Origin of the sequence: Streptomyces sp. CC224B (assembly GCF_030010595.1) — a bacterium.
In the GTDB taxonomy this organism is placed as follows: domain Bacteria; phylum Actinomycetota; class Actinomycetes; order Streptomycetales; family Streptomycetaceae; genus Streptomyces; species Streptomyces longispororuber.
On record NZ_JASCXL010000019.1, the window covers coordinates 57,672 to 100,854 of the forward strand.

General features: G+C 74.5%; 40 protein-coding genes and 1 riboswitch (1 of these 41 running past the window's edge). Of the genes, 14 read left to right on the forward strand and 26 right to left on the reverse strand.

What is annotated here, in order from left to right:
- Together QK440_RS10265 and QK440_RS10270 are read right to left on the reverse strand one after the other, a co-directional pair.
- On the reverse strand, positions 1-487 hold the 5' portion of the coding sequence (locus tag QK440_RS10265; RefSeq protein ID WP_282792712.1) for an isocitrate lyase/phosphoenolpyruvate mutase family protein. It extends 317 nt beyond the left edge of the window; 487 of the gene's 804 nt are visible here — the first part of the coding sequence; its start codon is at positions 485-487; the stop codon falls past the left edge of the window.
- Positions 488-582: 95 nt separating this feature from the next.
- Positions 583-1,041 carry a carboxymuconolactone decarboxylase family protein gene (locus QK440_RS10270; RefSeq protein WP_282792741.1) on the reverse strand — a complete coding sequence of 153 codons (459 nt, stop codon included), beginning with the start codon at positions 1,039-1,041 and terminating at the stop codon, positions 583-585.
- Positions 1,042-1,177: 136 nt separating this feature from the next.
- On the opposite strand from QK440_RS10270, the gene QK440_RS10275 reads away from it, so the two are divergent.
- Entirely contained in the window at positions 1,178-2,611 is a 1,434-nt protein-coding gene (locus QK440_RS10275) for a PLP-dependent aminotransferase family protein (RefSeq protein ID WP_282792713.1), read from the forward strand.
- 116 nt (positions 2,612-2,727) lie between these two features.
- Here QK440_RS10275 and QK440_RS10280 read toward each other — a convergent pair whose 3' ends face one another.
- Positions 2,728-3,600 carry a hypothetical protein gene (locus QK440_RS10280; RefSeq protein WP_282792714.1) on the reverse strand — a complete coding sequence of 291 codons (873 nt, stop codon included), beginning with the start codon at positions 3,598-3,600 and terminating at the stop codon, positions 2,728-2,730.
- 674 nt (positions 3,601-4,274) lie between these two features.
- Between QK440_RS10280 and QK440_RS10285 the strand changes: the two genes are divergently transcribed.
- On the forward strand, positions 4,275-4,907 hold the full coding sequence (locus tag QK440_RS10285) for a hypothetical protein (protein WP_282792715.1): 633 nt from the start codon (positions 4,275-4,277) through the stop codon (positions 4,905-4,907).
- A gap of 58 nt (positions 4,908-4,965) precedes the next feature.
- Here the strand turns inward: QK440_RS10285 and QK440_RS10290 are convergent, their stop codons facing one another.
- The 4 genes from QK440_RS10290 to QK440_RS10305 all read right to left on the reverse strand — a co-directional run bounded on the left by QK440_RS10290 (position 4,966) and on the right by QK440_RS10305 (position 8,195).
- Positions 4,966-5,373, reverse strand: coding sequence for an SgcJ/EcaC family oxidoreductase (locus tag QK440_RS10290; RefSeq protein ID WP_282792716.1), 408 nt, complete (start codon positions 5,371-5,373; stop codon positions 4,966-4,968).
- 146 nt (positions 5,374-5,519) lie between these two features.
- Positions 5,520-6,401: a polysaccharide deacetylase family protein gene (locus tag QK440_RS10295; protein WP_282792717.1), complete on the reverse strand. Its 882-nt coding sequence runs from the start codon at positions 6,399-6,401 to the stop codon at positions 5,520-5,522.
- Between the two features lie 115 nt (positions 6,402-6,516).
- Entirely contained in the window at positions 6,517-7,176 is a 660-nt protein-coding gene (locus tag QK440_RS10300; RefSeq protein ID WP_282792718.1) for an NAD(P)H oxidoreductase, read from the reverse strand.
- Positions 7,176-8,195 carry an NADP-dependent oxidoreductase gene (locus QK440_RS10305; protein WP_282792719.1) on the reverse strand — a complete coding sequence of 340 codons (1,020 nt, stop codon included), beginning with the start codon at positions 8,193-8,195 and terminating at the stop codon, positions 7,176-7,178. Before QK440_RS10305 ends, QK440_RS10300 begins: the two co-directional genes overlap by 1 nt.
- Positions 8,196-8,947: 752 nt before the next feature.
- Between QK440_RS10305 and QK440_RS10310 the strand changes: the two genes are divergently transcribed.
- Positions 8,948-12,322 carry a BTAD domain-containing putative transcriptional regulator gene (locus QK440_RS10310; RefSeq protein WP_282792720.1) on the forward strand — a complete coding sequence of 1,125 codons (3,375 nt, stop codon included), beginning with the start codon at positions 8,948-8,950 and terminating at the stop codon, positions 12,320-12,322.
- On the opposite strand, the gene rocD is transcribed toward QK440_RS10310, so the two are convergent.
- Entirely contained in the window at positions 12,319-13,521 is a 1,203-nt protein-coding gene (gene rocD, locus QK440_RS10315) for an ornithine--oxo-acid transaminase (protein WP_282792721.1), read from the reverse strand. The two genes, QK440_RS10310 and rocD, sit on opposite strands and share 4 nt — an antisense overlap.
- 172 nt (positions 13,522-13,693) lie before the next feature.
- Positions 13,694-13,784: riboswitch (ZMP/ZTP riboswitch) on the forward strand.
- Between the two features lie 42 nt (positions 13,785-13,826).
- Here rocD and glyA point away from each other — a divergent pair.
- A complete protein-coding gene (glyA, locus tag QK440_RS10320) occupies positions 13,827-15,128 on the forward strand; it encodes a serine hydroxymethyltransferase (protein ID WP_282792722.1) in 1,302 nt (433 codons plus the stop codon).
- Between the two features lie 106 nt (positions 15,129-15,234).
- Here glyA and QK440_RS10325 read toward each other — a convergent pair whose 3' ends face one another.
- The 3 genes from QK440_RS10325 to QK440_RS10335 all read right to left on the reverse strand — a co-directional run bounded on the left by QK440_RS10325 (position 15,235) and on the right by QK440_RS10335 (position 17,616).
- Entirely contained in the window at positions 15,235-15,825 is a 591-nt protein-coding gene (locus QK440_RS10325) for a hypothetical protein (protein WP_282792723.1), read from the reverse strand.
- Between the two features lie 248 nt (positions 15,826-16,073).
- The gene (locus QK440_RS10330) at positions 16,074-16,904 is read right to left on the reverse strand and encodes a hypothetical protein (protein WP_282792742.1); all 831 of its coding nucleotides are present in this window, start codon (positions 16,902-16,904) and stop codon (positions 16,074-16,076) included.
- 58 nt (positions 16,905-16,962) lie between these two features.
- Complete coding sequence (locus tag QK440_RS10335) at positions 16,963-17,616, reverse strand: sigma-70 family RNA polymerase sigma factor (RefSeq protein ID WP_282792743.1); 654 nt, start codon at positions 17,614-17,616, stop codon at positions 16,963-16,965.
- Between the two features lie 159 nt (positions 17,617-17,775).
- Here QK440_RS10335 and trpS point away from each other — a divergent pair, with 159 nt between their 5' ends.
- Complete coding sequence (trpS, locus tag QK440_RS10340) at positions 17,776-18,822, forward strand: tryptophan--tRNA ligase (protein WP_282792724.1); 1,047 nt, start codon at positions 17,776-17,778, stop codon at positions 18,820-18,822.
- Positions 18,823-18,927: 105 nt separating this feature from the next.
- On the forward strand, positions 18,928-19,500 hold the full coding sequence (locus QK440_RS10345) for a 2'-5' RNA ligase family protein (RefSeq protein ID WP_282792725.1): 573 nt from the start codon (positions 18,928-18,930) through the stop codon (positions 19,498-19,500).
- A gap of 31 nt (positions 19,501-19,531) precedes the next feature.
- Here the strand turns inward: QK440_RS10345 and QK440_RS10350 are convergent, their stop codons facing one another.
- Together QK440_RS10350 and QK440_RS10355 are read right to left on the reverse strand one after the other, a co-directional pair.
- Complete coding sequence (locus tag QK440_RS10350) at positions 19,532-20,287, reverse strand: decaprenylphospho-beta-D-erythro-pentofuranosid-2-ulose 2-reductase (RefSeq protein ID WP_282792726.1); 756 nt, start codon at positions 20,285-20,287, stop codon at positions 19,532-19,534.
- Between the two features lie 73 nt (positions 20,288-20,360).
- On the reverse strand, positions 20,361-21,899 hold the full coding sequence (locus QK440_RS10355; RefSeq protein ID WP_282792727.1) for an FAD-binding oxidoreductase: 1,539 nt from the start codon (positions 21,897-21,899) through the stop codon (positions 20,361-20,363).
- 143 nt (positions 21,900-22,042) lie between these two features.
- On the opposite strand from QK440_RS10355, the gene QK440_RS10360 reads away from it, so the two are divergent.
- The 4 genes from QK440_RS10360 to QK440_RS10375 are packed head-to-tail and all read left to right on the forward strand — an operon-like array spanning position 22,043 to position 24,921.
- A complete protein-coding gene (locus QK440_RS10360) occupies positions 22,043-22,579 on the forward strand; it encodes a phosphatase PAP2 family protein (protein ID WP_282792728.1) in 537 nt (178 codons plus the stop codon).
- Entirely contained in the window at positions 22,572-23,510 is a 939-nt protein-coding gene (locus QK440_RS10365) for a decaprenyl-phosphate phosphoribosyltransferase (protein ID WP_282792729.1), read from the forward strand. The genes QK440_RS10360 and QK440_RS10365 overlap by 8 nt, the downstream gene beginning before the upstream one ends.
- 5 nt (positions 23,511-23,515) lie before the next feature.
- Positions 23,516-23,998 (forward strand): GtrA family protein, encoded by a 483-nt coding sequence (locus QK440_RS10370; RefSeq protein WP_282792744.1) that lies wholly within the window; start codon positions 23,516-23,518, stop codon positions 23,996-23,998.
- Positions 23,986-24,921 (forward strand): YihY/virulence factor BrkB family protein, encoded by a 936-nt coding sequence (locus QK440_RS10375; protein ID WP_282792730.1) that lies wholly within the window; start codon positions 23,986-23,988, stop codon positions 24,919-24,921. The genes QK440_RS10370 and QK440_RS10375 overlap by 13 nt, the downstream gene beginning before the upstream one ends.
- Here the strand turns inward: QK440_RS10375 and QK440_RS10380 are convergent.
- Entirely contained in the window at positions 24,872-26,119 is a 1,248-nt protein-coding gene (locus tag QK440_RS10380; RefSeq protein WP_349239280.1) for a D-alanyl-D-alanine carboxypeptidase, read from the reverse strand. The genes QK440_RS10375 and QK440_RS10380 overlap by 50 nt on opposite strands.
- A gap of 100 nt (positions 26,120-26,219) precedes the next feature.
- Between QK440_RS10380 and QK440_RS10385 the strand changes: the two genes are divergently transcribed.
- Together QK440_RS10385 and QK440_RS10390 are read left to right on the forward strand one after the other, a co-directional pair.
- On the forward strand, positions 26,220-26,462 hold the full coding sequence (locus tag QK440_RS10385; protein WP_190134873.1) for a hypothetical protein: 243 nt from the start codon (positions 26,220-26,222) through the stop codon (positions 26,460-26,462).
- An 11-nt stretch (positions 26,463-26,473) separates the two neighbouring features.
- Entirely contained in the window at positions 26,474-27,751 is a 1,278-nt protein-coding gene (locus tag QK440_RS10390) for a metallophosphoesterase (RefSeq protein WP_282792745.1), read from the forward strand.
- On the opposite strand, the gene QK440_RS10395 is transcribed toward QK440_RS10390, so the two are convergent.
- Together QK440_RS10395 and QK440_RS10400 are read right to left on the reverse strand one after the other, a co-directional pair.
- Positions 27,717-29,357: a HAMP domain-containing sensor histidine kinase gene (locus tag QK440_RS10395; RefSeq protein ID WP_282792732.1), complete on the reverse strand. Its 1,641-nt coding sequence runs from the start codon at positions 29,355-29,357 to the stop codon at positions 27,717-27,719. The two genes, QK440_RS10390 and QK440_RS10395, sit on opposite strands and share 35 nt — an antisense overlap.
- Positions 29,354-30,019, reverse strand: coding sequence for a response regulator transcription factor (locus QK440_RS10400; protein ID WP_282792746.1), 666 nt, complete (start codon positions 30,017-30,019; stop codon positions 29,354-29,356). Before QK440_RS10400 ends, QK440_RS10395 begins: the two co-directional genes overlap by 4 nt.
- A gap of 289 nt (positions 30,020-30,308) precedes the next feature.
- On the opposite strand from QK440_RS10400, the gene QK440_RS10405 reads away from it, so the two are divergent.
- The gene (locus tag QK440_RS10405; protein WP_282792733.1) at positions 30,309-32,936 is read left to right on the forward strand and encodes an MMPL family transporter; all 2,628 of its coding nucleotides are present in this window, start codon (positions 30,309-30,311) and stop codon (positions 32,934-32,936) included.
- Here QK440_RS10405 and QK440_RS10410 read toward each other — a convergent pair.
- The 3 genes from QK440_RS10410 to QK440_RS10420 form a co-directional block, all read right to left on the reverse strand.
- Positions 32,828-33,553 carry a sigma-70 family RNA polymerase sigma factor gene (locus QK440_RS10410; protein WP_282792747.1) on the reverse strand — a complete coding sequence of 242 codons (726 nt, stop codon included), beginning with the start codon at positions 33,551-33,553 and terminating at the stop codon, positions 32,828-32,830. The two genes, QK440_RS10405 and QK440_RS10410, sit on opposite strands and share 109 nt — an antisense overlap.
- Before the next feature lie 550 nt (positions 33,554-34,103).
- Positions 34,104-34,538: a hypothetical protein gene (locus tag QK440_RS10415; protein ID WP_282792748.1), complete on the reverse strand. Its 435-nt coding sequence runs from the start codon at positions 34,536-34,538 to the stop codon at positions 34,104-34,106.
- 308 nt (positions 34,539-34,846) lie between these two features.
- Entirely contained in the window at positions 34,847-35,263 is a 417-nt protein-coding gene (locus QK440_RS10420; RefSeq protein ID WP_282792734.1) for a VOC family protein, read from the reverse strand.
- Positions 35,264-35,289: 26 nt separating this feature from the next.
- Between QK440_RS10420 and QK440_RS10425 the strand changes: the two genes are divergently transcribed.
- Positions 35,290-35,625: a cupin gene (locus QK440_RS10425; protein ID WP_282792749.1), complete on the forward strand. Its 336-nt coding sequence runs from the start codon at positions 35,290-35,292 to the stop codon at positions 35,623-35,625.
- Positions 35,626-35,805: 180 nt separating this feature from the next.
- Here the strand turns inward: QK440_RS10425 and QK440_RS10430 are convergent, their stop codons facing one another.
- The 7 genes from QK440_RS10430 to QK440_RS10460 all read right to left on the reverse strand — a co-directional run bounded on the left by QK440_RS10430 (position 35,806) and on the right by QK440_RS10460 (position 41,874).
- On the reverse strand, positions 35,806-36,840 hold the full coding sequence (locus tag QK440_RS10430; protein WP_282792735.1) for a hypothetical protein: 1,035 nt from the start codon (positions 36,838-36,840) through the stop codon (positions 35,806-35,808).
- A gap of 192 nt (positions 36,841-37,032) precedes the next feature.
- Positions 37,033-37,641: a Uma2 family endonuclease gene (locus tag QK440_RS10435; protein ID WP_282792736.1), complete on the reverse strand. Its 609-nt coding sequence runs from the start codon at positions 37,639-37,641 to the stop codon at positions 37,033-37,035.
- Positions 37,642-37,797: 156 nt separating this feature from the next.
- Positions 37,798-38,568 (reverse strand): succinate dehydrogenase iron-sulfur subunit, encoded by a 771-nt coding sequence (locus QK440_RS10440; RefSeq protein WP_282792737.1) that lies wholly within the window; start codon positions 38,566-38,568, stop codon positions 37,798-37,800.
- A complete protein-coding gene (gene sdhA / locus QK440_RS10445; RefSeq protein WP_282792738.1) occupies positions 38,568-40,322 on the reverse strand; it encodes a succinate dehydrogenase flavoprotein subunit in 1,755 nt (584 codons plus the stop codon). The genes QK440_RS10440 and sdhA overlap by 1 nt, the downstream gene beginning before the upstream one ends.
- 16 nt (positions 40,323-40,338) lie before the next feature.
- Positions 40,339-40,821 (reverse strand): succinate dehydrogenase hydrophobic membrane anchor subunit, encoded by a 483-nt coding sequence (locus tag QK440_RS10450; RefSeq protein WP_190134882.1) that lies wholly within the window; start codon positions 40,819-40,821, stop codon positions 40,339-40,341.
- Between the two features lie 8 nt (positions 40,822-40,829).
- Entirely contained in the window at positions 40,830-41,210 is a 381-nt protein-coding gene (sdhC, locus tag QK440_RS10455; protein ID WP_138961444.1) for a succinate dehydrogenase, cytochrome b556 subunit, read from the reverse strand.
- Positions 41,211-41,358: 148 nt separating this feature from the next.
- Positions 41,359-41,874 carry a 2-oxo-4-hydroxy-4-carboxy-5-ureidoimidazoline decarboxylase gene (locus QK440_RS10460; RefSeq protein ID WP_282792750.1) on the reverse strand — a complete coding sequence of 172 codons (516 nt, stop codon included), beginning with the start codon at positions 41,872-41,874 and terminating at the stop codon, positions 41,359-41,361.
- Between the last annotated feature and the right edge of the window lie 1,309 nt (positions 41,875-43,183).

Genomic DNA, 43,183 nt, shown 5'->3' on the forward strand with positions numbered 1-43,183 from the left:
CCTCCCGCACGGCGGCGAGGTACTCCGCCTGCTCACGGGGGTCCTTCAGACGGCCATCGGTGGAGTCCTCCAGGTTGCACCCCACGACCCCGGCGTCCCACAGCCGTCCCACCAACTGCCGCGCGGGCAGCCCGTACCCGTCCTCCACGTCCGCGCTGACCGGCACGGACACGGCCCGCGCCACCCGCGCGACGGCCTCGAACATCTCGCGCGGCGGCACGGCCCCGTCGGCGTACCCGAGCGACGCGGCGACACCCGCGCTGGGCGTGGCGAGCGCCGGGAACCCGGCCTCCTCGAAGACGCGGGCGGCGGCGGCGTCCCACGGCCCGGGCAGGACCAGCGGCTCCCCGGGCGCCCTGTCGCGGTGCAGGGCGCCGAACGCGGCGGCGGTGGCGGTCACTTGTGCTCTCCCGGCTGGTAGGTGGGCGGCTTGCGGAGGCTGACGTTGCTGCGGGTCGAGGCCGATCGTGGCGTCGCGCTCGATCATGGGTGGGCTGCTCCGTTCCCTTCGGTTTCCTTCGGTCCTCCGGCCTGCGGCGGCCGCGGGGTCCCGGTACGGCGGTCGGTCGGCAGGTCGGTCAGTCAGTCGGCCGGGCGGTGCGCCGTCGACCCCGGGGTGTAGTGCCCGGGCACCATCCGCGTGGTCACGGCGAACCGGTTCCAGCCGTTGATCAGGGTGATCGCGGCGATGAGGTGGGCCAGCTCCCTGTCGTCGAAGTGCCGGGCGGCCCGCTCGTACACCTCGTCGGGGACGAAGCCGTCGGTCAGGACGGTCACGGCCTCCGTCAGCTCGATCGCCGCGATCTCCCGGGCGGTGTAGAAGTGCTTGGACTCCTCCCAGGTGGAGAGCTGCACGATGCGCTCGACGCTCTCGCCCGCCGCGAGGGCGTCCTTGGTGTGCATGTCGAGGCAGAACGCGCAGTGGTTGATCTGCGAGGCGCGGATCTGCACCAGCTCGTAGATCACCGGGTCGACGCCCTTCTTTGCGGCGGCGGCGAGCCGGATCATGGCCTTGTACGCCTCCGGGGCCAGCTCGGCCATGTTGAGGCGGGGCGTGTGCTCGGGGAGGCGCTCGTCGCCGTGCGGGTGGGGAGCGGCGGTCGTCCGCGGTGTCTGCGTCGTGTTCGTCATGCAACGAACGTACGGCCGGATTAGCCCACCGATATGGTCCACTCCCATGGAGAATTCGTGGGCCACTTCGGACGCCGGAGATCCCCCCGCCACGACGGCGCGGAGCTTCGACCTCCACCTGGACGCGCTCGGCAAGGGCCCCCGCTCCGGGGTGCGCCGGGGCCTCACGGACGCGCTGCGCGAGGCGGTCCGCGGTGGCCGGCTCGCCCCCGGGACGCGGCTGCCGTCGTCCCGGGCGCTCGCCGCCGACCTCGGGGTCGCGCGCAACACCGTCGCCGACGCGTACGCGGACCTCGTCGCGGAGGGCTGGCTCACCGCCCGCCAGGGCTCGGGCACCCGGGTCGCCGCCCGGGACGTGCCGCGCCCGGAGCGGCCCGCGCGCCCGCCCCGCACGCGCGGCGGCCCCGTGCACGACCTGATGCCCGGCACCCCCGACGTCACCTCGTTCCCGCGCGCCGAGTGGCTGAAGGCGGCCCGGCGCGCGCTGGCAGCGGCCCCCGGCGACGCCCTCGGCTACGGCGACCCGCGCGGCCGGATCGAACTGCGCCGGGCCCTGGCCGGGTACCTCGCCCGCGCCCGGGGCGTCCACGCGGTCCCCGACCGCATCGTCGTCGTACCGGGCTTCGTGCACGGTCTCAGCCTCCTCGCCGAGTTCCTGAGCGAGCGCGGCCTGCGGGACATCGCCGTCGAGTCGTACGGCCTCGACCTGCACTGGAACCGGCTCGCGCGGACGGGGCTGCGCACGCGCCCGCTCGCCCTCGACGAGCGGGGCACGCGCACCGACGGCCTCGCCGGGCACCGGGCGGTGCTGCTGACCCCCGCGCACCAGTTCCCCATCGGCGTCCCGCTGCGCCCCGACCGGCGGGCGGCGGCCGTCGAGTGGGCGCGGCGGGCGGACGGGCTGATCCTGGAGGACGACTACGACGGCGAGTTCCGCTACGACCGCCAGCCGGTGGGCGCCCTCCAGGGCCTGGACCCGGACCGCGTCGTCTACCTGGGCACGGCCAGCAAGTCCCTGGCTCCCGCCCTGCGGATCGCGTGGATGGTGCTGCCCGCGGCCATCGCCTCCCAGGTGGCGGAGCTGAAGGAAGCGGCCGGGGCGTCCGGCGGCGCGCTGGACCAGCTCACGCTCGCCGAGTTCCTGACGTCCGGGGCGTACGACCGCCATGTGCGCGCGGCGCGGCTGCGCTACCGCCGCCGCCGCGACCAGCTCGTCGCCGCGCTCGCCGAGCGCGCCCCCGACGTCCGCGTCACCGGCATCGCGGCCGGGCTGCACGCGGTGCTCGAACTGCCGCCGGGCACCGAGCAGGTGGTGGTGCAGTCCGCGAGCTGGCAGCGCCTGGCGCTCCAGGGCCTGTCCCGCTTCCGCCACCCGGCGGCGACGGCCGACCGGGGGGACGCGCTGGTCGTCGGCTACGGCACCCCCGCCGACCACACCTGGCCCGCGGTCCTGGACGCCCTGTGCCGCGCGCTGCCGTGACCGGCAAAGCGCCCGTCACCTGGGCCCGGAGCGTGCGCCGCGCCATGTCCGGTACGACGTAACCGTCCCGGCCCGCGGCGGGCCCGCGGGGTGCTGCCGCCCGCGGGCCCGGGGCGTCACGACTTCTTGAGCGCGGCCAGCGCGTCCCGGGTGTCGGACGTGAGCATGTCCTCGGCCTCCTGGTCGGAGGGCGGCCGGGTGCCGCTGGTCGAGGTGCCGCCGTACCAGCTCCAGCGCAGCTCGTACGTGAACCACCCGTCCCGCACGCCGAGCGTCATGCTGGCCAGCTCCTTGTCACCGCTCGGGTCGCGCCGCTCGGTGACCAGGAACGCCTCGTCGCCGAGGCCGTCGACCGCCTTCGTCTCGTACTTGTACGTGGGCTGCGAGCGGTCCTCGTACTGCTTGTAGAGGGAGGCGAACTCCCCGGTGGGATCGGTGTTCTTGTGCCACTGGGCGGTGGCGTACACGTAGATGCTGCTGTAGTCGCTCGCGCCCGCGTTCCGGTCCTTCATGCTCCAACTGCAGTTGTTGGCGTCGAGCCCCTCCTGGCGGGAGGCGTAGTGCGTGGTGGGGTCGGTGGTGTCGCGCGGCTCGTAGCGCTTCTTGAGCGCCTCGATGGTGACGGTGTCGCAGAGGTTCTTCTGGTACCGGTACCCGCCGAGCGCGGCCTTGCCGCCGCTGTCGTCGTCCAGCGCGCCGGTGCCGAACAGCACCCCGCCCCAGACGGCGGACGCGACCACCACGCCCCCGAGGCCCCACAGCCACCCGGGCACGGGCCGCTTCCCCGCGGGCGGGCCGCCCGGGGCCGCGCCGGGCGGCCCGAAGCCGGGCTGGGGCTGTGCGTGCGGATACGGGGCCGGGGGCACGGCGCCCGCGGCGGGCTGCTGCGCGTACGGGTTCTGCTGGTACGGGTTCGGGGACTGCTGGGGCTGCGGCTGCGGCGGCTGGGACGGCTGCTGCGGTGGCTGCGGAGGCGGCGGCATGGACATGCTGGGAAACGTACCGTGCGAATCACCGATTCCGCCCCGGCGGGCCTCCTGGTCGCGTACACGCGCTCTCCCCACCCCTCCCGCCCCGCCTCCACACCTTCTCCAGGACCGCCGGGACCCCCGCCACCAGGGCCGGGCCCCCGGCCGGACGGGCCGCCGGGCCCCCTTAGAGTGGGCGCTGATCGCGTACGTACAAGTGCGCGGCCGTACGACGACACGGGGGAGTGTCACCAGACATGGCAGAGGCCACGGCAGCGGAACGGACACCTGCGGCGCGACCGGACCGGCGGCCGCACCGGCGTCGGCGGCGCCACCCCTGGCGGCACGTACCCGCCTGACCGCCCCGGCTCGCCGCAGGCGCTCTTGGCCGCCTCGGGAGCTTGAGCCCCGGCCGCCCGCCGGGAGGCCCCCCGGAGACCCCGGGAAACCCTGAGGAACCTCCGGGAGAGCCCGGGAGCCCCTAGGGACCCCGGGAGCGCCCTGCCGCGCCCGCCGCCCGCGAGCCCGCGCCCTGCCGCGCGCTCTACCGCCCCGGAGCCACGCCCCCGGAGGGCTGCTTCGGGGCACCCCCGCGCGCCCCGGCCCGGCTCCGCGCTCCCGGCGTGGGTCCCCCCGCAACACGTACGCCCCACGACTTGCCCCCCACACCAAGAAACACCAGATCAGGAAGCAGCATGAGCACTCAGCGAGCAATGCAGACCCGTCGGCGCCTCGGCCTCGCCGCCACCGCCGTGATCACCGCCCTGGCCGTGACGGCGTGCGGCGGTTCGGACGGCGGCAAGAAGAGCCGCAAGGGCGGCGGCTCCGACGCCGGGGCGTCGTCATCAGAGGCGCCCAAGAACCTCAAGCTCGGCCAGGCCGGCCCCGCGCAGGAGATCACCAAGTACAAGAAGACCGGGAAGTTCTCCATCACGCCGACGAAGGTCACCCTCGGCAAGCCGGAGGACCTCAAGGAGCTCAAGGACGACAAGAAGTACGGCGACAAGAAGATCGCCTGGATCTACGTCAAGGCCAAGCACGTCGGCGGCGACCCGGTGAAGGAGCCGACGGTGATGAGCGACGTCGGCGCCGAGACCACGGCCGGCAACCCGGCGACCAGGTTCATCCTCATCGGCGACCTCTCCAGCATGCCCGCCGACTGCAAGCGCCACGACGCCGCGAAGACGCTCGGCGGCGACGACATCTGGAAGGCGGGCGAGGAGCGCACCATGTGCGAGCCGTACCTGATCCCCGCCGACACCGAGGTGAAGGCGGTCACGTACTCCCAGGGCTTCTACAAGGAGCCCATCAAGTGGGCGGTCCGCTAGGACCCCCGAGCGGCCCCGCGCCCTGCCCTCCTCCGCGGGGCGGGGCGCGGGGCGTGCCTCACGCGGCCTCGGCCCGCACCTGCGTGTTCTGGTTGGCGTGCAGCAGCCACCGCCCGTCCTCCTGCTTCGTCATGACGTACAGCGGCGCGCCCTCCGAGCCGTCGGTCTCCGAGTGGTAGACCTGCCGCACCTTCACGGCGGCGACGTCCGGCCGCAGGAACTGCACGTGCACGACCTCGTACGTGACCTCGCCGTCCCATTCCACCGAGGGCAGCACGGCCCGCGTGAAAGCGGCGATGGCGTCGAAGCCGATGAGCACCTTGCCGTGACCGGTGGTCCACAGCGCCTCGGGGTGGAACAGCTCGAGGAACCCTTCGGCGTCCTTGGCCCGCTGCGTGCGCTGCACGGTGGCGACGACGTCCTTGATGGCCTTGATGTCCGCGTGCTGAGCGGTGTCTGTGTTCATGCCCACCACTCTGGTACCTCAAGCGGACTTGAGGTCAAGGGGGTTACTGCGGCTGCCGTATGAAGTCGGCCCAGGCGGCGGGCGCGATGTGGCACCGGTATCCGGCCAGGGGCAGCGGGGCGGCCGGACGACCCGGCCGCCTCCGCTCAGGCCCGCGCCGAGCGGTAGTGGTCCGCGATCTCGTCCGACGTCGTCACCCAGACGCCCGGGTGGTTCACCACGTACTCCAGGGCCTGGTCCAGGTACTTCGCGCGGAAGGCCTGGCCGATGACGAAGGGGTGCAGGGCCAGCGGCAGCACCCGGCCGCTGTCGGTGGCCTCCGCCTCCGCGGACAACTGGTCGACCTGGTCCTTGACCATCTGGACGAAGTCCGGGCCGCTGGTGCTCTTCACGACGAAGAGCTGGATGTCGTTCAGCTCGACCGTGTACGGCACGCTCAGCACGCCCGGCACGTTCAGGGCGAACGGCTGGTCGTCCGCCGTCCAGTCCAGTACGTAGTCCAGACCCAACTCCGCGAGCAGGCGCGGGGTGTTGAACGTCTCCGTCAGGCCCGGGCCCATCCAGCCGCGCGGGCGCGTGCCGGTCGTGCGCTCGATCGTCCCGACGACGTCCTTGAGGGCCGCCCGCTCCTCGTCCTCCGTCATGTCCGTGTGGAGCACCGAGTTGGTCCTGCCGTGCGCGAGCCACGCCCAGTTCCGCTCCCGCCCCGCCGCGACGATCTGCGGGTAGCGGTCGCCGACGTCGGAGTTGAGCAGGGCGCTGGCGCGCACCCCGTGCCGGTCCAGCGTCTCCAGCATCCGCCAGAAGCCCACCCGGTTCCCGTAGTCGCGCCAGCCGTGGTTGAGCGGGTCGGGCGTGAGGGCCGAGGTGCCCGGATAGATGCTCGTGGACGGCTTGCCGACCTCGAAGTGCTCGATGTTCAGGCCGACGTAGAAGGCGACGCGCTTGCCCTCGGGCCAGTGGAGCGGCTCACGCTCGACGATGGGGCTGTAGTCGTAGAGCTGGTTGTCCATGAGCTGGTTGTCCATCTCCGATCACCTCTGCTGAAATGGCCGCTGTCGGCGGCGGTTTCCGTTCGCGTGACCTCATCGTCGAACCTTCACATTGATGTGAGGGTCAAGCGCGTGATGCGTGTGGCGCCTGTCACGCGCCGTCGGGCCCGGCAGGCACGGCAGGCGCGGCAGGCATGGCAGGCATGGCGGGCGCGGCAGGCGCGGGCACGTGCGTCCCCGCCATCAGCTCGTCCAGCGCCGCCTCCAGTACCGCGAAGGCGTCCGCCCCCGCCGTCAGCGAGTCGTACACGTACCGGACCGTGGCGCGCTCGGGCCCGATGCCGCAGTACTCCGAGATCCCCGTGCGGAGCACCCGCGTCACCGTCTCCTCCCACCCCGACCCGGCGAACTGCTCCCGGCCGTACGCCGTCAGCCCGAGCCACAGCATCCGCGTCCGGCCGAGCAGCGGCTCCGCCCGCCCGTACGCGAAGCCGTGGTTCCACACCCGGTCGATCCACCCCTTCAGCAGGGCCGGGAGGCCGAACCACCACACCGGGAAGACGACCACGATCGCCTCGGCGTCCGCCACCCGCCGCATGTGCGCCCGCACTTCGGGCGAGTACGCCTTCTCCGGGTCACCCCAGTCCGGCTCGTCCTCGGGGGACATCCGGGGGTCGAACCCCTCGGCCGCCAGGTCCAGGAAGTCGACCGTATGGCCCCGGGCGGTGAGCCGGTCCCGGGCGTGCCGGGCGAGCTGGGACGTCAGCGCGTCCGTACGCGGATGACCGGTGACGACGAGGACGGCGGCCATCACTCGGCCCCTGCGGCGAGGCGGACCAGCATCTTGCCGGTGTTGGCGCCGCGCAGCACGCCGAGGAAGGCGTCCGGCGCGTGCTCGATGCCGTCGACGACGGTCCGCTCCGTGCGCAGCGAGCCGTCCGCGAGCATCGCGGCGGCCTTCCGCGTCCACTCCGGGAACAGGTCGAGGTGGCTGGTCACCAGCATCCCGCGCAGGGACGCCTCCTGCTTCGCGGCCTGGAAGAGGTTGTTCGGCCCGGGCGCCGGGGTCGTGTCGTTGTACGTGCTGATCGCGCCGACCAGCGCGATACGGCCCTCGCGGCGGATGGCGCCGATCGCCGCCTGGAGGTGGTCGCCGCCGACGTTGTCGACGTACACGTCGATGCCGTCGGGCGCCGCCTGCGCGAGCTGCTCCGCCAGGCCGCCCTGCCGGTGGTCGAGGGCCGCGTCGAACCCGAAGGTGTCGAGGAGCTTCTTCGTCTTCTCCGGCCCGCCCGCCGAACCGATCACCCGCGACGCGCCCAGCGCCCGGGCCACCTGCCCCGCGACGCTGCCCACGGCCCCCGCGGCGGCCGACACGAACACGACGTCGCCCTCCCGTACGGGGGCGGTGCGCGTCAGCGCCGCGTACGCCGTGAGGCCGGTCGTGCCCAGCGGGCCGAGGTAGGCGGAGGCCGGGGCGAGCGCGGTGTCCACGACCGTGGCCGCGGCCGCGTCGACCAGGGCGTACTCCCGCCACCCTGCGAAGTGCGTGACCATCGCCCCGACCGGCACCTCCGGCGCCCCGGACGCCACGACCTCGCCCACGGCGCCGCCCTCCAGCGGGGCGCCCAGCTCGAAGGGGGGCATGTAGGAGGGGGCGTCGTCCATGCGGCCGCGCATGTACGGGTCCACGGACATCCAGTGGTTGCGGACGAGGAGGGTGCCCGGGGGCGGGGTGTCGGGGAGGGTGGTGGTGGCGAGGGAGAAGTCGGTGGGGGCGGGGGTGCCGGCCGGGCGGGCGGCGAGGCGGATTTCGCGGGACGTGGGCATGGTGGCCTCCTGTGCTGCGGTGTTCTCTGGACAGGCCCTACCGTGCCTCGGGCCACGCACGCCCCACTGACGCCCCACGCACGACGCCCCTGGGCCCCCGCCCCCCCACCCGCCCTCCGTCGGCCTCCGGCCTCGTCCTCAAACGCCGGACAGGCTGGAACCGCCCCCACACCCCGCCGTCGCCACCCGCGGGCACGTCCCCCACCCACCCGCCCTCCCATCGGCCTGGCGGCCTCGTCCTCAATCGCCGGACAGGCTGGAACCGCCCCCACACCCCGCCGTCGCCGCCCGCAGGCACGTTCCCCACCCACCCGCCCTTCCATCGGCCTGGCGGCCTTGTCCTCAATCGCCGGACGGGCTGGATTGGTCCGCCTCGCGCCTTCGTCAGTGCGGGTGCCGGACGGCCGACGACGGCGAGTCGGGGAAGGACCAGCCCGTCCGGCGTTTGAGGACAAGGCGCGGAGCGCCGTTGCGGGGGAAGGGGTGTCTGGCGACGGCGAGTCGGGGGCATCTCAGCCCGTCCGGCGTTTGAGGACGAGGCGCGGAGCGCCGTTGGGGGAAGGGGTGGCCGACGGCGGCGAGTCGGGGGGATTCCAGCCCGTCCGGCGTTTGAGGACGAGGCGCGGAGCGCCGATTGTGGGGGAGAGGGGCGGAGCCCCAGACGAGAGGGCGGGGGGCCGGGGGCGGCAGCCTCCGGTTCGGGGAGGGGTGGGGCTGGGGCGCCCCGCGCGGGCCGGACGTACCGTGAGCCCATGCGATACGAGGTCCTCGGCCCCCTGGCCGCCCGCACGGGCACCGGCACCCCCACCCCCGTCCCCGAACCAAAGGTCCGCACCCTCCTCGCCGCCCTCCTCGTCCGCGCAGGCACCCCCACCCCCGCCGACACCCTGATCGAGGACCTCTGGGGAGAGGGCACCCTCCCCGCCAACCCCACCAACTCCCTCCAGACCAAGGTCTCCCAACTCCGCCGCGCCCTCGGCCGTGACCAGGTGACGTACGGCCCGGCGGGCTACCGCCTGGTCCTGGAGGAGGGCGCGACGGACGCCGCCCGGTTCACGGCCCTGACGGCCAAGGCGTACGCGGCGACCGACCCCCGCACCCGCGCCTCCCTCCTGACCGACGCCCTGGCCCTGTGGCGCGGCCCCGCCTACGCCGACGTCCGCGACGCGCACTTCGCCCGGGCCGCCGCCACCCACCTGGAGGAGCAGCGGCTCACCGCCCAGGAGGCCCTGGCCGAGGCCCGCCTCGACCTCGGCGAACACGCCCCGCTGGCCGACGAGTTGGCCGCGCTCGTGGACCGCGAGCCCCTGCGTGAGCGGCTGCGCGCGGCGCACATGCGGGCCCTGTACGGCGCGGGCCGCCCCGCCGAGGCCCTGGCCGCGTACCACGACCTGCGCACCCGGCTCGCCGACGACCTCGGCACCGACCCCGGCCCCGAACTCGCCGCCCTGCACGAGGCGATGCTCCGCCAGGACCCGTCCCTGACCACACCGAAGGCCACACCGAAGGCCGCGCCCGCCCCCCGGTCCGCCACCCGGTCCGCGGCGACGCCGCCCACGGACGCCCCGACGGCCCCGCCCGCCACCACGACACCCCCGCGCACCAACCTTCCCGCCCCCACCACAGGCCTCATCGGCCGCGCCGATGCCGTGGCCCGCGTCCGGGAACTCGTACGGAACGAACGCCTGGTGACCCTCACCGGCCCCGGCGGCGTGGGCAAGACCCGCCTCGCCCTGGAAGCGGCGGCGGGCCTGGCGGACGACTTCCCGGACGGGGTCTGGCTGGTGGAACTGGCCGGTACGACCGAGCACGGCGTCCCCGAGGCGGTGGCCGCCGCCCTGGGCGTCCGCGAGGACGACCCGACCCGCCCGGCGTACGGGGACGAGCCGCACGGCGGCGACCACGCCCGGCCCCAGGAGACACCGGCCCTCCGGTCCCCGGGAGCCCCGGCGGCACACTCCCTCGCCCGGGCCCTCGCCCCCCGCACCCTCCTCCTCATCCTCGACAACTGCGAACACGTCCTGGACGCCGCCGCCGAGCTGACCGCCCACCTCCTGCGCCGCGCCCCGCGCCTGCGCGTCCTCACCACCAGCCAGGAGCCCCTCGCCCTCACCGGCGAGAGACTCGAAGCCGTCGCGCCCCTCGGCGAGGACGAGGCGGTGCGCCTGTTCGCCGAACGGGCCCGGGCCGCCGCCCCCGGCTTCACCCTGACCGACGCCGACCGCGAGGCCGCCGCCCTCATCTGCCGCCGCCTCGACGGCATCCCCCTGGCCGTCGAACTCGCCGCCACCCGCGTCCGCGCCCTCGGCGTGCACGCCCTCGCCGACCGCCTCCACGACCGCTTCCGCCTCCTCACCCAGGTACGCCGCGACGCCCCGGCCCGCCAGCGCACCCTGCGCGCGATGATCGACTGGAGCTGGGAACTCCTCACCCCGCCCGAACGCCGGGCCCTGCGCCGGCTCGCCGTCTTCCGCGGCGGCTTCACCCTGGAGAGCGCGGAAGCGGTCCTGGACGGCGCGCCGGGCCCGGCCGCCCCGCCCGGGGAACCCACGGAAGGCACGGCGGACACCGTCCTCGACCTCGTCACCCGCCTTCTCGACCGCTCCCTCCTCACCCCCGCGCCCCCCGCCCCGGGCGCCGGTCCCGGCCCGGACGGCGGCGACGGCGGCCCCGTCCGCCACCGCATGCTGGAGTCCGTCACCGCGTACGGCCTCGAACGTCTCGCCGAGGCGGGCGAGGCCGACGACATCGCACGGCGGCACGCCCGCCACCACGCCGACCTCGCCGAACGCGCCGCCCCCGCCCTGCACGGCCCCGACCAGCGGCTCTGGCTGCGCCGCCTCGACGCCGAGACGGTGAACCTGCGCGCCGCCCTGGACCGCGCCGCCACCGACGGCGACAGCGCGCTCGCCCTGCGCCTGGTCAACGCCCAGACCTGGTACTGGTACCTGCGCGGCCGCCTCACCGAAGCCGTCCGCTCGCTCGACCTGGCCCTGGGCCTGGCCGCGCCGCCCGGGGACCCGGCGCGCGGCGCCGCTGCCGCCGCCCGCGGCGCCTTCGGGCTGCTCGTCGGCGAGGAGCACTGCGCGTACGACGCCACCTGCGCGCCGAGCCCCGACGGCGCCGGTGCCCGCGCCCGCTGGCTGCTCTCCTTCGCCCGCTGCGGCTTCGACCGCTCACCCGAGGAGGACCGGCGGGTCGACGGCCTGCTCGCCGAGTTCCGCGCCACGGGCGACCGCTGGGGCGAGGCCGCCGCGCTCGGCACCCGCGCCACCCGCGCCCTGTACCGGGGCGACCTCGCGGCGCTGCGCCGCGACGCCGGGAGCGCCGCCGCCCTCTTCGCCGAACTGGGCGACCGCTGGGGCCAGTTGCAGTCCTCCGAACAGCTCGGCGTCCTCGCCGAGATAGCCGCCGACTACGACACCGCCGCCCGCCTCCAGCGGGAGGGCATGCGCGGCGCGGAGGAACTCGGGCTGTGGACCGAGGTCTCCTTCCGCCTCTCCCGGCTCGGCCGCCTCGCGCTGCTCACCGGCGACGACGCCCGGGCCACCGACTGCCACGAACGCGCCGCCCGGCTCGCTGCCCGGCAGTCCCACCGGCCCGCCCAGCAGTTCGCCGAGACCGGCCTCGCCCTCGGCGCCCGCCGCCGCGGCGACCTCGACGCCGCCGAACGCCACCTCGCCCCCTGGCTCGACTTCAACCGCCGCTTCGGCATCGTCTCCGGCACCGCGCTGGTCCTCGCCCAGCTCGGCTACGTCGCCGAACAGCGCGGCGACGCCGCCCGCGCCGAGCACCTGCACCGCGAGGGCCTCGCCGCCGCCCGGGCCGCCGGCGACAACCGGGCCGTCGCCCTCGCCCTCGAAGGGCTCGCCGGCGCCCGCTCCCTCGCCACCGACCCCGCCGCCCTCACCGAGGCCGCCGGGCTCCTCGGCCGCGCCGCCGCCCTCCGCGCCGCCGAGGGCGCCCCGCTGCCCCCGGCCGAACGCGCCGACACCGACCGGGCGGCGGCCCGCGTCCGCGCCGCCCTCGGCGACGCGGCCTTCACCGCCGCCCACGACGCGGCGTACACGGCGTACACGGCGCGCACGCGGGGCGAGGCGGCCGGGGCCGGGGCCGCGGACGGCTAGGAGAGCACCGCCCGGAGCTGGTCGAGCCCCCAGTCCAGGTCCTCCTTGCTGATCACCAGCGGGGGAGCGATCCGGATCGTCGAGCCGTGGGTGTCCTTCACCAGGACGCCGCGGGCCATGAGCTTCTCGGAGATCTCCCGGCCCGTGCCGTGCGCCGGGTCGATGTCCACCCCGGCCCACAGGCCGCGCCCGCGCACCTCCACCACCTTCCCGGAGCCCGCGAGCAGGCCCAGCTCCGCGTGCAGGTGCTCGCCCAGCTCCGTCGCCCGCTGCTGGTACTCGCCCGTCTCCAGCATCGCCACGACCTCCAGCGCCACCGCGCACGCCAGCGGGTTGCCGCCGAACGTCGAGCCGTGCTCGCCCGGCCGGAACACCCCGAGCACGTCCGCGTCCGCCACCACCGCCGACACCGGCACCACACCGCCGCCCAGCGCCTTGCCCAGCAGGTACACGTCCGGCACCACGCCCTCGTGCTCGCACGCGAACGTCCGCCCCGTCCGGCCGAGACCCGACTGGATCTCGTCCGCGACGAACAGCACCCCGCGCTCACGCGTCAGCTCCCGGACGCCCGGCAGGTATCCCGGCGGCGGCACGAGCACCCCCGCCTCGCCCTGCACCGGCTCCAGGAGCACCGCGACCGTGTCCTCGGTGACCGCCGCCCGCAGCGCCTCCAGGTCGCCGAACGGCACGATGTCGAAGCCCGGGGTGAACGGGCCGTAGTCCGACCGCGCCTCCGGGTCGGTGGAGAAGCTGACGATCGTCGTCGTACGGCCGTGGAAGTTGCCGCTCGCCACCACGATCCGCGCGCGCCCGTCCGGGACGCCCTTGACCCGGTACCCCCACTTCCGCGCGGTCTTCACCGCCGTCTCCACGGCCTCGGCGCCCGTGTTCATCGGCAGCACCATCTCCTTGCCGCACAGGGCCCCGAGCCGCGTACAGAACTCCGCGAACCGGTCGTGGTGGAACGCGCGCGACGTCAGTGTCACCCGCCCCAACTGCTTCCTGGCGGCCTCGACGAGCCGGGGGTTGCCGTGGCCGAAGTTGAGTGCCGAGTACCCGGCGAGCATGTCGAGGTACCGGCGGCCCTCGACGTCCGTCATCCACGCGCCCTCCGCCGACGCGACGACGACGGGAAGGGGGTGGTAGTTGTGCGCGCTGTGCGCTTCGGCCGAGGCGATGAGGTCTTCCGTAGCAGACACGGGAACTCCGTTTCTCGCGTTCGCACTCCGTTGTGCGGTCCTACGGCTTCCAACGGCGCAAGGAGGGTCTCGCGGTTCAATGGGGGACAGGGGCGCCTTCGTGGCCCCATACCTATCGTCGCTCGCACCGTGAGCGAACCCTGACACGGCGGCGTGCCCGCTACCCTGGTTTCCACAGCACGGCGACTGGCGCACAGGGAATCGACCCTGAGGGAGCCGTGCGAGGCAACACCTTCGAGGTGCCGCCCGCCTGGGCACCCCGGGACCACGATCGGACACCATCACCGCTCGCCCCGGAGGACGCCATGACACCCCCTTCTCCCGCGCAGGACACCACGCGGGACGCCGCGCGGCACCCCGCCCTCGCCGCCGCCGACCCGGAGCTCGCCGCGCTCGTCGCCGCCGAGGAACAGCTCCAGGCCGACACGCTGCGCCTCATCCCCAGCGAGAACTACGTCTCCGCCGCCGTCCTCGAAGCCTCCGGCACCGTCCTGCAGAACAAGTACAGCGAGGGCTACCCGGGGCGCCGCTACTACGAGGGCCAGCAGAACATCGACCAGGTCGAGCGCCTCGCCGTCGCTCGCGCCAAGGCCGTCTTCGGCACCGACCACGCCAACGTCCAGCCGTACTCCGGGTCCCCGGCCAACCTCGCCGCCTACCTCGCCTTCGCCGAGCCCGGCGACACCGTCATGGGCATGGCCCTGCCCATGGGCGGCCACCTCACCCACGGCTGGGGCGTCTCCGCCACCGGCCGCTGGTTCCGCGGCGTGCAGTACGGCGTCCGCCAGGACACCGGGCTCATCGACTTCGACGCCGTCCGCGACCTCGCCCTGAAGGAGAGGCCCAAGCTGATCTTCTGCGGCGGCACCGCGCTGCCCCGCACGATCGACTTCGCCGCCTTCGCCGAGATCGCCCGGGAGGCGGGCGCCGTCCTCGTCGCCGACATCGCCCACATCGCCGGCCTGGTCGCCGGCGGCGCCCACCCGTCACCCGTGCCGCATGCCGACGTCGTCTCCACCACCACCCACAAGACCCTGCGCGGGCCGCGCGGCGCGATGCTCCTGGCCCGCGAGGAGCACGCCAAGGCCATCGACAAGGCCGTCTTCCCCGGCCTCCAGGGCGGCCCCCACAACCAGACCACCGCCGCCATCGCCGTCGCCCTGCACGAGGCCTCCCTGCCCTCCTTCCGCGACTACGCCCACGCCGTCGTCGCCAACGCCAGGGCGCTCGCCGAGGCGCTGCTGGCCCGCGGCTTCGTCCTGGTCTCCGGCGGCACCGACAACCACCTGATCCTGATGGACCTCACGCCCAAGGACGTGCCGGGCAAGGTCGCCGCGAAGGCCCTCGACCGGGCCGGGATCGTCGTCAACTACAACACCGTGCCCTACGACCCCAGGAAGCCGTTCGATCCCTCCGGGGTACGGATCGGGACGCCCTCCCTGACCTCCCGCGGACTGGGAACCGAGCACATGGCCGTCGTCGCGGAGTGGATCGACCGGGGCGTGCGGGCGGCACGCGAGGAGGACGAGGACGCCCTCGCGAAGATCCGCGCCGAAGTGGCCGACCTGATGTCCACACACCCCGCACCGGGCCTGCCCACGGGGTGAGCCCCGTGTCCCCGGGGCCGGGGCTGCCACCCGGTGGCCCCGGTGCCCCGTCGCGCCGGGCCCCTGCTCGACTGCCTCCCGCGGGCAGGTGGCCCCGCCCCGGCCGTCACGCGTGCCTGCGGCGGCGGTGGTAGTACGTCGTCGCCATGGCGCCCATCAGGGCGCCTGCTGCCACGCTCGGGAGCGTCCAGGACCAGCCGGTGTCGGTGGTGTTCCGGGGCGGGGCGGCCGGGGCGGCGGCGACCTCGGCCCGTGCGGGGTAGGGCCGGGACGGGGGTATGCCGGCGCGGCCCTCCGGGGCCTTCTCTCCCAGGACGTGCAGGGACCGGAGGAGCGCGCGCACGGCTGCCGGGCGGTCCGCCCTGTGCCACGTGCCCTTCATCGAGTCCATGTCCGTGGTCGTGTGGACCCACACCGGGCCCCTGCCCCGGGGGTAGACCCGGTCCACGCGCCACGGGTGCACGTCGTGCACCATCCAGGTGACGGTGATCTGGCGGCCCCCGGCCCCGGCGAGGCCGTCGGGGTGCTCCCGGGTGCCCGTCCCGCCGTCGCCCAGGAGCGTCGCCAGGCGGTCGTACTCCTTCTCGGCGTAGTACAGCGAAGCTGTCTCCAGGCTCTCCGGGGAGGTCAGGAGGACGCTGGTCGAGCCGCCCGCCGACGCCGGGGGCGCGCTCAGGAACAGCGCCGGCACCAGCAAGGCCCCCGTCGTCAGTGCCCTGAGCTTCCCGTGCGTCCTCGACGCCTTTCCAGGCGCCCTCGTCTTCCTTGTGCCTGCCGTGTTCCGCGTGCCTGCCGTGTTCCGTCGGATCCGCATGTCCGGCCCCCTCGATGGCTCGCCGCTGTCGGACGTCACTTCTGGTACACCGGCCGAGCCCCGCGGGTTCCCGGTCCTTCTCGCTCAGTTCGGCGGTTCGCATGCTGCTCGCTCGGACGGATGCCTCCCGCTCAGTGCGGACGGGGGGCTGCCGACAGGGCCAGGTCCACCGCCCGGCGCTGCGACACGACCCCCTCAAGCCGCAGCGTCAGCTTCCCGCCCTGGGTCCACAGCAGGGTGGGGCCCGCCGTGCGCACCGTGCGGGCCCAGTGCTCCCCCGCGGCGTCCCGCAGCCAGAACTCCAGGCGGTGCGGGCGCGGGAACCACAGCGCGGTGCCGGCGCCGCCCAGGTCGACCCACTGCGGTTCGCCCTTGATCAGCTTGGTGAAGCCGGGGTCCAAGGGGGACGGGAACTCATCCAGGCGGACCGTACGGCCCTCGTCCACGGCCCAGCAGAGCGTGACCGAGGAGCGGCCGGCCGGGGCCCGGGCGACGGCCACCGCGTCGGGCGCGCCGAGGCCGCGCGGCACCACCGGCTCGAACCCGGCCTCGCGCGCGGCGCGCTCCAGCGACACGGACCGGCCCCCGCAGCCGGGCGGGCCGCCGGACCCAGGCCGCGGCGACGGGTCGTACCGCACCTCGACGCCGCCGAAGTCGAACCACTCCACGACCGCGGCCCGCACCGAAGGCGTCACCGCCACCACCGTGAGCAGGCCGCACACCGCCGCGGCGAGGGCCCGCCGACGGACCCGCACCCCCCGCCGCAGCCGCCGCAGGGCCTCGCGGAACCGGTCCCGGGGACCGGGGCGCCGCACCAGCGCGCCCTCGGCGACGATCTGCGCCAGGACCCGCTCGACCATGGTCTCGCCGCTGTCCGGCCGGTCGAGCGCCCGGCCCAGCGCCCGCAGCTCGTCCGGCAGCCCGGCCCCCGGCCCGCCGGGCGCCCGCCTCTCGTCCGGCAGCCCCGCCCCCGACACGCCCGACTCGTGCTGCTCGTGCGAAGGAGCCGAGTCGTCCCTCTCAGCCACGCTCCCCACCTCCTTCAGCCCCCGGACGGACGGCCCGCTCCGGACGGGCAGCGGCCCCCGGGGAGGCGCCCCGCTCCTCCGTGACCTCCGGCAGCAGCCGCTCCAGCTTGCGCAGGGCCCTGTTGAGCCGGGACTTGACGGTGCCACGGGGCCAGCCGAGGGCCTGAGCCGTCTCCGCCTCGTCCATGTCCAGGAGGTACCGGTACGTCACGACCAGGCGGTGGTGCTCGCCGAGGCGGTCGAGGGCGGACAGGAGCGCGGCTCGGCGCTCGTGCTCCAGGGCCGCGACCGCCGGGTCCGCCGACTCCGGTATCAGCGGCACCGGCTCGGTGAGTGCCGCCTCGCGGCTCACCACGGAGCGGCGCCGCGCCGCGGAACGCGCTGTGTTCCTGGTCTCATTGGCCACGATCGCGAGCAGCCAGGGCCGGAACGCCTCGCCGTCCCGGAACCGCCCGAGGGCGCGGTACGCCTTGAAGAAGGCCAGCTGCACCACGTCCTCTGCCTCGGCGCCCGCACCGAGCGCGGCGGCGGCCCTGAGCGCCGTGCCGGTGAAGGCGCGCACCAACTCGGCGTACGCCTCCGCGTCTCCGGCGCGCACACGCGCGATGACCGCCGCCTCGTCGACGCCGATGCCGCCCCCCTCCAGCGCCCGCCCCGCGCCGCGCCCCGGAGCGCCCTCCAGAACCTTCCCCCGTGCACTCACACCTTTGGTACACCGGCCGCGGCGGATCGGTTCCCTCTCGTGGCGCTCCGGTTCGCGACCCGTCGCGGTCCCGTTCCCGACCAACCGGCGGCACCTGAGAGAATGCTCGGCATGGCCTCTGATCGTCCCCACGCGACCGCCGGCGCCCGCCCCCGGGTGCTCTCCGGGATCCAGCCCACCGCGGGCTCGTTCCACCTCGGCAACTACCTGGGCGCCGTCCGCCAGTGGGTGGCGCTCCAGGACACCCACGACGCCTTCTACATGGTCGTCGACCTGCACGCGATCACCGTGCCGCAGGACCCGGCCGAGCTGCGCGCCAACACCCGGCTCGCCGCCGCCCAGCTCCTGGCCGCCGGCCTCGACCCGGAGCGGTGCACCCTCTTCGTGCAGAGCCACGTGCCCGAGCACGCCCAGCTCGCCTGGGTCATGAACTGCCTGACGGGCTTCGGCGAGGCCTCCCGCATGACGCAGTTCAAGGACAAGTCGGCCAAGCAGGGCGCGGACCGGGCCTCCGTCGGCCTGTTCACGTACCCGATCCTCCAGGTCGCGGACATCCTGCTCTACCAGGCCAACGAGGTCCCGGTCGGCGAGGACCAGCGCCAGCACATCGAGCTCACGCGCGACCTCGCCGAGCGGTTCAACGGCCGCTTCGGCCAGACCTTCACGGTCCCGGCGCCGCACATCCTCAAGGAGGTCGCGAAGATCTACGACCTCCAGGACCCGGCCGTCAAGATGAGCAAGTCGGCGTCCACGCCCAAGGGCCTGATCAACCTGCTCGACGAGCCGAAGGCCACCGCGAAGAAGGTCAAGAGCGCCGTCACCGACACCGACACGGTGATCCGCTACGACACCGTGCACAAGCCAGGCGTCAGCAACCTCCTCACGATCTACTCCACGCTCACCGGCACCGGTATCCCGGAACTGGAGCAGAAGTACGCCGGCAAGGGCTACGGTGCGCTCAAGACCGACCTCGCCGAGGCCATGGTCGAGTTCGTGACGCCGTTCAAGGAGCGCACCCAGGCGTACCTGGACGACCCCGAGACGCTCGACTCGATCCTGGCCAAGGGCGCGGAGAAGGCACGCGCCGTCGCGGCGGAGACCCTCGCCCAGGCGTACGAGAAGGTGGGTTTCCTGCCCGCCAAGCACTGAGCGCCGAGCACTGAGCTCCACCCGGGCCACAGGCCGAGCAGCACAGCCGCCGCACCCCGGCGCGGCGGCACCCCCCTGCCCAGCACACGACGACAGGAGTACGACGTGGGGACCGTAACGATCGGTGTGTCGATCGCGGTCCCGGAGCCACACGGCAGCCTGCTCCAGGAGCTGCGTGCGGGCTTCGGTGACCCCGCCGCGCACGGCATCCCCACGCACGTCACCCTGCTGCCGCCGACCGAGGTCGAGGCGGGCGCGCTGCCCGCCGTCGAGGCGCACCTCGTGTCGGTGGCCGCCGCGGGCCGGCCCTTCCCGATGCGGCTCTGCGGCACCGGCACGTTCCGGCCGCTGTCACCCGTCGTCTTCGTCCAGGTCGTCGAGGGCGGCGCCGCCTGCTCCTGGCTCCAGGAGCGGGTCCGCGCCGCGTCCGGCCCGCTCGCGCGCGAACTGCAGTTCCCGTACCACCCGCACGTCACCGTCGCGCACGGCATCGCCGAGGAGGCCATGGACCGGGCGTACGAGGAGCTCGCCGACTACGAGGCCGAGTGGCCCTGCACCGGCTTCGCGCTGTACGAGCAGGGGGCCGACGGGGTGTGGCGCAAGCTGCGCGAGTTCCCGTTCGGCGGGACCACGGTGCCGCCGCAGGGCTCGGCCCGGCGCACGCTGCCCGCCCGCTGACGCCCCCGCGCCCCCCGCCCGCGAGGGCGCCTCACAGCGGCAGGCGGCGGAACACCGGGCGCGGCACGTGCCGCAGCGCCGACATCACCAGGCGCAGCCGGCCCGGCACCCACACCGTCTCCGTGCGGCGGCGCAGGCCCGTCTCGATCGCCTCGGCCACCGCCTCGGGCGTCGTCGCCAGCGGGGCCTCTTCCAGGCCCGCCGTCATCTTCGACCGTACGAAGCCGGGGCGTACGACCATCACGTGCACGCCGGTGCCGTGCAGCGCGTCGCCCAGGCCCTGGGTGAAGGCGTCCAGGCCCGCCTTGCTGGAGCCGTAGATGAAGTTCGAGCGGCGGGCGCGTTCGGCCGCGACGGAGGACAGCACGACGAGGGAGCCGTGGCCCTGCGTCTGCAGGGCGCGGGCGCAGATCAGGCCCGCGGACACCGCGCCCGTGTAGTTGGTCTGGGCGACGCGGGCCGCGGCGAGCGGGTCGGCCTCGTCGCGGGCCTGGTCGCCGAGCGTGCCGAAGGCCAGCAGGACCATGTCGATGTCCCCCTCGGCGAAGACCTTGCCGAGGGCGGTCTCGTGGGCCTCGGGGTCCAGGGCGTCGAAGGCGACGGTCCGGGTGTCGGCGCCCTGCTGGCGGAGGGACTCCGCGGACTTCTCCAGGGCGGGGGAGGGGCGGCCCGCCAGCCAGACGGTCCGGGTGCGGCGGGCCACCAGGCGGTGGGCCGTGGCCTGGGCGATGTCCGAGGTGCCGCCGAGGACCAGCAGGGACTGGGGGGTGCCGAAGGCGTCTTTCATGGGGGCTCTCCGTGGGCGTGGGTGTGCGTTTTCGGCGCTGCGCGCCTCGTCCTCGAACGCCGGACGGGCTGGTTCACAGGCCCAGGCGGCGGGACAGGTCCGAGCGGAACAGGCCGCCGGGGTCGAGTTCGGCGCGCAGGGCGCGGAAGTCGGGCAGGCGGGGGTACATCGCGGACAGCAGGTCGGGGCGGAGGCGGGAGTCCTTGGCCAGGTAGACGCGGCCGCCGGCGGCGGCGACCTCCTCGTCGAGGGAGTCCAGGAGCGCGGCGAGGCCGGGGAGGCGCGCCGGGATGTCCAGGGCCAGGGTCCAGCCCGGCAGGGGGAAGGAGAGCCAGCCCGGGTCGGCCTCGCCGAAGCGCTTGAGGACGGCGAGGAAGGACGGGCAGCGGTGCCCGGCGATGCGCCGCACGACGCTCCGCAGGGTCTCCTCCTGCCCGTGGCCGACGACGAACTGGTACTGGAGGAAGCCGCCGCGGCCGTAGACGCGGTTCCAGTGCGGGACGCCGTCCAGCGGGTGGAAGAACGACGTGAGGCGTTGCAGCTCGCCCCGGCGCAGCCGCGGCGCCCTGCGGTACCAGAGCTCGTTGAACAAGCCCACCGTCGTGCGGCTGAGCAGCCCCTCCGGGACGAACGCGGGCGCGGCGGGCACCTGGCGCGGGCGGAAGGCCAGCGGGTCCCTGCGGGCGCGCGCGGGCAGGCCGGACAGCGCCTCCAGGGGGGCGTGGTCGCCGCGGGTGAGGACGGCCCGGCCCGTCGCCGTGCCGCGCGCGAGCAGGTCGATCCAGGCCACGGAGTACCGGTAGCGGTGGTCGGTCGCGGTGAGGCGGGCCATCAGGTCGTCGAGGTCCGTGGCGCGTTCGGTGTCCACGGACATGAAGGACGTGGCCACCGGCAGACAGCGGATCGTCGCCTTCAGGATGACGCCGGTCAGGCCCATCCCGCCGGCCGTCGCGTCGAAGAGCCTGCTGCCCGGCCGCACCGTCCGGACCGAGCCGTCGGCCGTGAGCAGGTCCAGGGAGCGCACGTGGCGTGAGAACGAGCCCGACACGTGGTGGTTCTTGCCGTGGATGTCGGCGCCGATCGCCCCGCCGACCGTGACGTGGCGGGTGCCGGGCGTCACCGGCACGAACCAGCCGAGCGGCAGCAGGACCTGCATGAGCCGGTGCAGGGAGACGCCCGCGTCGCACACCACCGTGCCGGTGTCCGCGTCGATGGTGTGCACCCGGTCCAGGCCCGTCATGTCGAGCACGGCGCCCCCCGCGTTCTGCGCGGCGTCCCCGTACGCGCGGCCGAGCCCGCGTGCGATGCCGCCGCGCTCCGCGCAGGCGCCGAGCGCCGCCACGGCCTCCTCGCGGGAGCGCGGGCGCACCACCAGGGCGGTGGTGGGCGCGGTACGGCCCCAGCCGGAGACGGACGCGTAGTCGGAGACGGACGCGTAGTCGGAGGCGGGGTCGGCCGCGTACACCGCAGGCCCGGGGGCGGCCTCGGCGCGGTCGGCCCGCTCGGCGGGCGCGGGGGACGCGGCGGAGGCGGCGGGGACGCCGGGGGCGGCAGGCGCGGGGGAGGCGGCGGGCACGCCGGATGCAGCGGACGAGGCAGGCACGGCAGACATGGCGTGACCGTATCGCCCGACTCTGTCCCGCTTGCTCCTTATGAGGGAGAGTTCCACCTGGATCGCCCTCCCTCTCACCGGAATGGGCGATGAAAAGAGTGTCACCCCACAATCATCCGATCCGATCGGTGTTGCCTGGCGGTATGCACGACATGGACCACCGGCTGCTCGTGTCCCTGCGCGGATGCGGCGGCGACCCGCGCGTCGCCGCCGCCGCCCGCGCCCTGTCCCACAGCGGGGAGCACGGCGCGCTCTGGCTCGCCGCGGGCCTCGCCGGCGCCGCGCTCGACCGCGAACGGCGCACCGCCTGGCTCCGCGGCACCGCGCTCACCGCCGCCGCGCACCTGGTCAGCATGGGGGTGAAGCGGCTGGTCCGGCGGCCACGGCCGGGGCACGTCGCGCCCCTGGTGCGGACCGCGGGGCGCCACTCCTTCCCCAGCTCGCACGCCACGTCGGCCGCCGCGGCCGCCGTCGCCTACGGGGCGCTGCGCCCCGCCGGGGCCCGGCTCCTGCCGCCGCTGGCCGCCGCCATGTGCCTCTCCCGCCTCGTCGTCGGCGTGCACTACCCGTCGGACGTGGCGGCCGGCGCGGCCCTCGGCGCGGTCACCGCGTACGCGGGCGGCCCCTGGATGCGCCGGGCGCCGGCCCCCCGCCCGATCGGAGTCCGTCACCATGGCTGAACGCGCCACCGCCCTGCTCGCCCCGCCCCGCCGCCCCGGCGGCCCCGGGCCCGGCCCCGCCGGGCTGCCGCTGGGCCTCCTGAAGACCGCCAGGCCCCGCCAGTGGATCAAGAACGTCCTGGTCATCGCCGCCCCCGCGGCCGCGGGCGAGCTGTTCTCACCCGGCGCCCTGCGCCAACTCGGCCTGGTCTTCCTGCTGTTCACGGCCGCCGCCTCCGCCGTCTACCTGATCAACGACGCCCGCGACGCCGACGCCGACCGCGCCCACCCCACCAAGTGCCGCCGGCCCGTCGCGGCCGGGACCGTCCCCGTCCCCGTCGCCTACGCCACCGGCGCGCTGCTGGCCCTCGCCGCGCCGGCGGCCGCCGCGCTGCTGTGCACCCCGCTCACGGCGGGGCTGCTCACCGCGTACGTCGTGCTGCAGCTCGCGTACTGCGTCAGCCTCAAGCACGTGCTCGTCGTCGACCTGGCCGTCGTCACCACCGGGTTCCTGATGCGGGCGATGATCGGCGGGGTCGCCCTTGACATCCCGCTGTCGCGCTGGTTCCTCATCACGACCGGGTTCGGCGCGCTGTTCATGGTGTCCGCCAAGCGCTACTCCGAGGCCGTGCAGATGGCCGGGCGCGCGGGCGAGACCCGGGCGCTGCTCACCGAGTACACCACCGGCTACCTGCGGTTCGTCTGGCAGCTCGCGGCGGGCGTGGCCGTCCTCGCGTACTGCCTGTGGGCCCTGGAGAGCGGCGGCACCGGGCTGCTGCCCTGGCGGCAGCTCTCCATGGTCGCCTTCATCCTGGCCGTCCTGCGCTACGCCGTGTTCGCCGACCGCGGCACGGCCGGGGAGCCCGAGGACGTCGTGCTGCGGGACCGGGCGCTCGCGCTCATCGGCCTCGGCTGGCTCGCGCTGTACGGGCTCGCCGTCGCGGACTGGTGAGCCGGGTGCGCCCCGGGGCCCGTGAGCTGCTCGGCTTCGCCGTGGTGGGGGTCTGCGCCTACGCCGCCGACCTCGGCCTGTTCCTCTGGCTGCGCGGGCCCGGCGGCCTCGGCCCGATGACCGCGAAGACCCTGTCGTTCGCGGCCGGGTGCACGGTCGCGTACGCGGGCAACGCCCTCGGCACCTACCGGCGCACGGCCGGCGGCCACGCCTCCCGGCTGCGCCAGTACGCCGTCTTCTGCGCGGTGAACGTGGCGGGCGCCCTCGTCCAGCTCGCCTGCCTCGCCGTGTCGCACTACGGCCTCGGGCTCACCTCGCGGCGCGCGGACACCGTGTCCGGCGCGATCGTCGGCATGGCACTCGCCACTGTCCTGCGGTTTTGGGGTACTCGGACCTTGGTATTCCGCTCAGGGACCACGCGGGCGGCGCAGGACGCGCCGGCCGCACGGACAGCACCAGGAACGGGGCAGGCGACATGGACTGGCTGAAGAAGCTCCCCGGCATCGGGCCCTACGTCGAGCGGCTCATGCGGACCCACGCGTGGCGCTCCTACGAACGGCTCGACGAGGTCCACTGGACCCGCCTCGCCGCCGCCATGACCTTCATCAGCTTCGTCGCGCTCTTCCCGCTCATCACGGTCGCCGCCGCGGTCGGCGCGGCCACGCTCTCGCCCAAACGCCAGCGCGAGGTCGAGGACAAGATCGCCGAGCAGGTGCCCGGCATCTCCGACCAGCTCGACCTGGAGTCCCTGGTCGCCAACGCGGGCACCGTCGGCCTCGTCGCGGGCGCCCTGCTCGTCTTCACCGGCGTGGGCTGGGTCGGCTCGATGCGGGAGTGCCTGCGCGTGGTGTGGCTGCGCGACGAGACCGACGAGAACCCGTTCCTGCGCAAGCTCAAGGACCTCGGCGTCCTCGCCGGGCTCGGCGGCGCCGGGCTCCTGTCGCTGCTCGCCTCCGCGGTCGCCTCCACCGCCGTCGGCTGGAGCGCCGAGCGGCTCGGCGTCGACCAGGACGGCCCCGGCGGCGTCCTCCTCCAGGCCGCCGCGTTCGCCATCGCCGTCCTCGCCGACTTCCTGCTCCTGCTGTACGTCCTCACGCTGCTGCCCGGGGTGCACCCGCCCCGGCGCGCGCTGATCGTCGCCGCCCTGATCGGCGCGGCCGGGTTCGAGCTCCTGAAGATCCTGCTCGGCGGCTATGTGAAGGGCGTCGCCGCGAAGAGCATGTACGGCGCCTTCGGCGTGCCCGTCGCGCTGCTCCTGTGGATCAACTTCACGGCGAAGCTGCTGCTCTTCTGCGCCGCCTGGACGGCGACCCGCAGCAAGCAGGAGGCCGCGGCCGAGGAACGTACCGGCGACGAGGACGTCAGCCCCGGCGGCGGCGCACCAGATCCGGCAGCGGCCAGCGGCGGTTGAGCAGGAACAGGCCGCCCGCGACCAGGGCGAGCACGCCCGCCGTGATGCCCAGCGCCACGCCCATGCCGCTGGACTGCTCGCCGGAGGCGTGCGCCACGTTCCGGGAGTCCGAGCCGCCCGGGGCGCCCTTGCCCGAGCCCGTGCTCGCGCCCCTCGGCGGGACCAGCTCGCCGACCGGCTCGACCTTGCCGTGCGCCGCGAAGCCCCAGTCGAGCAGGCGGGCCGTCTCCTTGTAGACGGCGTGCGGCTCGCCGGACGAGGGGTTCATGACGGTGACGAGCAGCACCTTGCCGTCGCGCTCGGCGACGCCCGTGAAGGTGTTGCCCGCGTTGGTCGTCGAGCCGTTCTTGACGCCCGCGATGCCCTTGTACGGCTCCACGCCCGGGGCACCCGTCAGCAGCCGGTTGGTGTTCTGGATGCCGAACGACTCGCGCTTGGTCCTGCCCTTGTCCTTGCCCTTCTTGACCTTCTCGGTCTTGCCGGGGAACTGCGCGGTCGCCGTCGCGCAGTACTCCCGGAAGTCCTTCTTCTGCAGCCCGGAGCGGGCGAACAGCGTCAGGTCGTACGCCGACGACACCTGCCCCTTCTCGTCGTAGCCGTCCGGCGTGACCACCCGCGTGTCGAGGGCCTGGAGCTCCTCGGCGTGCTTCTGCATGTCCTTCACAGTCTGCCGGACGCCGCCGTTCATCGCCGACAGGACGTGCACCGCGTCGTTGCCGGAGCGCAGGAAGACCCCCAGCCACAGGTCGTGGACCGAGTACGTCTCGTTCTCCTTGATGCCGACGAGGCTGCTGCCCGCGCCGATGCCCTCCATGTCGGTCAGCGCGACCTTGTGCTTCTGCGTCTTCGGGAACTTCGGCAGCACCGTGTCCGCGAACAGCATCTTCAGGGTGCTGGCCGGGGCCAGGCGCCAGTGCGCGTTGTGCGCGGCGAGCACCTCGCCGGACTCGGCGTCCGAGACCAGCCAGGAGCGGGCCGACAGGTCCTTGGGCAGCACCGGCGCGCCCTTGCCCAGGTCCACCTGCGTGCCCGGCTTGCCCAGGCGGGCACCGCCGACGGTGGACATGTGGGCGGGCGGCTTCGGCTGGTCGTCCTTCTTGCCGCCCGGCCCGTCGTCGGCGAGGGCGGGCGCGGTCGCCGACAGGGACAGCAGGGTCGCGCAGGTGAGGAGCAGTGCGGTCTTCTTCACGGCAGGCACGGACGAGAACGTACCGGGAACGGTCGCGCCCGCCGCCGCCGAGGTGGGGCGTCCGCCACCCCGAAGGCGGCGCGTGAGGGCGGCTGGCGATACTGAGCGTATGAAGCTCAGCCGCTCCGCCTCCTGGTTCCTGCTCGCCTTCGGCGTGTGGAGCTGGTTCATCTGGATCACTTTCGTCAAGAACCTCTGGAAGGACGGCAGCGGGCTCGCCTTCGACGACGCGGGCGATCCGACGGGGTACTTCTGGGTGCACCTGACGCTCGCCGTTGTCTCCTTTGTCTTGGGGACGGTGGTCGGGACCATCGGGTTGCGTGGAGTGCGCGCACTGCGCCGAAGCTCATAGCCGTGGCCACGCTGCGGATCGTCCTCACCCTGCTCGGCGTGGCCGCCGTCCTCGGCGGGCTGCTCTGGTACGTGTGGCGGCGCGTGGTGCGCGACACGACGGTCAAGGGCTCCCGGGGCAGGCGCCTGGGCACGGCCGCGTACGCCGCGGGCCCCCTGCTGATGTTCGCCGCCCTCGCGGCGGAGCGGGCCGGGGCCCCCTTCCTGCTCCAGCGGATCCTCGCGTGGCCGGGCTTCCTGTGGATGGCGTTCGCCCTGTACCTGCTCCTGGCACTGCTGGTGGGGGAGCTCGTACGGCCACTCCTCCGACGATGGGCGGTCAGGGAATCAGCCCGTCCGGCGCCTGAGGACGAGGCGCGAAGCGCCGACGAAGCGGGGAGAGGGGCGCAGCCCCATGGGGAGCCAGAGGCGCGGCCCCGTGAGGACGGCGCGCCGCGGCCCCGCCAGGAGGGGGACACCGGGGCCCTGCCCCGGCGCCTCTTCGTGGCCAGGACGGTAGCCGCGGGCGCGGCCACCGTCGCGGCGGCCACGGTCGGCTACGGCACCTACGGCGTACTCCGCGGCCCCCGCGTCAAGCGGATCACCGTGCCGCTGGCCAAGCTGCCGCGCGCGGCGCACGGCTTCCGGATCGCCGTGGTCAGCGACATCCACCTGGGCCCGGTGCTCGGCGAGTCCTTCGCCCGGCGCGTCGTGGACACTGTCAACTCCACCCAGCCCGACCTGATCGCGATCGTCGGCGACCTGGTGGACGGCGACGTCGAGGACCTCGCGGGCGCCGCCCGCCCGCTCGCGGACCTGCGCGCCCGCCACGGCGCCTACTTCGTCACGGGCAACCACGAGTACTTCTCCGGCGCCGAGCAGTGGGTCGAGCACGTCCGCTCGCTGGGCCTGCGCCCGCTGGAGAACGCCCGCACCGAGCTGCCGTACTTCGACCTCGCGGGCGTCAACGACGTCCAGGGGGAGGAGGACGGCCAGGGCCCCGACTTCGCCAAGGCGCTCGGCGACCGGGACCGCCGCCGCGCCTCCGTGCTCCTCGCCCACCAGCCCGTGGTCGTCCACGACGCCGTCGAGCACGGCGTCGACCTCCAGCTCTCCGGCCACACCCACGGCGGCCAGCTCTGGCCCAACAACTTCCTCGCCGACCTCGCCAACCCCACCCTCGCCGGCCTGGAGCGCTACGGCGACACCCAGCTCTACGTGACGCGCGGCGCCGGGGCCTGGGGCCCGCCCGTGCGGGTCGGGGCGCCCTCGGACGTCACAGTGGTGGAGCTGGCCTCGCCGCGGGCATGAGCAGGGCGGCCGGCGCCGCGGCACCGGCCGGTTCCCCCGGCGAGGTGGCCTGGCCCAGGGTCACCACGACCGTCAGGCCCGCGCCCGGGGCGGTGCGGACCGCGACCTCGCCGCCGTGCGCCGCCACCACGCCCTGCACGATGGCCATGCCGAGTCCGCTGCCCGACCCCGGGCCCGTGCGGAAGAACCGGTCGAAGACGCGCGCCGCGTCCTTGGCGTCGAGCCCCGGCCCGTCGTCCGCCACGGTCAGGCACACCACGCCGTCCCGCCGGTCGAGGGCGAGCCGCACCGGCGTACCGGGCGGGGTGTGCGCCCGTACGTTGGCCAGCAGGTTGGCGAGCACCTTGCGCAGCCCCTGCTCGTCGGCCTGGACGAGGATCGCACCGTCCGCGCGCACCGTGAGCGGACGCTCCGGTTCCTGCGCGCGCAGGTCGTCCGCCGCGTCCCGCACCAGCCGGCTCAGGTCGACGCTGCGGAACCGCAGCTCCGGCTCCTGGTCCAGGCGGGCCAGCGTGAGCAACTCCGCGACCAGGTGGTTCATGCGGTCGGTCTCGGCGTTGACGCGGCACCAGGCGCGCTCGCGGTCCTCCGGCGTGGTCAGCATGCCGTTGTCGTAGAGCTGGAGGTAGCCGCGGATCGCGGACAGCGGGGTGCGCAGCTCGTGCGAGGCGTCCGCGACGAACTGCCGGAGCTGGGCCTCGCTGCGCTCGCGCGTCACGAAGGCCGCCTCCACCTGCTTGAGCATGGAGTTGAGCGCGATCCGCAACTGCTCGGTCTCCATCACGGCGGCGCGGCTCGACGGCACACGCCGCTTCAGGTCGCCCTCGGCGATCGCGGACGCCGTCTCGACCATGTCCTCGAGGGGGCGCAGCCGCTGCCGCGCGGAGACCGTCGTCGCCACGGCGAGCAGCACGAGGAGCAGGAAGCCGAGGGCCAGGTCGAGCCGCAGGGCCTGGCCCACGCTCGCGTGCACGTCCTCCGTGGAGGTGGCGATCACGACCGATCCGTCGCTGAGCCGCGCGCCGATCGCGCGGTACGAGTCGCCGCCCAGGTTCACGTCCGTCGGCGCCGCCCGCTGCGCGAATTGCTCGGCGTCCCCGATGGCGGCGAGGAGCTGGCGCCGTCGCGGCGACGAGCCGATGTAGGCGACGTCGGCGGGTTTGCCGGAGTCGTCCACGGCGACGAGGACCTCCTCGGTGGGCGGCAGGTCGTCCCCCACCTCCGCGCCCGGGGGCGGATCGCCGAGCTTGTCCCGCACCCCGCTGAGCGTCGTGAACTTGTCGAGGGTGATCGGCATGCTGTGCAGCGTCGAGCGCGAGGCCTCGAGCTCGTCGTCGACGTTGTCGAGCAGGTAGTGCTTCATGCCCATGAGGCTCACGGCGGTCGCGGCGGCGATGCCGAGGGCCAGCAGGACCACGTTCACGAGCGTGAGCTTGGTGCGCAGCGAGTTCCCGAAGACGCGGCGCGGGTTCCCGGCCAGGCGCCGCGGCCCCCCGAGAAGACGCCGGAGCCGCCCCGGGCCGCCGGAGGGACGGCGCGGTCCCGTGGAGGGACGGCGCAGCTCCGCGGAGCGGCGGCGCGGGGCCGAGGGTGCGGGGCCCGTCATGCCAGGCCGTACCCGACGCCGCGGCGCGTCGTGATCAGCGGCGGGCCCACCTGGTCGAGCTTGCGCCGCAGATAGCTGATGTACGTCTCCACGACCGTCGACTCCGCCGCGTGCTCGATGTTCCACACGTGGCGCAGGAGCTGCTCCTTGGGCACCACCCGGCCGGCGTTGCGGACGAGGAAGCGCAGCAGGGCGTACTCGGTGGGCGTGAGCTGCACCTCGTGGCCGTTCCTGCGCACCATGTACGTCGTCTCGTCCAGCTCCAGGTCGCCGTGGCGCAGCGGCGGCCGCTGCGGCAGCACGTCGCCGGGCCGGGTGCGGCGCAGCACCGCGCCGATCCGGGCGACGACCTCGTCGATGTGGAACGGCTTGGTGATGTAGTCGTCGCCGAAGCCGAGCGCGCCGACGATCTCGGCCGGCGCGTCCCGGGCGGTGAGGAACACCAGCGCGACGCCCGGCATCCGCGTCCGCAACTCCCGCCCCAGCGCCCGCCCGTCGCCGTCCGGCAGCATCACGTCGAGCAGCGCGCAGTCCGGCCGGGTGCGCTCGGCCAGCGCGAGCGCCTCGCGCACGGTGCCCGCCGTCATCACGTCGAAGTGGTGGAAGCGCAGGGTGATGGCGAGGACGTCGGCGATGCTCGGCTCGTCCTCGACCACGAGCACCGTGGCACGGCGCTCCGCGGGAGCGGCCTCTGCGACAGGTGTTCCGGGGTGTCCCTCGGAGTGGCTCATGTCCCCAGTATCGGGGCGCCCGCCGGGTGGTGAACGGGCCCGTGGTTTGGAGTTCCTTGTGAATCACGGCCATTGAGGCGCGTTTCGTACGCCCGCCGCCGATGCTGAGGCGTGTGGGCGGGGCCGCACCCCGCCCGGGGCCACAGCAGGCCGGGAGGAACCACGCACGGCACGAGGCGCCGGGCCACCGGGGCCCGGACGGACGGAAGGGGGGAACACCGTGGCGGCATGGGCGCGTTGGTGCTTCCGGCACCCCCTCGTGGTCCTCGTGCTGTGGGCGGGCGCCCTCTGCGGCCTGGGCGCCGTCGGCGGCACGGCGGGCGCCGACTACGCGCACGCCTTCTCCTCCCGCGGCTCCGACTCCGAGCGGGCGCGCGAGCTGATGGCGGAGGCGTTCCCCGAGCGCGGCGGCGACACCGACACCCTGGTGTGGAAGACCGCCACCGGGTCGGTCCGGGACGCCGCCGTGCGCGACCGGATCGAGCCCGCGCTCGCCGGCATCGCCGCGCTGGAGGGCGTCGGCGAGGTGGCGGGGCCGTACGCGCCGGGCCCGGACGCCGCCGCGCGGATCAGCCGGGACGGGCGCATCGCCTACGCGCGCGTCACCTTCGCGCGCCCGGCGGGCCAGTTGCCCGAGAGCCTCGTCCAGGACGTCGTCGACACCGCACTGCGCGCCGAAACCCCCGGCCTGCGCGTCGAGATGGGCGGACCGGCCGCCGCCCGTACGCAGGAGCCGCCCGCGGGCACCGTGGAGGCCGTCGGCGTCGCGGCCGCCGCGGTGGTGCTGTTCCTGGCCTTCGGCTCGCTGTTCGCGACGCTGCTGCCCCTGCTGACCGCCGTGTGCGCCGTCGGCACCGGGCTGCTCGCCACCATGCTGCTCAGCCACGTCACGGACGTGCCCGCGGTGGCGCCGCTGCTCGGCACGCTGCTCGGCCTCGGCGTCGGCGTCGACTACGCCCTGTTCATCGTCTTCCGCCACCGCGGGGGCCTGCTGCGCGGCCTCACCCCGGAGGCGTCGGCCGTGCAGGCGCTCAACACCGCGGGCAGGGCCGTGCTCTTCGCCGGCGGCACCGTGTGCGTCGCGCTCGCCGGGATGCTCGTGATGAACATGCGCTTCCTGGACGGCGTGGCGCTCACCGCGTCCCTCACCGTCGTCCTGAGCGTGCTCGCCGCCGTCACCCTGCTGCCCGCGCTGTTCGGGGTGCTCGGCACCCGGGTGCTCAGCCGCCGCCGGCGCCACCACCTCGCCGTCGCCGGACCGGACCCGCGGGAGCCCGCGGGCCTCGCCGCGCGCTGGTCGGCGTACGTGGAGAAGCGGCCGCGCGCCGTGGGGCTGCTCGCGCTGGCCGCGGCGGCCGTCCTGGCCGTGCCGCTGCTCTCGCTGCGCCTCGGCGCCGCCGACCAGGGCGACCACCGGGCGTCCGGCACCCGGCAGGCGTACGACCTGCTCGCCGAGGGCTTCGGCCCCGGCGCCAGCGGCCCCCTGAACGTGGTCGTGGAGCGGGCCGGGCCCGCCGGCACCGACGGCCTGGTGGAGCGCATCCGCGCCACCGACGGCGTGGCCCAGGTGGCCTCCGGGCCGCCGGCGGACAGCGGCACCTCCCTGATCCAGGTCGTGCCCGCCACCTCGCCGCGGTCCGCGGAGACGGGCGTCCTGGTCGACCGGCTGCGCGACGACGTGCTCCCGGACGCGGGCGCGGACGCCCACGTGGGCGGCGTGGCGGCCGTGTTCGAGGACGTCGCGGCGGCCACCGCCGAGCGCCTGCCGTACTTCGTCGGCGTCATCGTCGGGCTCGGCTTCCTGCTGCTCCTCGTCGCCTTCCGCTCCCTCGTCGTACCGCTGACGGCCGCCCTGACCAACCTGATCGCCGCGGCGGCGTCCCTCGGGCTCCTGGTGGCGGTGTTCCAGTGGGGCTGGGGCGCGGACGTCATCGGCGTCGCCGGGGAGGGCCCGGTCCCGGCGGTCCTGCCGGTGGTCGTGCTGGCCCTGCTCTTCGGCCTCGCGACGGACCACCAGGTGTTCCTGGTCAGCCGGATGCACGAGGAGTGGATGCGGACCGGGGACAACGCGCGCGCCGTGCGTGTCGGCCTCGCGGAGACCGGGCGGGTCGTCACCTGCGCCGCCCTCGTCGTGACCGGCGTGTTCGCCGCGTTCCTCCTCGGCGGCGACACGCGGGTCGCCGTGGCGGGTACGGTCCTCGCCGCGGCCGTCGTCCTCGACGCGCTCCTGCTGCGCGCCGCGCTCGTCCCCGCGGCCATGCACGTGCTCGGCCGCGCCAACTGGTGGCTGCCGCCCTGGCTCGACCGGCGCGTGCCGCACCTCGCCGTGGAGCCGAGGGAGACCCCGCCGCCCGCCCCCGAGGAGCTGGAGGCCCTGGTCGCGGCGGCCCTGGGCCCCGCGACACCGGTGCCGCCCCCGGCGGGGCCGTCGGGCCCCGCGGCCCCCGCGGCGACGGGCCCGTGCGGGTCGTACGGGTCCGCGCCCCCGGCCCCGTACGACGCCTTCGACGTGTGCGGCGCGCCGGGGGAGACCTGCCCCCCGGGCGTGCGCGGCCTCGGCCCGTACGTCGTCCACGGGTTCGTCGTCACGCCCTTCGGCGAGCCGATCCACAGCGTGACCCTCACCCTCGCCACCCAGGACGGCAGGCGGCTCGACCGCGTGTCGTCCCTGGTCGACGGGTCCTACATCCTCGCGGCCCTCGCCCCCGGCGTGTACGTGCTGGCGGCGACGGCCCCCGGCTACGCCTCGAAGGCCCGGCACATCATGCTCGGGAACGGCCCGCTCACGTACGACCTGGAGCTGGTCGAGGCGGTGGGGACCGGACCGCCCGGCGCGCCGGGCGGCTGAGGACGAGGCCGCGAGGCCGACAGACGGGGATCCGGAGGTGCCACCTCCGGGTCCCGGTAAGGGGGCGGCCCTGGTGATCCCCCGGCAGGGCCGCCCCGCAACCGCCGCAGCCCCCGGTGCAGTGCCATGCGCACGGCACCGGGGCGCTTGCCGAGCAGCCGGGCCGCGGCCGGGCCGTCGAGGCCCACGAGGACGCCCAGGAAGACGGCCCGCGCCTGGTCGGGCGGCAGGGAGGCGACCAGGGCGAGCGCGGCGTCGGTGGCCAGCGCCTCCAGGGCCTCGTCGGCGGTGTCCCGCTCGTCCGGCAGGTCCAGCGCCTCGCCCTCGACGAGGGTCAGGCGCGGCCTGCTCAGGTGGCGCCGCGCGTGGTCACGGGCGCGGTTGCGGGCCACGGCCGCGGCCCAGCGGCGGAAGTCGGCCCCGTCCCCGGTGAACTGCCCGAGGTCGCGGGCGATCTGGAGCCACGCCTCGGACGCCACGTCCTCCGACTCGTCCCCGGCGAGCCCCCGCACCATGCCGAGCAGCCCGGGCTGCACCCACCGGTACACCAGCGCGAACGCGGCCTCGTCCCCCCGCTGGGCCGCCTCCACCGCCCGGGACAGCGCCGCGTCCCCGATCTTCGCCCGCTCCGGGCCCCCGACGGCGTCCGGACGCTCTTGGCCCCCTGCCGGGCCCGGACGCTCTTGGCCCTCGGCCGGATCCGGACGCTCTTGGCCCCCTGCCGGTCCCGTACGCCCCTGGCCCCCTGCCGGTCCCGTACGCCCCTGGCCCTCGGCCGGATCCGGACGCTTTTGGCCCTCCGCCGGTCCCGTACGCTTTTGGCCCTCCGCCGGTCCCGTACGCTCTTGGCCCTCGGCCGGGTCGGTACGCTCTTGGCCCTCCGCCGGTCCCGGACGCTTTTGGCCCTCGGCCGGGTCCGTACGCCCTTGGCCCTCCGCCGGTCCCGGACGCTCTTGGCCCTCCGCCGGATCCGTACGCCCCTGGCCCCCCGTCGGTCCTGTACGCCCCTGGCCCCCTGTCCGTCCCGTTCGCCTTTGGCTCTCCGTCCGTCCCGTCCGTGCCTCGTCCCCGCCCGAGCCCACGTGCTCTTCTCGACCCCCGCCGGCACCGTTCACCGTGCCCGTGCCCCCGTGTGTGCTGCCGCGGCGCCCCGCGGGCGCGACGCGGTCACAGCGAACGTGCCGGTTCGGACCTCGCCGCGGGCCGCCCGCCCCGTCCGGCCCGCTCGGGGTGGCGCCCCGGCAGGGTCAGGTAGAAGGTCTGGAGGGACTCCTCGGCCCCGGCCTCGTAGCGGTTGACGACCTTCCCCAGCGGGCTCCACACCCGCCCGTCGGGCATCCGCACCCCCACGGCCTGCCCGAAGTACTGCCGCTGGGCGTCGTCGAGGTCGATCCAGACCGCGCCCGCGTGCCGGACCAGGACCTCGCCGACGTACGCCCCGAACCCGAACAGCGCGGCCGCGACCTCGTCCCGGCCGCGCCCGTCCCGGCGCATCCCGTCGAGCACGGAGTCCACGACGCGCAGGCTCCGCACGGAGAAGTCGAGCGGGAGCCTGTTGCGCTCCGTCACCCGCCCGACGAATCTTCGCGTGTAGCCCCGCATCTCCGCCGCGCGCGGCACCTTCTTCCCCTCACCGGCCACCGTTCCCCACCCCTTCGGCTCCGCTCCGTACGTGTACGAGAGCAACCAACTCCCTCTCCGGTTAACGAGCGCAACGAACACCACATCCGTCACACCCCGCGCCGGTGTGCCTTCTCACACCGTGAACTCGGGGCCCGTGCACAACCTTTGGCACCGGTTGCATGTCGTGCGCATTTGCGTTTGCCGCTTCCGGCGTTGGGCGGTATGTCCCCTTCCAGGGCGGTGGGGTGGGATGGAGCCCATGGGCCCCGGGGTCGGGGGCGGCCGGGTCAGACCCGGCCGAGTTCCGGGCGCTTGGTGTAGTCGGTGAAGCCGATGACGTTGCCCCACGGGTCGGCGATCTCCACCGTCCAGCCCGTCGCCCCGGCGAACGGCTCCGTGAGGACCGGGATCCCGGCGCCCGCCAGGGCCTCCGCCGTCGCCCGGGCGTCCGGGACCTCCAGCCAGAGGCGCGGCGCGGGCCACGGCGGCGGGCGGCGTCCGGCCCCCGCCTCCGTGCGCAGGAGCACGCCGGGCGTCTCGCCGCCCACGCGCAGGATGGCGAGCCCGGCCTCGTCGAGGCGGTACGCGACCGGGAAACCCGCCCGCTCGTAGAAGTCGATGGCTTCGTCGAGGTCCCCGACGGGCAGCAGCATGTTGTCGAAGCCGAGAAGCGTGGCACCAGAGGGTAGACGATTGTCTGACATAGCGTCAGAATACGGACATGAAGAGCATGCCGGAAGTCCATGACCTGTCCGCCCTCGCCGAGGAGCACCTGAACCAGGCCCGGGCCGACGCCCACGGCCGCAGCGCGCGGCTCGTCGTCCACGACGGGGCGCTGCGCCAGAGCGTCATCGCCCTGGTGTCCGGGACGGCGCTCGACGAGCACAACACACCGCCCGCGGCCAGCCTGTGCGTCCTGCGCGGGGAGGTGCGGCTGACCACCGAGCAGGGGAACGAGTGGGTGCTCCGGGAGGGGCAGTTCGGCGCGGTCCCGAAGGAGCGGCACGGGCTCGTGGCCCTGGCGGACTCGGTGGTCCTGCTGACCGCGGTGACGGCGACGGCCTGAGCCCTCCCCGGAGGCGCCCCGGACCGGAACCTCGTCCCTCCCCGCCCCAGGGGGCCCACCGCGCCCCCTGGATCCACCTGCCTCAGGACCCTGTCTGCCTCCGGGCCCCGCCCGCCTCCGGGTCCCTCCCGCCTCCTGGCCTCCCGATTCTTGGACCCCTCCACCCGCCGGGCCCCCGCTTCACCGGTCCTCCGCACCCCGCCCCCCGGCCCCGGGCGGGCCGTCCTCCCCGGCCCCGGGCGGGCCGTCCTCCCCGGCCCCGGAGGGACCGCGCTCCCCGCCCCCGTCGGCGGCAGCCTCACGCGGCCACACGAAGCCCACCCACACCAGCCCCCACGCCGCCACCGCCACCCACAGCAGCACCCGCCCGAGGACCCGCAGCCACGCCACGTCCGTCACGAGCCCGGCGGAGAGCGCCGCCGCGGCCGTCAGCCCCAGCGCGAACACCGTGGCCCAGCGCCGGGCGTCGTACCGCGGGCGCGGCGCGGCCACCTCGCCGGCCAGCAGCAGTGCGTACCAGGCCAGGGCGAGCCCGAGCAGCACGTACGCCAGGATCCGCAGGGTGTCGTGGCCGCCGCCGGTCCACTGCGGCAGCGCCGTCAGCCGCGCGCCCGCGAGCGCCGAGACGGCGAGCGCGCCGCCCGCCACCCACTGGTCACCGGCGCCCGTCAGCACCTGCCGGACGTCGAAGCGCACCAGCGCCTCCCCGTACAGCACCAGGCCGAGCGCGAAGCAGGCGAGCGCCGCGTCACCGAGCCAGTCGCCCTCTCCCGCCCAGCACAGCGTGGCCGCCAGTACCGCGAGGGCCTGCGTCGCCACGCACGCCAGGAACACCTCGCCGGACATCCCGCGCCGCCGCCAGTGGCGGACCACCGGCACCAGCGCCACCGGCCACGCCACGGCCGCGAGGACCAGCAGCGCGATCGCCAGGCCCTGCCACCCGAGGACGGAGAACCGGGTGCCGACCACGGCCGTCGCCGCGACGGCCGTCAGCGCGGGGAGCGTGATCGCCGCCGTCGGCCAACGGGTCCGGTCGCGTACCAGCAGCTCGGTGAGGTCCGCCGCGAGCAGCAGCCAGAGCAGGGCCGCGCCCACGAGGAAGATCCGCGACAGGACCTCGTGGCCGGTCAGGTGCAGGCCCATCGAGATGACGCCGGTCGCCAGCGTGCAGGCCCCGGCGGCCGGAGTCACCTCGTCACGCCACCTGTGTCTCACACCCCCATGACACCCCGGGGACGCGTCCGTCACCACCTGGCCCGGGCCACCGTGCGGAAGGGCGGGGTGGCGACACCCTGCCTGTGCTCCCCGGACGCCGTCTTCCGGCGTCACTTTCGCGAACTCGACGACAGCCGCCACGCCGCCGCCCGGCGGGGAAGGCTGGGGCGGGAGCGGACGGACTCGTAGACCTCAGCCGTTCCTGGCCCTGCCTGCCTCCAGGATGGCCGCCACGTCCAGGGACACCTTCGCGCCGATGGAGTCGGGCAGGGTGACCGCCTGGCCGGGAGCGTAGACCTGGTGATTGGCGTAGCCGTCCGCCTCGGGGTCGGTCAGGACGTGCAGCCGCTGATGCTTGCGGTCGATGATGACGTACACGGGGATCTTGGCCTCGGCGTACGCGGAGACTTTGGTACGCAGGTCCGTCTGGTAGTTGCTGGAGGTGACCTCCAGGGCCAGGCGGAAGATCGCGGGGTCGTAGCACCCGTTCTCGATGTAGTGATCCCGATAGTCGGCGTCCACGACAGCCAGGTCCGGGATCGCGTAGTCCTCGGCACCGGTGGGCAACCAGAGGCCGAAGGCCTGGATAACCCGTGTGTCTGTGCCGTGGAGCCCCGCTGAGAGAAACGGCAGCATGAGGTCCGTCAGGACATCGCCGTGGGGACCGTCTGCGGACGGGGTCATGAGGAGCTGGCCTCCGATGATCTCGACGCGGTAGCCCGGGTTGCGGTCCCTGAGGCGGTTGGCCTCCGCGATCAGCGATCGGTCGTCGTGCGGCTGCTCGACGGATGCAGCGGACATCGCGGGCCTCCTGATGAGGGCTGGGGTCGAGAGCATCATCGTAGGACGGTCCGCACCCCCGTGTCCGGACCCGCATCGTTCGCCAGAACGGGTGAGGGCCCCGCCCCCGGTACGGAACCGGGGTGCGGGGCCCTCGCCCGGGCGGAGCCGGAGGGATCAGTAGCGGCGCGTGATCAGTGCCCGCTTGACCTCCTGGATCGCCTTCGTGACCTCGATGCCACGGGGGCAGGCGTCCGTGCAGTTGAACGTGGTGCGGCAGCGCCACACGCCGTCCTTGTCGTTGAGGATCTCCAGGCGCTGCTCGCCCGCCTCGTCACGGCTGTCGAAGATGAAGCGGTGCGCGTTCACGATCGCGGCCGGGCCGAAGTATTGGCCGTCGTTCCAGAACACCGGGCAGGACGACGTGCACGCGGCGCACAGGATGCACTTCGTGGTGTCGTCGAAGCGCTCGCGGTCCTCGGCGGACTGCAGGCGCTCCCGGGTCGGCTCGTTACCGGTCGTCACCAGGAAGGGCATGACGTCCCGGTAGGCCTGGAAGAACGGCTCCATGTCCACGACCAGGTCCTTCAGGACCGTCAGGCCCTTGATGGGCTCGACCGTGATGGGCTTGGCCGGGTTGATGTCCTTGATCAGGGTCTTGCAGGCCAGGCGGTTCTTGCCGTTGATGCGCATGGCGTCCGAGCCGCAGATGCCGTGCGCGCACGAGCGGCGGAACGTCAGCGAGCCGTCGAGCTCCCACTTGATCTTGTGGAGGCCGTCGAGGACGCGCTCCTTGGGGTCGATCTCGAACTGGAAGTCTTCCCAGACCGCGTCCGCCGAGACCTCGGGGTTGAAGCGGCGGATGCGGAACGTGACCGTGATGTACGGGGAGTCGGCGAAGCCCGCCTCGGGCTTGGCGTCTTCCTTCGCGAGGGTCGGGGTTGCCATCAGTACTTACGCTCCATCGGCTGGTAGCGGGTCTGGACGACCGGCTTGTAGTCGAGGCGGATCGAGTCCTTGCCGTCGTCGGCGACCTCGCGGTACGCCATGGTGTGGCGCATGAAGTTGACGTCGTCGCGGTTCGGGTAGTCCTCGCGGTAGTGACCGCCGCGGGACTCCTTGCGCGCCAGCGCCGAGACGGCCATGACCTCGGCGAGGTCGAGCAGGTTGCCCAGCTCGATGGCCTCCAGCAGGTCCGTGTTGAACCGCTTGCCCTTGTCCTGGACCGAGACGTTCTTGTAGCGCTCGCGCAGCTCGCCGATCTTCTCGACGGCCGTCTTGATGGTCTGCTCCGTACGGAAGACCATGACGTTCGCGTCCATCGTCTCCTGCAGCTCCTTGCGGAGCACGGACACGCGCTCGGTGCCCGTGGACGCGCGCAGCCGCTCCACCAGGTCCATCACGAACTGCGCCGGGTTCTCCGGCAGCTCCACGTAGTCGGCCTTCGCCGAGTACTCCGCGGCGGCGATGCCCGCGCGGCGCCCGAAGACGTTGATGTCGAGCAGCGAGTTGGTGCCCAGGCGGTTGGCGCCGTGCACCGACACGCAGGCGACCTCGCCGGCGGCGTACAGGCCCGGGACCACGGTCGTGTTGTCGGCGAGCACCTCGCCCTCGACGTTCGTCGGGATGCCGCCCATGGCGTAGTGCGCGGTCGGCTGGATCGGGATCGGGTCCGTGTACGGCTCGATGCCGAGGTACGTGCGCGCGAACTCGGTGATGTCCGGCAGCTTGGCGTCGAGCTGCTCCGGCGGCAGGTGGGTCAGGTCCAGGTAGACGTGGTCGCCCTCGGGACCGCAGCCGCGGCCCTCGCGGATCTCCGTGTAGATGGACCGGGACACGACGTCACGCGACGCCAGGTCCTTCATCACCGGCGCGTACTTCTCCATGAAGCGCTCGCCGTCCTTGTTGCGCAGGATGCCGCCCTCGCCGCGGGCGCCCTCCGTGAGCAGGATGCCCATGCGCCAGATGCCGGTCGGGTGGAACTGGAAGAACTCCATGTCCTCCAGCGGCAGGCCGCGCCGGTAGCAGGCGGCCTGGCCGTCACCGGTCAGGGTGTGCGCGTTCGACGTCACCTTGAAGAACTTGCCGGTGCCGCCGGAGGCGTAGATGACCGCCTTCGCCTGGAAGACGTGGATCTCGCCGGTGGCCAGCTCGTACGCGACCACGCCGGCGGACTTCTTGACGCCGTCGACCTCGGTGATGAGCTGGTCCAGGACGTAGAACTCGTTGAAGAACTCCACGCCCTCCTTGACGCAGTTCTGGTACAGCGTCTGGAGGATCATGTGGCCCGTGCGGTCCGCCGCGTAGCAGGACCGGCGCACCGGCGCCTCGCCGTGGTTGCGGGAGTGCCCGCCGAAGCGGCGCTGGTCGATGGTGCCGTCCGGGGTCCGGTTGAACGGCAGGCCCATCTTCTCCAGGTCGAGGACCGCGTCGATGGCCTCCTTCGCCAGGATCTCGGCGGCGTCCTGGTCGACCAGGTAGTCACCGCCCTTGATCGTGTCGAAGGTGTGCCACTCCCAGTTGTCCTCCTCCACGTTCGCCAGCGCGGCGGCCATGCCGCCCTGCGCGGCGCCCGTGTGGGAGCGGGTGGGGTACAGCTTGGTGAGCACGGCGGTGCGGCTGCGCTTCGTCGCCTCGATGGCGGCGCGCATGCCCGCGCCGCCCGCGCCGACGATGACGGTGTCGTACTTGTGAATCTTCACGGGGGTCGCCTCGGCTCTAGCGGATGTTCGGGTCGAAGGTGAAGATCACCAGCGTGCCCAGGAGGATGGTGAACACCGTGGCGGTGTACAGCAGGCCCTTGAGCCACAGACGCGTGTTCGGGCGCTCGGCGTAGTCGTTGATGACCGTCCGCAGGCCGTTCGCGCCGTGCAGCATCGCGAGCCACAGCATCAGCAGGTCCCAGACCTGCCAGAACGGGGACGCCCAGCGGCCCGCGACGAAGGCGAAGCCGATCTTCGAGACACCGCCGTCCAGCACGAGCTGGATGAGCAGGTGGGTGATGACCAGGACGACGAGGACGACGCCGGACAGGCGCATGAACAGCCACGCGGCCATCTCGAAGTTGCCGCGGGTGGAGCGCGGCGTCTTCGCGGTCCGCTTGCGCGGGGCCTCGATGACGGGGGCCGGGTTGTCGGCGTCGTAGAGGGAGGCGCCCTCGACGGGGCCCACTCCGGACTTCTCAAGCGTGGTGTCGGACATGTCTGGCCTCAGCTCCCGAAGAGTTCACGGACGGCGTGGCCGAGGACCGGGTACAGCGCGCCCACCATCAGGACGACCCAGATGCCCACGACGGTCCAGAGCATCTGCTTCTGGTAGCGCGGGCCCTTCGACCAGAAGTCGACGGCGATGACCCGCAGGCCGTTGAGCGCGTGGAAGAGGATGGCGGCGACGAGGCCGTACTCGAGGAGCGCGACGATCGGCGTCTTGTAGGTCGCCACGACCTCGTCGTACGCCTCGGGGGAGACACGGACGAGAGCGGTGTCGAGGACATGTACGAACAGGAAGAAGAAGATGAGGACACCGGTGACTCGATGAGCCACCCATGACCACATGCCTTCCCGGCCGCGGTACAGCGTTCCAGCCGGCACGGAAGAACCCTCCGGGAGCGGGGATTGGGGCCGGCCGGCTTCTCTGTCGGACGAGCCCGGCCGGGTACGGTCCACCGGCCGCTCGTCATCGTATCGACGAGTTGTCGGCTCCCTCGCCCGGGGTCCGCTGGTGTGATCAAACAGGCAATCAAACTGGTACGTACGGGCTATCGCTGCGTGATGTACGCGGTTCCCCCGGGAGCCGCGGCCAGTGGTGCACGAGCCGGGTGAGCCGGGCCCGGGCCAGGCGCCGCAGCTCGTCCGCGGCCACCGCGCGCTCCTCCTCCCGGTCGTTGCCGAGCCGGTCGCGCAGGGAGGCGAGCAGGTGGTCGAGGGCCTCGCCCGGGGCGACGCCCGCCAGGCAGATCACGAAGGCGTGCCCGAAGCGGCTCTCGTACGCGGCGTGCGCGGCGCGCAGGGCGGTGGCCGCGGCGGAGTAGGCGCTGCCCGGCGGCAGCACCGGCTCCAGCGGCTCGGCGGCCAGGGCCTCGGTGAGATCGTCGGGCGTCAGGTCGTACGCGGCCTCGTCGGCGGCGGCGAGCAGGGCGTCCAGGTCGGGGTAGGGCCGGTGCGCGGCGACCTGCCGCGCCCAGTGAAGGCTCCCGCAGCACGCCGCCAGGGCCCGGCGGGCCTCGTCGGGCGGTGCCGCGTTGAGGAGGCGCAGGGGGTCGCGCGGGGCGGGGCCGGGGGGGCCGGGGGGGTTCCGCGGGGTGGGTGCCGGTATGGCGTGGTGCGGCGGCAGCGGGGGCTCCTCGCGGAGGGCGGTGCGGGTGGGTGGACGGGGGGAACGCTAGCGGGGGGCTCGGGGTGGTGTCCGGGGGCTGCGGGGGATCGGCGTGGCGGAACCATCCGGATGGGGGAGTTTGCGCTTGGGGGGTGGACGGGGTGCGGGGGGGGGCTTCGGCGGTTCTTGCCCACCCACCCGCCCGTGCGGGGCGGGGGTCTGGGTGGGCCTTGGCGCGGGTCCTGCGGGTGCTGCGGGTCCTGCGGGTGGGGCGGGTGCTGCGGGTGGGTGGTCGGGTGTTCGCCGCTGCCGCGGCGGGGTTTGCCCCCCCCCCCCCCCGGCCGGGGGGGGGGGGGGGCGGGGGGGGGGGGGGGGGGGGGGGGGGGGGGGGGGGGGGGGGCGGGGGGGGGGGGGGGGGGGGTGGGGTGTTCGCCGCTGCCGCGGCGGGGTTTCCCACCCGCCCGCCCGTGCCTGGGGGGTGTCCTGCCCGGGGTGGGCGGGGGGGGCTGCGGGGGGGGTGGCTGGGTGTCCGGGGCTGTGGCGGCGGGGTTTTTCCGCCTGCTCGCCCGTGGCGGCCCTACCTTCCGGTGGGTCCGGCGCGGGGTTCTGCGGGTGGTGGTCCGCTGTGCGCCGCTGTCGCGGCGGGGATTCCCACCCACCCGCCCGTGCCTGGGTAGGGGCGGGTCCGGGCTTGGCGCGGGTGCTGTGGGTGGGTGGCTGCCTTCTGGCCGAGCCCCGGCGGGGGTGTCTGTGGTGAGGGGCGAGGCGAGTACTCAGCGGCAGCGCTGTGCGTCGGGCTCGGCTGGGGGCGTGGCCGTCATGGGTGGGTGGGTGGGAAGTGCTGCCGCGGTGGCGGCGGGTGCTGGGCGCTGGGCGGCAGCGCTTTGCGTTGGGGCTCGGCTGTGAGGTGTGGCCGTCATGGGTGGGTGGGTGGGAGATACCGCCGCGGTAGCGGCGGAGAGCGCTTCGCGTCGGGGCCTTGCCGGAGTTCGGGGCAGGTGCGGGTGGGCGGCGCCGCGACGGGGCGGCGCGGCGCGGGCGTGGGCGGGCCGGAGGGGGTCCGCGGGATCGCGGTGCGGGGGGTGAGGGGCGGGCTTAGCGTGGAGGGGTGGATGCGTTGAGGCGTGGGGGGGGGGGGGGGGAGGGGGGGGGGGGGGGGGGGGGGGGGGGGGGGGGGGGGGGGGGGGGGGGGGGGGGGGGGGTGGGGGGGGGGGGGGTGTGGGGGGGGGGGGGGGGGGGGGGGGGGGGG

Coding starts and splice junctions, on each gene's coding strand:
- QK440_RS10420 (WP_282792734.1), bottom strand. CDS start 35,263: ATGTCAGACAATCGTCTACCCTCTGGTGCCACGCTTCTCGGCTTCGAC.
- QK440_RS10395 (WP_282792732.1), bottom strand. CDS start 29,357: ATGACGGGCCCCGCACCCTCGGCCCCGCGCCGCCGCTCCGCGGAGCTG.
- QK440_RS10280 (WP_282792714.1), bottom strand. CDS start 3,600: ATGTCCATGCCGCCGCCTCCGCAGCCACCGCAGCAGCCGTCCCAGCCG.
- QK440_RS10435 (WP_282792736.1), bottom strand. CDS start 37,641: ATGTCCGCTGCATCCGTCGAGCAGCCGCACGACGACCGATCGCTGATC.
- QK440_RS10365 (WP_282792729.1), top strand. CDS start 22,572: ATGGCTGAACGCGCCACCGCCCTGCTCGCCCCGCCCCGCCGCCCCGGC.
- QK440_RS10355 (WP_282792727.1), bottom strand. CDS start 21,899: ATGTCTGCCGTGCCTGCCTCGTCCGCTGCATCCGGCGTGCCCGCCGCC.
- QK440_RS10300 (WP_282792718.1), bottom strand. CDS start 7,176: ATGGCCGCCGTCCTCGTCGTCACCGGTCATCCGCGTACGGACGCGCTG.
- QK440_RS10425 (WP_282792749.1), top strand. CDS start 35,290: ATGCCGGAAGTCCATGACCTGTCCGCCCTCGCCGAGGAGCACCTGAAC.
- QK440_RS10310 (WP_282792720.1), top strand. CDS start 8,948: ATGCGATACGAGGTCCTCGGCCCCCTGGCCGCCCGCACGGGCACCGGC.
- QK440_RS10285 (WP_282792715.1), top strand. CDS start 4,275: ATGAGCACTCAGCGAGCAATGCAGACCCGTCGGCGCCTCGGCCTCGCC.
- QK440_RS10350 (WP_282792726.1), bottom strand. CDS start 20,287: ATGAAAGACGCCTTCGGCACCCCCCAGTCCCTGCTGGTCCTCGGCGGC.
- QK440_RS10290 (WP_282792716.1), bottom strand. CDS start 5,373: ATGAACACAGACACCGCTCAGCACGCGGACATCAAGGCCATCAAGGAC.
- QK440_RS10275 (WP_282792713.1), top strand. CDS start 1,178: ATGGAGAATTCGTGGGCCACTTCGGACGCCGGAGATCCCCCCGCCACG.
- QK440_RS10415 (WP_282792748.1), bottom strand. CDS start 34,538: ATGCGGGGCTACACGCGAAGATTCGTCGGGCGGGTGACGGAGCGCAAC.
- QK440_RS10305 (WP_282792719.1), bottom strand. CDS start 8,195: ATGCCCACGTCCCGCGAAATCCGCCTCGCCGCCCGCCCGGCCGGCACC.
- QK440_RS10385 (WP_190134873.1), top strand. CDS start 26,220: ATGAAGCTCAGCCGCTCCGCCTCCTGGTTCCTGCTCGCCTTCGGCGTG.
- QK440_RS10295 (WP_282792717.1), bottom strand. CDS start 6,401: ATGGACAACCAGCTCATGGACAACCAGCTCTACGACTACAGCCCCATC.
- QK440_RS10440 (WP_282792737.1), bottom strand. CDS start 38,568: ATGGCAACCCCGACCCTCGCGAAGGAAGACGCCAAGCCCGAGGCGGGC.
- QK440_RS10360 (WP_282792728.1), top strand. CDS start 22,043: ATGCACGACATGGACCACCGGCTGCTCGTGTCCCTGCGCGGATGCGGC.
- QK440_RS10375 (WP_282792730.1), top strand. CDS start 23,986: ATGGACTGGCTGAAGAAGCTCCCCGGCATCGGGCCCTACGTCGAGCGG.
- trpS (WP_282792724.1), top strand. CDS start 17,776: ATGCTCGGCATGGCCTCTGATCGTCCCCACGCGACCGCCGGCGCCCGC.
- glyA (WP_282792722.1), top strand. CDS start 13,827: ATGACACCCCCTTCTCCCGCGCAGGACACCACGCGGGACGCCGCGCGG.
- QK440_RS10450 (WP_190134882.1), bottom strand. CDS start 40,821: ATGTCCGACACCACGCTTGAGAAGTCCGGAGTGGGCCCCGTCGAGGGC.
- QK440_RS10270 (WP_282792741.1), bottom strand. CDS start 1,041: ATGGCCGAGCTGGCCCCGGAGGCGTACAAGGCCATGATCCGGCTCGCC.